This is a genomic window from Streptomyces zinciresistens K42, assembly GCF_000225525.1.
Classification (GTDB): domain Bacteria; phylum Actinomycetota; class Actinomycetes; order Streptomycetales; family Streptomycetaceae; genus Streptomyces; species Streptomyces zinciresistens.
This window is the reverse complement of the sequence record NZ_AGBF01000035.1, coordinates 1-50,613: the sequence shown is the minus strand read 5'-3', so window position 1 is coordinate 50,613 and position 50,613 is coordinate 1. Positions and strand designations below refer to the sequence as shown.

At 69.3% G+C, this 50,613-nt stretch carries 47 protein-coding genes; 25 read left to right on the top strand and 22 right to left on the bottom strand.

Annotated elements, in window-relative coordinates:
• The 6 genes from SZN_RS40890 to SZN_RS42530 all read right to left on the bottom strand — a co-directional run.
• On the bottom strand, nucleotides 1-2,035 hold a 2,035-nt coding region (locus SZN_RS40890; RefSeq protein ID WP_007495381.1), incomplete at its 3' end, for a hypothetical protein.
• A gap of 74 nt (nucleotides 2,036-2,109) precedes the next feature.
• Nucleotides 2,110-4,149, bottom strand: coding sequence for a hypothetical protein (locus SZN_RS13875; protein WP_007495379.1), 2,040 nt, complete (start codon nucleotides 4,147-4,149; stop codon nucleotides 2,110-2,112).
• The gene (locus SZN_RS13870) at nucleotides 4,146-4,700 is read right to left on the bottom strand and encodes a hypothetical protein (RefSeq protein ID WP_139063549.1); all 555 of its coding nucleotides are present in this window, start codon (nucleotides 4,698-4,700) and stop codon (nucleotides 4,146-4,148) included. Before SZN_RS13870 ends, SZN_RS13875 begins: the two co-directional genes overlap by 4 nt.
• A 383-nt stretch (nucleotides 4,701-5,083) precedes the next feature.
• Nucleotides 5,084-7,612 carry a DEAD/DEAH box helicase gene (locus tag SZN_RS13865; RefSeq protein ID WP_007495377.1) on the bottom strand — a complete coding sequence of 843 codons (2,529 nt, stop codon included), beginning with the start codon at nucleotides 7,610-7,612 and terminating at the stop codon, nucleotides 5,084-5,086.
• Nucleotides 7,613-7,731: 119 nt separating this feature from the next.
• Entirely contained in the window at nucleotides 7,732-8,196 is a 465-nt protein-coding gene (locus SZN_RS13860; RefSeq protein ID WP_007495376.1) for a hypothetical protein, read from the bottom strand.
• A gap of 212 nt (nucleotides 8,197-8,408) precedes the next feature.
• Nucleotides 8,409-8,639: a hypothetical protein gene (locus SZN_RS42530; RefSeq protein ID WP_244313353.1), complete on the bottom strand. Its 231-nt coding sequence runs from the start codon at nucleotides 8,637-8,639 to the stop codon at nucleotides 8,409-8,411.
• Nucleotides 8,640-9,015: 376 nt separating this feature from the next.
• Between SZN_RS42530 and SZN_RS13850 the strand changes: the two genes are divergently transcribed.
• The 7 genes from SZN_RS13850 to SZN_RS13820 all read left to right on the top strand — a co-directional run bounded on the left by SZN_RS13850 (nucleotide 9,016) and on the right by SZN_RS13820 (nucleotide 15,385).
• A complete protein-coding gene (locus SZN_RS13850; protein WP_007495373.1) occupies nucleotides 9,016-9,249 on the top strand; it encodes a hypothetical protein in 234 nt (77 codons plus the stop codon).
• Between the two features lie 370 nt (nucleotides 9,250-9,619).
• Nucleotides 9,620-10,222: a hypothetical protein gene (locus tag SZN_RS13845; protein ID WP_007495372.1), complete on the top strand. Its 603-nt coding sequence runs from the start codon at nucleotides 9,620-9,622 to the stop codon at nucleotides 10,220-10,222.
• A 65-nt stretch (nucleotides 10,223-10,287) separates the two neighbouring features.
• Nucleotides 10,288-11,325, top strand: a complete 1,038-nt coding sequence (locus SZN_RS13840; RefSeq protein ID WP_007495371.1) for a DUF8094 domain-containing protein — start codon at nucleotides 10,288-10,290, stop codon at nucleotides 11,323-11,325.
• 303 nt (nucleotides 11,326-11,628) lie between these two features.
• Complete coding sequence (locus SZN_RS13835; protein WP_007495370.1) at nucleotides 11,629-12,243, top strand: hypothetical protein; 615 nt, start codon at nucleotides 11,629-11,631, stop codon at nucleotides 12,241-12,243.
• Between the two features lie 41 nt (nucleotides 12,244-12,284).
• Nucleotides 12,285-13,211, top strand: a complete 927-nt coding sequence (locus SZN_RS13830; protein ID WP_007495368.1) for a hypothetical protein — start codon at nucleotides 12,285-12,287, stop codon at nucleotides 13,209-13,211.
• Between the two features lie 62 nt (nucleotides 13,212-13,273).
• Complete coding sequence (locus tag SZN_RS13825) at nucleotides 13,274-14,554, top strand: hypothetical protein (protein ID WP_244313352.1); 1,281 nt, start codon at nucleotides 13,274-13,276, stop codon at nucleotides 14,552-14,554.
• A gap of 39 nt (nucleotides 14,555-14,593) precedes the next feature.
• Entirely contained in the window at nucleotides 14,594-15,385 is a 792-nt protein-coding gene (locus SZN_RS13820) for a hypothetical protein (protein WP_007495364.1), read from the top strand.
• On the opposite strand, the gene SZN_RS13815 is transcribed toward SZN_RS13820, so the two are convergent.
• The 3 genes from SZN_RS13815 to SZN_RS13805 all read right to left on the bottom strand — a co-directional run bounded on the left by SZN_RS13815 (nucleotide 15,318) and on the right by SZN_RS13805 (nucleotide 17,900).
• A complete protein-coding gene (locus SZN_RS13815) occupies nucleotides 15,318-16,250 on the bottom strand; it encodes an alpha/beta fold hydrolase (RefSeq protein ID WP_007495362.1) in 933 nt (310 codons plus the stop codon). The two genes, SZN_RS13820 and SZN_RS13815, sit on opposite strands and share 68 nt — an antisense overlap.
• A 4-nt stretch (nucleotides 16,251-16,254) precedes the next feature.
• Entirely contained in the window at nucleotides 16,255-16,749 is a 495-nt protein-coding gene (locus SZN_RS13810; RefSeq protein ID WP_244313351.1) for a GNAT family N-acetyltransferase, read from the bottom strand.
• A 386-nt stretch (nucleotides 16,750-17,135) separates the two neighbouring features.
• Nucleotides 17,136-17,900: a 2'-5' RNA ligase family protein gene (locus SZN_RS13805; protein ID WP_244313350.1), complete on the bottom strand. Its 765-nt coding sequence runs from the start codon at nucleotides 17,898-17,900 to the stop codon at nucleotides 17,136-17,138.
• A gap of 462 nt (nucleotides 17,901-18,362) precedes the next feature.
• On the opposite strand from SZN_RS13805, the gene istA reads away from it, so the two are divergent.
• Nucleotides 18,363-19,952 (top strand): IS21 family transposase, encoded by a 1,590-nt coding sequence (gene istA, locus SZN_RS13800; RefSeq protein WP_007495356.1) that lies wholly within the window; start codon nucleotides 18,363-18,365, stop codon nucleotides 19,950-19,952.
• Nucleotides 19,952-20,728, top strand: coding sequence for an IS21-like element helper ATPase IstB (gene istB, locus SZN_RS13795; RefSeq protein WP_007495354.1), 777 nt, complete (start codon nucleotides 19,952-19,954; stop codon nucleotides 20,726-20,728). The genes istA and istB overlap by 1 nt, the downstream gene beginning before the upstream one ends.
• A gap of 176 nt (nucleotides 20,729-20,904) precedes the next feature.
• On the opposite strand, the gene SZN_RS13790 is transcribed toward istB, so the two are convergent.
• Nucleotides 20,905-21,528 carry a 2'-5' RNA ligase family protein gene (locus tag SZN_RS13790; RefSeq protein WP_244313349.1) on the bottom strand — a complete coding sequence of 208 codons (624 nt, stop codon included), beginning with the start codon at nucleotides 21,526-21,528 and terminating at the stop codon, nucleotides 20,905-20,907.
• Nucleotides 21,529-21,541: 13 nt separating this feature from the next.
• Complete coding sequence (locus SZN_RS13785; protein WP_167546304.1) at nucleotides 21,542-22,909, bottom strand: NsdA family TPR-like regulatory protein; 1,368 nt, start codon at nucleotides 22,907-22,909, stop codon at nucleotides 21,542-21,544.
• Between the two features lie 500 nt (nucleotides 22,910-23,409).
• On the opposite strand from SZN_RS13785, the gene SZN_RS13780 reads away from it, so the two are divergent.
• From SZN_RS13780 to SZN_RS13720, 13 genes are all read left to right on the top strand, one after another.
• Nucleotides 23,410-24,969 (top strand): sensor histidine kinase, encoded by a 1,560-nt coding sequence (locus SZN_RS13780; RefSeq protein WP_078508569.1) that lies wholly within the window; start codon nucleotides 23,410-23,412, stop codon nucleotides 24,967-24,969.
• A 54-nt stretch (nucleotides 24,970-25,023) separates the two neighbouring features.
• Complete coding sequence (locus SZN_RS13775) at nucleotides 25,024-25,566, top strand: roadblock/LC7 domain-containing protein (protein ID WP_007495346.1); 543 nt, start codon at nucleotides 25,024-25,026, stop codon at nucleotides 25,564-25,566.
• The gene (locus SZN_RS13770) at nucleotides 25,566-25,958 is read left to right on the top strand and encodes a DUF742 domain-containing protein (RefSeq protein ID WP_063741749.1); all 393 of its coding nucleotides are present in this window, start codon (nucleotides 25,566-25,568) and stop codon (nucleotides 25,956-25,958) included. The genes SZN_RS13775 and SZN_RS13770 overlap by 1 nt, the downstream gene beginning before the upstream one ends.
• The gene (locus SZN_RS13765) at nucleotides 25,936-26,505 is read left to right on the top strand and encodes a GTP-binding protein (protein WP_007495342.1); all 570 of its coding nucleotides are present in this window, start codon (nucleotides 25,936-25,938) and stop codon (nucleotides 26,503-26,505) included. The genes SZN_RS13770 and SZN_RS13765 overlap by 23 nt, the downstream gene beginning before the upstream one ends.
• Before the next feature lie 8 nt (nucleotides 26,506-26,513).
• Nucleotides 26,514-27,053 carry a GAF domain-containing protein gene (locus tag SZN_RS13760; RefSeq protein ID WP_007495340.1) on the top strand — a complete coding sequence of 180 codons (540 nt, stop codon included), beginning with the start codon at nucleotides 26,514-26,516 and terminating at the stop codon, nucleotides 27,051-27,053.
• Between the two features lie 205 nt (nucleotides 27,054-27,258).
• Nucleotides 27,259-28,479, top strand: a complete 1,221-nt coding sequence (locus tag SZN_RS13755; RefSeq protein ID WP_007495339.1) for an acyl-CoA dehydrogenase family protein — start codon at nucleotides 27,259-27,261, stop codon at nucleotides 28,477-28,479.
• A gap of 332 nt (nucleotides 28,480-28,811) precedes the next feature.
• Nucleotides 28,812-29,627 carry a zinc-dependent metalloprotease gene (locus SZN_RS13750; RefSeq protein ID WP_007495337.1) on the top strand — a complete coding sequence of 272 codons (816 nt, stop codon included), beginning with the start codon at nucleotides 28,812-28,814 and terminating at the stop codon, nucleotides 29,625-29,627.
• Nucleotides 29,628-29,659: 32 nt separating this feature from the next.
• Nucleotides 29,660-30,163 carry a hypothetical protein gene (locus SZN_RS42525; RefSeq protein ID WP_007495335.1) on the top strand — a complete coding sequence of 168 codons (504 nt, stop codon included), beginning with the start codon at nucleotides 29,660-29,662 and terminating at the stop codon, nucleotides 30,161-30,163.
• Nucleotides 30,164-30,192: 29 nt separating this feature from the next.
• Nucleotides 30,193-30,969 carry an SAM-dependent methyltransferase gene (locus SZN_RS13740; protein ID WP_007495333.1) on the top strand — a complete coding sequence of 259 codons (777 nt, stop codon included), beginning with the start codon at nucleotides 30,193-30,195 and terminating at the stop codon, nucleotides 30,967-30,969.
• A 107-nt stretch (nucleotides 30,970-31,076) separates the two neighbouring features.
• A complete protein-coding gene (locus SZN_RS13735) occupies nucleotides 31,077-33,293 on the top strand; it encodes a tetratricopeptide repeat protein (RefSeq protein ID WP_007495331.1) in 2,217 nt (738 codons plus the stop codon).
• A gap of 46 nt (nucleotides 33,294-33,339) precedes the next feature.
• Nucleotides 33,340-34,266 (top strand): exonuclease/endonuclease/phosphatase family protein, encoded by a 927-nt coding sequence (locus SZN_RS13730; protein WP_007495329.1) that lies wholly within the window; start codon nucleotides 33,340-33,342, stop codon nucleotides 34,264-34,266.
• A 154-nt stretch (nucleotides 34,267-34,420) separates the two neighbouring features.
• Nucleotides 34,421-35,104, top strand: coding sequence for a hypothetical protein (locus tag SZN_RS13725; protein ID WP_007495327.1), 684 nt, complete (start codon nucleotides 34,421-34,423; stop codon nucleotides 35,102-35,104).
• Nucleotides 35,105-35,516: 412 nt separating this feature from the next.
• The gene (locus SZN_RS13720) at nucleotides 35,517-36,155 is read left to right on the top strand and encodes a hypothetical protein (RefSeq protein WP_007495325.1); all 639 of its coding nucleotides are present in this window, start codon (nucleotides 35,517-35,519) and stop codon (nucleotides 36,153-36,155) included.
• Between the two features lie 213 nt (nucleotides 36,156-36,368).
• Here the strand turns inward: SZN_RS13720 and SZN_RS13715 are convergent, their stop codons facing one another.
• From SZN_RS13715 to lexA, 3 genes are all read right to left on the bottom strand, one after another.
• Nucleotides 36,369-36,959: a nuclease-related domain-containing protein gene (locus tag SZN_RS13715; protein WP_167546303.1), complete on the bottom strand. Its 591-nt coding sequence runs from the start codon at nucleotides 36,957-36,959 to the stop codon at nucleotides 36,369-36,371.
• 290 nt (nucleotides 36,960-37,249) lie between these two features.
• The gene (locus tag SZN_RS13710; protein ID WP_007495321.1) at nucleotides 37,250-37,756 is read right to left on the bottom strand and encodes a hypothetical protein; all 507 of its coding nucleotides are present in this window, start codon (nucleotides 37,754-37,756) and stop codon (nucleotides 37,250-37,252) included.
• A gap of 128 nt (nucleotides 37,757-37,884) precedes the next feature.
• Nucleotides 37,885-38,562 carry a transcriptional repressor LexA gene (gene lexA, locus SZN_RS13705; RefSeq protein WP_007495319.1) on the bottom strand — a complete coding sequence of 226 codons (678 nt, stop codon included), beginning with the start codon at nucleotides 38,560-38,562 and terminating at the stop codon, nucleotides 37,885-37,887.
• A gap of 248 nt (nucleotides 38,563-38,810) precedes the next feature.
• On the opposite strand from lexA, the gene SZN_RS13700 reads away from it, so the two are divergent.
• Both SZN_RS13700 and SZN_RS13695 read left to right on the top strand, forming a co-directional pair.
• The gene (locus SZN_RS13700) at nucleotides 38,811-42,296 is read left to right on the top strand and encodes a DNA polymerase III subunit alpha (RefSeq protein ID WP_208865797.1); all 3,486 of its coding nucleotides are present in this window, start codon (nucleotides 38,811-38,813) and stop codon (nucleotides 42,294-42,296) included.
• A 4-nt stretch (nucleotides 42,297-42,300) separates the two neighbouring features.
• On the top strand, nucleotides 42,301-43,317 hold the full coding sequence (locus SZN_RS13695; RefSeq protein ID WP_007495315.1) for a DNA polymerase Y family protein: 1,017 nt from the start codon (nucleotides 42,301-42,303) through the stop codon (nucleotides 43,315-43,317).
• Here the strand turns inward: SZN_RS13695 and SZN_RS13690 are convergent.
• Nucleotides 43,297-44,169: a trypsin-like peptidase domain-containing protein gene (locus tag SZN_RS13690; protein ID WP_007495313.1), complete on the bottom strand. Its 873-nt coding sequence runs from the start codon at nucleotides 44,167-44,169 to the stop codon at nucleotides 43,297-43,299. The two genes, SZN_RS13695 and SZN_RS13690, sit on opposite strands and share 21 nt — an antisense overlap.
• A 183-nt stretch (nucleotides 44,170-44,352) precedes the next feature.
• Here SZN_RS13690 and SZN_RS13685 point away from each other — a divergent pair, with 183 nt between their 5' ends.
• Nucleotides 44,353-44,553, top strand: coding sequence for a hypothetical protein (locus SZN_RS13685; RefSeq protein ID WP_007495311.1), 201 nt, complete (start codon nucleotides 44,353-44,355; stop codon nucleotides 44,551-44,553).
• Nucleotides 44,554-44,694: 141 nt separating this feature from the next.
• On the opposite strand, the gene SZN_RS13680 is transcribed toward SZN_RS13685, so the two are convergent.
• From SZN_RS13680 to SZN_RS43485, 7 genes are all read right to left on the bottom strand, one after another.
• On the bottom strand, nucleotides 44,695-45,066 hold the full coding sequence (locus SZN_RS13680) for a hypothetical protein (RefSeq protein ID WP_007495309.1): 372 nt from the start codon (nucleotides 45,064-45,066) through the stop codon (nucleotides 44,695-44,697).
• 350 nt (nucleotides 45,067-45,416) lie between these two features.
• Nucleotides 45,417-46,148 (bottom strand): hypothetical protein, encoded by a 732-nt coding sequence (locus SZN_RS13675; protein ID WP_007495307.1) that lies wholly within the window; start codon nucleotides 46,146-46,148, stop codon nucleotides 45,417-45,419.
• A 30-nt stretch (nucleotides 46,149-46,178) separates the two neighbouring features.
• A complete protein-coding gene (locus SZN_RS13670; RefSeq protein WP_007495305.1) occupies nucleotides 46,179-48,365 on the bottom strand; it encodes a hypothetical protein in 2,187 nt (728 codons plus the stop codon).
• A gap of 4 nt (nucleotides 48,366-48,369) precedes the next feature.
• Entirely contained in the window at nucleotides 48,370-48,927 is a 558-nt protein-coding gene (locus tag SZN_RS13665) for a hypothetical protein (protein WP_007495302.1), read from the bottom strand.
• A 223-nt stretch (nucleotides 48,928-49,150) separates the two neighbouring features.
• A complete protein-coding gene (locus tag SZN_RS13660) occupies nucleotides 49,151-49,495 on the bottom strand; it encodes a hypothetical protein (RefSeq protein WP_007495300.1) in 345 nt (114 codons plus the stop codon).
• The gene (locus SZN_RS13655; protein WP_007495298.1) at nucleotides 49,488-50,255 is read right to left on the bottom strand and encodes a DciA family protein; all 768 of its coding nucleotides are present in this window, start codon (nucleotides 50,253-50,255) and stop codon (nucleotides 49,488-49,490) included. The genes SZN_RS13660 and SZN_RS13655 overlap by 8 nt, the downstream gene beginning before the upstream one ends.
• A 9-nt stretch (nucleotides 50,256-50,264) precedes the next feature.
• The coding region (locus SZN_RS43485; protein ID WP_007495296.1) for a fumarylacetoacetate hydrolase family protein at nucleotides 50,265-50,613 on the bottom strand (349 nt) is incomplete at its 5' end.

Sequence of the window (50,613 nt, the reverse complement as noted above, 5' to 3'; positions counted from 1 at the left end):
CCCCGCTGGGGTCACGCTTGTTGCCCTGAACGCGGACCATGATGAGGGTGCGGGGGCGGGGGTCACCGGCGGGGCCGGGCAGGGTGCGGACCTCGATACACGCCGGGATGGCCGCGAGGCCCTGTGGTTTCGGGGTCAGGTCCAGGACCACGAGGAAGTTCACGGGCGGGCCGGCGACCTGATACGAGATCGCCTGGGGCCCGTAGGCGGCGGCGTAGGCGTCGAAGGAGGAGTCGGCCCAGTCCCGCTTGAGCTCAAGGGTGATGAGTTCGGTGTTCGGCTGCCAGGCGATGTCGACGCGCCCGCCGCCGACATTGGTTTCTTCCATACGTACACGCAGGCCCTGGCCTCGTAGGAAGTCCCGCAGGTCGCGGCCGAGTTCGGCTTCCCGCGGTTTGTCTTCGTCCTTTTTGAGCTGGCGGAGGTAGGCCCGCGCCTCTCCGCCGTATTTCTGTGTCTCGGACAGCCTCAGGTCGACGAAGCGGAGCAGACGCAGGAGCATGCGGTCCACGTCGGCGGCGAACTGGCCGACATACCCGTCCGGGCATTGTGCCTTCAGCTGCTGATGGGTGTTGCGGAACACGGTGGCGATGATCGGCACCTCGTCGACTGGCAGAGCGGCCTTCCGGGCGGCGAGCATCGCGTCGATCCGGTCTCTCAGTTCCGGGGTGTCCGCCAGCAGGTTCTGCAGGTGCTCGGTGTCCGCGGTGGAGAGCCCGAGCCCGGCGAGCGATGTCGCCGGGCAGTCAGGTTTTGGGGGCGGAGAACCACCGCCTGTGTCCAGCGCCTCCCGAAGCCGAGCTGCCTGCTCCCGGACGAGGGTTGTGGTCGGGTCCTGATCGCGGCCGGGGTCTTCGGCGAGCTCCTCAAGCCATTCGTCCAGGAGGGCCAGTCCACCCTCGTGAGCGAGGAGAGTGGCCTCGACTCGGGGGGCGAGGAGGGCGTGCAGGCCGTGCGTGGCCGCTGATGTCGCGGGGCCCGGCTGGGCGGTGTGCGGGCAGGCCGGGGAGGGGGCGAACAGGTCGAGCGTGCGGTGGGCGGTGTAGACGTCCACGAGGTCGCTGATCACACCGGCTGCGTGCAGCCAGGCTCCCGGGCGGTCCGAATCCGTTGCGCGGGTGAGGGTGTCGAGGAGGTGTTGCCAGGCAGTGAGGGTGTCCAGGCGCGGGGTGCGCCATCCGGGCGGCAGGCCCAAGAGGTTGAGGCGCAGCTCCAGGACGGCTTCGTCGAGTTGGGTCCTGGCGGCCTCGGGGAGGGGAGCACCGGCGGAGTAGGCGAGGATCGCGTCAATTGCCGCACCGAAGGCGGCCGCGTCGGGGCGCTCTTCATCCTGGTGGGCGTCGCCGAGGTGTTGGCGGGCTTCCAGGAGGAGGGGGCGGGCGCGGGCGGGGTCGTCGGTGTGCAGTGCTTGGCGCAGGGCGAGCATGCCGAGTTCGAAGGCGGCGTCCTCCGCGACGTCGTCGCGTTCGACCAGCTGGTTCAGGAGGCGGGCGGGGTCGGGTGAGTCGAAGTGCTCGGCGACGGCGCCGGCGACTCTGACGGTGCGCAGGGCGTAGTCGTCGTCGATCTGGGCGAGTTCCTGTTGTCGGTTCAGGCGGCGTAGCCGGTCCAGGAGTCCGTACTCGGCGGCGCCGCCGGACAGGACGATGCGGGCGGTGCCTTCCAGGGCGATGCCGCCGAGGAGGTCGGTGTGGCTGCGGCTGGCGTCCAGCCAGATGTCGGCTAGGTCGTCGCCCAGTTCGTGGACGGCTTCGGGGCATCCGAGGAGGGAGGTGATGACGCCCTCCAGGCGGAGCGGGTCCTGCGGGGACTCGGCGGCGGTGAGGAGGAAGGCGCGGGCCTGGTCGTCCTGGATGGCTGTCTGGTCGGTGCACATCAGGGCGACGAGCATGGGCAGTTCGTCGTGGTCGAGCAGGGTGTCGGTGTCCTGCAGGAGGTGGCCGAGCCCGCCGAGGTCGGCGAGGGACGGCGTGGGCGCGCCGGTGCGGTAGGCGTCTACCAGCGGTTGGAGCGGATCGGGAGCGCCAGGGGACACCGGTCAACATCTCCTCACTGCGCTCAGCGACCTGTGGAGCATAGAGGGCCGGGCTGGCGCCCGGAACGGGATGGTCACCACAATCGTTCCCCGGCCGGGGCCAGGCGCAGCTGGTCCGCCGGAATGACCGTGGCCACCTCCTGGCCGCGGGCGGTAGCGATCACGACCTGGAGCTGTGGCGCCGTCTCGGTGAGTTGGACGAGCCCTTGCAGCATCAGTTCCAGGTCTCCGCGGTCGACTTCTTCGGCCCCGGGCGAGTCGATGATGAGCAGTCCCGGGTGCCGGCCGACGCCAGTGCGGATGCCGTGCCGCAGGAGGGCGGTGGTGGTGACGATCTTCAGGCGGAGCTGCTCGCCCTCAGTGAGAGATCCGTAGGGCTGGTGCTGGCCACCCTTCCAGACCTTCAGGGTGGCGCTGGTGCCGAGTTCGACGGCTTCGAGCATCTCCAGTCCGAGCTGGCGCCCCATCGTGACGATGTCGGTCTGAACGGCTTGGAGGACCTCTTTGAGGGCCTGCGTGCGGCGGGCGTGGGCGGCCTTCTCGGCGGCCTTGAGGATGTCCTGATCCCGTTGGAGGGGGGCGAGGCCAGCTGGGTCGCCGAGGTCGTCGAAACGCCCTCGGCGTTCGTCGAGGGCGCCGCGCAGCCGGGCGACCTCGAGCTCGGCTGCGCGGCGGTCGCCCGCTGCCGGGCGGGCGAGCGCGTCCTGGAGCGCGCTCTGGGCCTGGCTGAGCGCGGCTGTGGTTTCGGTGGCTCTGCCCTGCTTGTCGGCCAGTGCTGCGGCCGCCGTCTCGACGGCCTGCTGGACCTGGGCGAGTGTCTGACGCAGTTCCTGGTCGTCGTCGACGTCGTCGAGGCCGTCGTCGTCAGCCGGGGTGCCGTCGTACTGCGCTGTGGCCGGGTGGAGCGTGGAGGTGCACAGGGAGCAGTGGCCTTCGTCCTCTCGGGCCCATTGGGCCTGGGTGACCTGGGCGTCGCAGCGGGGGCACACGGTCGGTTTCAGGGTGTGGAAGAAGGCCTTGGCGAGGGCGGCTTCGTGCGCGGCGTGGACCAGCGCGGCAAGGGACTGGCGCTGTTGTTCGAGTTCGTCGTGCTGCGTGCGGGCTTCGGCGAGTTCGCGCTGCGCGTTGCCGGCCGCTTCGGTCGCCTCGGTGAGGGCCTGGTACGAGGCGTTCAGGTCGACGGCGTTCTGGCCGAGGTCGGGCAGGGTGTCCAAGCGGTCCTGGGCCTGTTGGAGGCTGTGGTCGAGTTCGTCGATCTTGCTCTGGCGTTCGTCGGCCTCGGCTTGGGCGCGGGCCTTGGCGGCGGACAGTTGCGCCGCGACGAGTTTCTGCGCGACCGCGGCGGAGACCATCGTGGCGGCCCAGGGCGCTCCCAGGAAGAGTTCGAGGAGCCGGGTCGGCAGGGCGTTGCGGGCTTCGTTGCCCAGCAGGTGGCCCAGGCCGGAGCGGTTGATGTGGAGTGCGCTGGCGTACGCCGGCCAGGACAACTCGCCGGTCAGCGGCGGTCCGTCGACTCCTTCGGGCCGCTTCTGCTGGGTGCGCAGCGGCTCCAGGCCGAGGCGCTCCAGCATGAAGGCGTCCATCAGCTCTTCGAACGTCGCGGCGTTGTCGAAGGAGAACAGCGCCAGTCCGCTTTCCTTCGAGATCACGGTCCCCGCCGGCTTGCTGTTGCTGACGGTCATCTCGACGACAAGGGTCTCGTCGTCGAGGACGAACTCGGTGCGGACTCGGCGCAGCCAGCTCTGCACGTCGCGCTGGAGCCCGCTGCGGCCGCGCAGGCACCACAGGACGATCTCCAAGACGCTGGACTTGCCGGCCTCGTTCTTGCCCGACGAGGCCAGGCACCAGACGCCCGGTCCCAGCTTCCACTGGAAGTGGAAGGGCTCGCCCTCCTCGCCGGCGTCGCTGCCGTGGTCCCCGGCTGGCGCTGGGCGCACGCCCTCGAACTCCACTTCGGTCACCCGCAGCGAGTGCGGCCGCGGCAGTGCGGTCTGCGGGCGCACGCCGTGCTCGGCGAGGACCGCCTTGACCACGTCCAGCTCTTGGCCGGCCGCCTTCGCAATCTCCTCCAGCCACGCCTCGACCGGGCCCAGGGCGTCGCCCTCCGTGCTCATGCCAGTCCCTCCTGGGCCAGTGCCGCGTCCAGTCGTTCCCGGACCCGCTCGCTGATGCCGCCGATCACCTGGTGCACGAGGGTGGCGGCGTACTCGGGCTGCCCGTACTGCTGTGCCTTCAGCTGGGCTCCGGTCATCCCCTCGACCGCGGCCGCCACGTAGGCGGTCTGCTGGTCGTACCAGGCGAGGACCTCTTCACTCTCCCGGAGCCGCTGGGCCTGCTCCGCGCCTGCATGGAGGAGGAAGTAGTCCCTGCGGCGTACGCGTTCGTCGGACACGCGCCCTGCACGCCGTACGGCGATGAGTCCCAGGTGGCGCAGCACGCTCAGAGCGTTGTCGAGCACCTCGTAGGCTCCATGATCGTTGCGGAGCATCCGGTAGGTATGCAGCTCCGGCTCGCGTTCCTTGAACACGGCTCGGGCGTCGAGCAGCCGCTCCGCCGGCAGGCTGCCGTCCTGCCACCTCGAGATGATCAGGTCCGCGAGGTAGTCGGGGTTGCGTACGAGGAAGTCCAGCTTCTGCAGCTTGCGCTGGGACAGAATCGCCCGCACGGCCGTGTCCGGCACCTGCGGCCAGTCGGCGCACGGTTCACCCAGTCGGTCAAGGATGAACAGGACTCGCACCGCCGTCTGACCCGGGGTCGGTGAAGGACTGACCGCGACCACCCCCTTGGACCTGCCGGAAAGCCCGGCCCCCTCACTGATTGCTGATCATCGGTCACTCACCATACAAGCGAACATCACCGAATTACCCCAGCGTGTCGCGATCGCCACGGAAATCTCGCTCGGCCGGAGGAGTGAAACCCCAGGGTGTTGCCTGCGGTGTCGCGTGCACGTCGGGAACAGGGCACCCCGGGAGCAGGGGCCGGCCTCATCGTGACTCTGACGGCAGTCTGCCGAGCGATCCCGTAAGGCCGAGCGCTCGGGTGGGCCCGTCACCCGTTCGGGGAGGCCGGGACCTGGGCGTACGTGGTGAAGATCAGGCCGGCGGTCAGCTTGTGCTGGGCCAGCTGCTCGGCGACGGCGTGCGGATCCCTCCAGCGGTGCTGCCCGTGGGTGAGCGCTTCGGCCCAGTTGCGTACGGCCGCGGCGAGCTCCTCCCACTTCTGCTGCGTGACCACGCGCATCCCGTCGATGGTGATCGCCTGCCGGTGCGGGGTACGGCTCGGGTGGACGATCACCGCGATCTGCTGAGTGACGTCGGGGTAGGTCTGCTGGTCCCAGCGGACGCTTCCGCCGAGCTGGTCCAGGTCGTGCTTGACGATCGTGTCCGTGGTACGTCCGGTCTTCAGCTCGATGACCGCGTGCCGCCCAGGCCCGAGGACCCACAGGTTGTCCGGGCCCTTGTCGTACTGCTTCTCGGGACGCGTGCTGACGAACCCGAGGTGCTCGCCGAGCCGCTCCCACGCGCGCTCGGCGTCGTCGCTGCGTTCCTCGTCGCCCCAGATGACGTCCTCGGTGAGGGCGTTGACGGCCAGGCCGAGCGAGGTGCCGTCGGAGTAGGCGCCGTCGAGGAAGGCGGCCGCGGCCTGCGCCTGGACGGCGGCGGGACGCAGCTGAGAAGGGGTGACGCCGCTCGCCGGTCGCAGGACGAACGGGTTGTCGTCCAGCGCCTTGGCCAGCAGGCGCTGGGCGGCCGCGTGGTCCACGTGGTGAAGGTAGGCGGCTCGCTGTTCGGTCAGCCAGCCTCGTACGGCTCGGTCGGTCACCGCGCCGATGGCCTTCTGGAGCCGGTCCGAGGCGTCGTTGTATCGGGCTGTGGCGGCCAGGTTGAAGGCTTCACGGACGCCGATGGCCTCGGGGCGCATGGTGCCGCCGGCGGCGTAGTGGACGCCGGCGAGGGCTTGGCGGCTCAGTGCCCGCCACTGCGGGTCCTTGTCCAGGCAGAGGCCGACCGCCTCACGGATGGCGTCGAGTCCCTTGCCGGCGAGTTGGTCGGCGAGGCTGCTGCTGAGGTCGATCTGCACGCGGGTGGCCGGCGAGAACAGCTCCCGCTGCTTGCGGTCATGGAGCGCGACAGCCAGCTGGCTGCCGAGCAGCAGCACGGCGCAGTGGTCCTCGCTGTCGCGGACTCCGCGTCCCATGCCCTGCTCGATGCGTTGGATCTGGCGGGCGAGGAGCGTCGGACTGCCGGAGAGGACCGCGGCCTCGCGACGCTCGGTGGCGTCCATGGGGCGCGGGACCCCGTCCAGGATGAGCAACTCGCAAGCCGTGCGGGGCAAGTCGATGCCGTCGTACTTGTTGACCATGACAACGAGACCGACGTGTCCGCTCTTCAAGGCGCCCACCCCGTCGTGTAGGTCGGGGGCGTGCAGGACCCGGTCGGCGTACGGTCGCCACGGTGCGGCTGCGGGCGTGCTCGGCACCAGGACGACGACGTTGACCGGTCGTGCCTCGGGCGTACCGTCGCCGTCCCGGTCTCCGTCGGCGAACTGGCGGGCCATCTGCCGGATGGCCTCCGGGTCGAGGTGGGAGTTGAGGGCGAGGGGAGCGAGGATCATCCGGTCGCCGAGGTCGGCGGCGCTTCCCGGGGTGACGGGTTGCTGAACGTCCTGGGGGCCAGCGTCGAGGTCGGTGACGAGAACGCTGTCGTCGGCGAGCGTGGCGGTGAGGTAGACGCGACGGCGTGCGTTGGCGAAGGCGGGGATCATCGAGACCGGCGGGCACGGCGGGCTGATCTGGATGTCCCGGCTGGAGACGGTGACTGAACAGAGTTCGAGAACGCCGGCGATGAGGGGCCAGGTGAACTTGAAGCCGTCGGTGCCGGCGTGCGGGTGCAGGAGGGCCATGACGTCGTCCTGCCGACCGATCCAGGCCCAGAAGGGGACCGGCACCGTAGCGGTGTAGTCGGACGCCTGGATGTCCGCCCACGCCTTGGGAGACTGGGCCTTGAGGTCGGAGGCGAACAGGTCGGTCAGGGCATCGTAGGCGGCATGGCCGGCGGGGATGGTGAGCCGGAACTGTGCCTCGGTCGTGGCAAGCGCGGCGTGCGCGTCGTCGACGATGACGATTCCGGTGTCAAGCTTGTCCCGGCTGTCGCCGACCACGCCGAACACCGACTGGCCGTTGATCAGTTTCTGGAAAGTGGTCACGAGGATGGCACGGCCTCCGCGGAAGGCCAGGTTGTCCACCGAGTCGGTCACGGCGAGCCCCATTCTGTGGGCCTCTGCGCGGACCTGGGCGGCCAGGTACCGGTCGGGGGCGAGGTAGACCGCGGCGCCAATTCCCTCGTTCAAGGTGCTCTGTCCGATCAGCAGGCCCACGGCAGTCTTCCCGCCGCCGGTGTTCTGCTTGATCACCACGTCCCGGCGGTCGCGGTGCTTGTCGAACCACGCTTCAAGAACTTCGCCCTGTTCGTGCCGAAGGTAGGGCCAGGGCCGGTTCGCCAGAGCGGCATAGATCTCGCGGGGCCTCAGGAGCGGTTCCCTGGGGCCGGTCCCTACGAGGCTCAGGTCGAGCGGCACAACGGTGTCCTTCCTCCTGGCGGGGCCGACGGACCGGTGTGCGGCCGTCGGCCTCGCCATCATCCCGTGGAAGCGGACGGACCGTCAGCGTTCTCAACGACTGCAGTCGCGGGAGCCGTTCAGGAGAGGTGCATGAGGATTCCGGTGACGGCCCAGATCGCCCAGAAGGCCGGCACGAGCGCGGCCAGTGAGCTGCGTCGGCGCAGCACAGGTGTTCCCGGGGCCCAGACCGGCTGCCGGGGAACGGGGGTCGGTTCGGGCTCGGTCAGTTTGTTCACGCGAGCGAGCGCGAAGCGGTTGCTGATGAGGACGATGGGGTTGATGACGAGGGAGAACGGCGACCACCAGCCCTGCCAGAGGGTTCGGCTGGTGAACTCGCGGAATGCCGCGGTGCCACAAGTGCGGCAGAACGGGCCGGTCAGGCTGGAGAAGCCCAGCCAGATCAACAGGCCTTGGTGCCGGCGGAAGGTGACCGGGGCGGCCGGGGACGCCGCGCAGACTCTGCACGTCGGCTGCCCGGTGAGAAGAGGCGGGGCGGTCGCCGCGTAGGAGGCCGCAGACTGCTGCGGAGGTGGGGTGGTCATGGTGGTGGATCCTCATGTCGCGGGCGGACGGACAAGTGGCCTGCGGCGCCGTGGCGGCGCCGCAGGCCATGGGGGTTGCCGAGCCGGGGCGGATCACGCGTCGCTGAAGGCGGGGATGCGCCGATCACGAGGAAGTCGAGGCCTACCATCTCAGCGCGTGGGCGAGCCCGTGGTGACCGATCGACGAGTGCGGCCTCGGCTCCCGCCGGCGGCTACTTGGGGATCGGCGGTTTGGGCGCGGGATTCGTCTTGTAGGGGTTCGCACAGTCGTACAGCATGTAACCGCGGATCTTGACGCCGTCGGACTTCCTGGTGACGGTTCCCCGCGTGAACCACGTCTTCTGGCTCTTCTTATAGGCCCACTGGTCGTAGACGACCTTGTCCTTCCGGTAGGCGATGCCCACCGTGGCGGAGCTCTTGGAGGGGGCCTTGTGCACCTTCACGGCGCTACAGGAGATGGTCGTGGTGCCCGACGTCGCCGCCTGCGCTGCGGGCGCAAGGGCAACTGCTGAGCCGGCCACGGAGAGGCCGAGCGCGCCGACGGCGGCTGCACGGCCCAGTCGCGTGCGTATGAGCATGGTGCTCCCTATCGATAGGGATGGGTGGTTGCGTCGCGGGGGCGACACCAGGGGACGCTAGGTCGAATTGCCTGTGGATAGATTTCGGCGTAGCGGCGCGGCTCGCTGGCGTCCTGGTTGTCAGCTCCCGAAAGCCCGACCACCTCACCATGTCGACTCTTAAGGCTTGCATCAGTGTGAAGTGGACTGTATAGTCTTAAGAGTCAATAGGTGATGCAGTTTCCTTGCGGAAGGAGTCGGCGTGACGACCACGCTCCCCCTCAGGGCCCATGTGGCCGACGGTCGCTACACCGTCTCCACCATCGAGTTGGTCGATCCCATGCCGGATGGCATGGCGTTCGAGACGATGGTCTTCGACACCATCGTGGACGACGAGGTCGATTCCCGCCGCTACAGGACCTCAACCGAGGCCGTCTCCGGTCACGCCGCCTTCCTGCGCGAGATCCAGCTCATCGAGGACGCCCTGGCGCCCTGACTGCCGAGCCAGCCGCCCCCTCACCCCCAAGGGTGCGGCGCTCCAGCCAGCCCCTCCCTCTCCCTTCAGGGCTGGCCGATGCCCGCCGGCGCTACCCCCTCTGCCCCAGGCAGCGCGGACCGGGTCGACGGGCCTCCGACTTGCCGCCTCCATCCCGCGTGAACCGGCAAGCCGTCAGCGGAAGAGCAGATCAACGCTCGACGATCACCGCCGGCGGCCGGAGGGCCGCCGTGCGAAATCTATCCACAGGCAGGCAGTCCTACGGTCGTTCAACGGGTCACGCCTGGCTGCGCCAGTCCAGGCACACCGTCCCATCTCCCGTTCGCCGCTCAGCCGTTGAACCCGGTCCCCCGAGGAGGGGTGCAGCACCATGCGATACGCCACCCGCAGTTCCCGCGGCCGGCAGCTGGCCCGCCCGTCCGCAGTCGCCCTGAGCGCGATTGCGGCCCTGGCTCTCTCGGCCTGCGGGGCTGCCGACGCCAACTCCACGACCGGCGAGGGCTCCCCAGCCCGCGACGGTCAGATACGCCACACCCCGCCGGCGGCCTCAGACATGGCCTCGACCGCCTCCTTCCTCAACCAGCACACGACCTGCCTGAACCTGACACCGGGCCCCGAGTACGACGCATCCGGCAAGAGTCCCGCATGGGGCGAGACAGAGTCGCGGGACCCGTCATGGGGCATCTCCGAGCGCGCCGTGTGCGAGGACAAGTTCGCCGACACCGTCGCACTGCTCACCGTGCCCGACATGAGGAGCTTCCAGGCCGCCGTGAAGCAGGACGGAAACGCCGACTTCCTCGTCGGCCAGGACTTCGCCGTCGTGCCGGTCAATGGGCGCACGGTACGTGAGCTGGCGGGGTCCGGTCTCCGGTTCCTGACCTGCGACACCGATTTCAGCGTGCCGAGCGGCTACAGCACCGATCGCGCCTCCGTCGACGGATGCGTGCTGAGCAACTACGTCCCCGCGGCCTAGATGCCGCACCACTTCCACGACACCTCGGTCTCCACCCATCACAGAAGCAGGAGAGCAGCAGCATCATGCGATCCACCACGAAGCGCCGGCGCCATCTGGCCGTGCTCGCCCTCAGCCTGACCACGGCCATCACCGTCGCGGGCTGCGCGTCCAGCTCGGGATCCGACGCCTCGGAACCCCGGACCTCGAAGGCGGCGTCCCCGCCTGCTCCGAAGGGGGTGGTGACGAAGGAGTTCGCCGAGTCGGCGCTGTCTGCGTACGAGAAGACCAACAACAAGGCCAACGACCTGGCCAGCAAGGCTCGCACGGTGGAGGCCAGGGAACTGCTCAGCAAGGTCGAGGGCGGTCAGCTCAACGAACAGAGCCAGGCCGACTACGCGCAGTGGAAGACGTGGTCCGCCAAGGAGCAGAAGGATTACGGCACCCCGTTCTTCTACACCGATCGTCAGTACCTGCTCCCCCGCGAGGGCACGGCCACCTGGTTCGCGGTCGTCGGCAAGCCTTCGAGCAGCGACGAGGACGAAGCGCTGATGATCTTCGACCGGGTGGACGGCACCTACAAGATGGTGGCCTCGGTCTACGCCGAGTCGACGCCGCTTCCCGAGGTCGCCGTGGACCGCAACGGTCTCGCCACGGCGGTCGACCCGTCCCGGCGGGTGGGCGCCCTCGCACCCGACGACCTGGCTGTCGCCTTCGAGGACCTCTTCGAAACCGGTGGGAAGCACTCCGGCGCCCAGTTGGCGCCCACGCGGCCGGCGAAGGAGAGCGTCCGGTTCTACAAGGACCGCAACGACAACAACGGCGGGAAGGCGACCACCGAGTTCACGTACGCCGCCCCGGCGCACCCGAAGGTGTACGCCCTCAAGCTGAAGAACGGGGGCGCGCTGACCGTGTTCCCCACCGCGCACACCATCACCCGGTCGTTGAAGGGCGCGTACGCCTCGACGTATGAGATCGACCCGTCCAAGGCCGAAGCCATCTATAACCCGCTCAGCCGGGACACGATCACCGACGAGCAGCAGGGCCAGGCCCTCGCAGTGCTGACCCCCTCAGGCAAGCCGCAGGTCATCGCACGCGAATACCGACTCGTCGACTCCCGCTAGAAGTCCTCGCCGCAGCCCGCGGCGGACGCCCGCTCAAAGGACGTCCCCCTCGGTCTGCAGAACCGCCGCCTTCGTCATGCGGAGACGGTGCAGCTAGAGCCGGCCGGTCCGTGATCTCAACGGGCCGAGCCGGCTGTTCTGCGTCTGCGAGCACCTCACACACTCACCGTCTCTTAAAGCTTGCATCCCCCACACGATCAATGTAGAGTCATAAGAGTCAATGGGACTGTTTCGGCGGCTCTCCTGCGACCGGCGGCGCCTCGCGCTGCTGCCTCCCCAACGACTCGACAGCGAAGGCTCACATTGGACCACCGCTACACCCAGCTCGAACTCGGCGACTTCGGCACGCTCCGGATGACCTTTCTGGCCGACCCGACCACCGGTGCAGTGCGCTACTGGCTCACCGCCCCGCACGTGCGCGGCAGCGTCGTCCTGGTCCCCGCTCTGTTCTTCGCGGACCCGAGCGTCCCGCAGACGCCTGCCCAGGGAGCCGACCTGTACATCTTCGCGCGGCTCGACAACGTCCCCACCGGAATAGGTCGCAACGAACGTCCGCTGACCGTCCACGGAATCGAGCTCGCCGGCCGCAGCGCCGTCGACACGCAGAACCTCGGTTCGATCGAGGCCTACCGCATGGCCCGGTCCGGTGGCACCGAACTCCTGCCCAGCCGCTCGGGACAGCTCGCGCGCGCCGTACTCAGGGCCGCTGCGGAGCACTGGAGCCACCGCGACGACCGGCCCGTGCTCGACGACCTCGCACGGCGAGCCTCCGCGCAGCACTTCCTGAGCGAGTACGAGAACGAACTCGCCAAGCGCGAAGAGGCTGTTCGTCGCGCCCAAGCCGCACGGGACGAGACGCAGCAGCGGATCAGCACCCTGCGCGACCTCGTCAACCCCGCCGTCCCGGCCTGCGCATAACCCGCCCGGCGCCTTCATCCCGCCCGCTCACGGAAAGAGACATGCGAACCAACTTCCAGCACTACGCCATCCAGCACGGCGACGGCCGCTGGCTGTACTACCTGCCGCACCCGCCCGGGCTCCCGGCCTCCCTGCGCACGTCGGTTCTCGCCGACGGCGAGCCGATGCAGCCGCTGGGTGACGACACGGGTGGCTGGTGGGTGACCGGCCATCAGGCCGAGCGCCTCACCGCGGCCTACCAGCCTCGCCCGACGGTCACCGGCTACCGGCTCACCGACCTCTCGGCCCGCTCGGAGCGCTTCCCCGAGTACCTCAGCGTTCAGGACTGGCACCAGGCCCTGGGAGACAGCGGCCACAGCGAGGCTTACTACTCCCTGTACGAGCAGGTGACCCAGGACAGGGACGTGCAGGAGTACGTGTACGAGGGCCGGACCGTCGTCCTGACGGGCGGGGAGCCGCCGGCGCCCGGAGGTCCGCCGTGGGTTGCGTCCATGCCGGAGTCCCTGGTGCAGCGCCCGGAGTACCACCACTGCTTTCCGGGCTACATCCCGGGTCTGCGTGACCACCTGCGCGATCTCATCCGGCGCCTGGGGCATGTCGAGCACTGCTTCAACGGCCGCTCGGGCAAGCCGAACGGGCTGTACGTCACGGTGGCCGTCCCGTTCGAGGAGCCGGTCTCCCGCTGGGTGCCGTACATCGGCGCCAACGGCCGGCCGCTGAAGTCGGGGCGTAACGAGCCGGTGCTGGTGCGGCGGGAGATGTACCTCCCGGTCGCCGACCACGTCAGCGGTCCCGATTACCGCACGGCGCTCGCCGAGTGGGAGCAGCAGGTTTCCTTCTGGCTGGACCTCGTCCGAAACGCCGCTGTCCGGGCCTGCAACGCCTGCGAAGGGACCGGCCACGTGATGGATGTCCCGGAAGGCGTCCACGCCCCTGGCCCGATCAGCGCTCTCGCGCCGTCGCGCTGACCTCCTGTCCCGACGTCGGGCGAGATCACCCGGCGAACCCACCTGCGAGCCCTTGGAGTTTCTTGTCCCCCACCGCATTGACGACGCGCGCGGAGCTGCCGCTGGCCGACGGCGGCACGCTGATCGCCCACGTGACAGCGCTACCGCACGGTCGCCTCCGCTACGTCGTACGCGCTCCCCACGTCCGGGGCACCTTCATCGTCGTACCCGAGCACCTCCAGGACGGCACCGTCGTTCCCTCCACGGTCCGCGTGCAGTACGGCGACGGTGCCGAGCCTGTCGGCTACTACGAACACCGGCCCGACGAGCCGGTCGTCTACGGCGTCCGGGTACACGGCTGGACCGGCGACCTCGACCCGGCCTCCGTGCCCGACGGGTATTTCCTCGGCCAGTACGCCACCAACCTCCGTGACAACCACGTGCACCGGCAGCTCACCTCCGCTGTCCGTCGCCGTACCGAGGCCGTGATCCGGGCGATCGTCGGGCACTGGTACACGCTGCCCCAGCGTGAAGCCCTGCTCAGGTCCGCAGCCAAGGTCAAGGCGCCGGCGCTCGCCGAGCACGAGGCCGAGAAGGCCGCAAAGGCGGAGGCCGAGGCGGCCGACCTCCAGCAGCAGCGGGCCCTTGCCCGGCGCAAACTCAACGCCGTCCTCGGCATCGCCCGCCGCATCCCGCGCCCGGTCCTGCGCCCCAACCCCGTGCCCGTACGGCTCCCGCTCGTCGACGACCGCGGCCAGCCCATGGGATCAGTCCGCGTAACCGAGGTCACCGTGGACGAGTCCGTCCGCGGAAGCGTGGTGTACGAGGTCACAGGCGCACGGGTGCACGGCCGGTTCACCGTCGGGCGGGACATCTACCGGCCGCTTCCCCTGCCCGAGGGCATCTGGGTCGCCTACGGGCACGCCCGTCAGGCTCACTTCGAGGACGAGCGAGAGCACGAGCCGACCGTCAACGGCGTCCGGCTTAACGGGGCATGGAACCGGGACACCATCGATGACCTCACGGCAACCGCACCGAAGGAACTGCCGGCCCGAGTGCGCACCAGCAGGACGACCGGTCATTCGGCCCCGTCCGCCACCGCCCGCCGCGCCTCAGCCGTCCTGCGTGCCCTGGCACTTCACTACCTCGCCCGCCCCGACGTCGAGGCGCTGCAGCTGGCCGCCGCCCAGGACAACGTGCTCGGCCAGCGTGCGGATGCCCGCCGGGAACTGCGCAAACTGCGCGAGCGCCACCGCGCCGCCGAGCAGCGAGCCCGGGCCCACCGCACCCGGGAGCGGCAGTACCGGTCGCTCACCGTCTCCGTCGCCGATTCGCGGGACGCCCTGCCTGCCCTCGTCGCTTGAAGCCCGCCCCCCGCCTCTCCCCCGTTCAGTAAGGAGAACATGCTCCCTTCCGAAGAGATGCAGCTGGTCAGCGACCACTACGACGCCCTCGGCCGCGCCCTGGTCGATACGCTCAACCACCGGGACATCCAGGGCGGTGGCTGGACCCACGAGCCCGGCTGGAACGTGCACGGCTCGTTGCTCCTTCGCCATCCCGCCAACCTCGGCGTCAGCCTCGTCCGCATGAACACCCACCGCAAGGGCGACGCCGGGCGGCGCCTGACGATCGACGGGATCTACCCGAGTTGCTGGGGCGGTGCCCGGGTGGCTCCGATCACCGTCGGCATGAACCGCCCTGCCTTGCGCATCGCGGACGAGATCGTGCGCCGGCTTATGCCCGACTACCTGGAAACCCTCGCAGAGGCGCTCAAGGAGACGCGTGTCGCGGAGGAGAACCGCCGCGCCAGGGTCGTGATGAACCGGCGCCTGGAGGGTGTCCTTCCCGGGCTGTCGGCCGCCGGCAGCCCTCGCCACCCGGAGCCGGCACGTTCCCGCTCCTACTGGTACGGCGGCCAGTACAGCCAAGGTCCGACACCGGTACTGGCGTCCGGCAATGTGACTCTCCGGGCCGACGCCACCCACATGGACCTCAAGCTCACCGACGTCCCCGCCGAACTGGGCCTGAGGATTTTGGAGATGCTGCGCCCCTCCCCTGTACTCGAGGGCGTCGTCACCGGACGGGCCATCGAACCAGCGCGTGCCGCGCTGCCACAGGCCGAACGGCTCATCCCTGGTGAGCTCGTTGACCGGACTCGGTCGACTGACGCCGAGGCGCTCCCGGCCGGACCGTGACGCGGTCCAGGGCCTCCGTGCAGGCCCGGACGAGGACGGCCTGGACTTCTCTGGGGTGCTGGGTAGGCAGACGATGGCCGCCCCGGGGAACGAGGTGGACCACGGCTCCGGGGATCTGAGCTGCCAGCCGTACGGCGTGGACGGGCGGGATGTGGCGGTCGGCCTCGCCGACGACAAGGTGAACCCTCACTCGTCTCAGTGCCTCCAGCCGGGTGGTGACGTCGTGCGTCATCAAGGCCCGGTACCAGCGGGCCGCGATGTCGATCGGCGGCTGCGGGTAGGGTCGGGGCCGCACAAGGTCGCGCACGCGCTCGGCTGGCCGGGGAGCACGCAGGCATAGTGCGGCCATTGCGTGCCGGGTTAGTCCGAGCAGCCGCCGGTGGACCGGGTTGAGCGGGGCTGCCAGGTCGAGGGCTCCGCTGGTCGTGGCGGCGAGAACGACTGCGACCACCTGATCGTCGAAGAGCTGCGGATGGTCGGCGGCGAGCGCGAGTACGGCCATGCCGCCCATCGAGTGGCCGACGAGGATCACGGGGAGCCCGTCGGGGGCCTGGTCCTGGACGATCGCCCGTAGGTCGTCGGCGAGCAGGGAGATGGACGGCTCCTCGCTACCGGGGGTGGATGCGCCGTGTCCTCGCTGGTCGTACCGGACGACGCGGATGCCCGGGTGCCGGCGCATGAGCTCGTCGGCGTGCCGCTCCCAGATGGATGCTGCGGCCTGCCAGCCGTGCGCGAAGACGACGACGAGGTCAGGCGTGTCGGGTCCGTCGATATAGAGCGCCAAACGGGCGCCGTCCGGCCGCGTCAGATGAACGGACGGCGCCCTCGCCGGGCGGGAGACGGGCGGGATCTGCTGGGCGGTCACGGGCTCATGTCCCCACGTGAACGGTGATGTTGACGGTTGTCCCGTGCGCCGCGGGCAGTGCGGCTCCGAGCCGCCGGAGGATCGACTGCATCCTCCGGTTGCCCGACCCCACCAGGAGCGTGAGCTCCCGGACCGACTCGGCGCGGGCGACTGCGAGGGCGTGACGGGCCAGGGCCGTCCCCAGGCCCTCGCTCTGCCACGAGTCCTCGACGAGCAGGGCGAGTTCGCGGACGCCTTCGTCATCGGTGTGCATCAGGTGGGTCAGTGCCACAACGTCGGCTTCAGCGGGATCGCGGTCCTGGCGCGTGATCCAGGTGATCCCACGCTCCGGGTTGATCAGGTGCGCCCACTCAGTCCGCGACAGGGTGCGGCGTGCGGATCCGTAGCGAGCGAACCGGGTTTCCAGCGAGCATCGGGCGTGCAGGGCGTTCGCGTCCTGGAGGTCGTTCGCGGTCGCCGGGGAAGTCAGCGTTGGCAGACCGCTGTGGGTCTCTATCACCCACGGGGACACCGGGGCCTGTGGTGGCCTGGCTTGGGTGGCGGGGGAAGGCGAGAGCATGGTGAACCGAACCTTCTGACAGGGGAGTTGGTTAGGCCGCAACCGGGACTGACGACCCTGCCACTGGTTGCCTGTGGACAGATTTTTCGCGGTGCCGGCCGTTACCTCGCCGTCTTCGGTTGCTGTTCGGGGGCATGCGGCCGAGGGTGCTGGTGCTTCGTGAGGAGCGGCCACAGCTGCTCCTCGCCCCAGGTAATCAAGTCGTCAAAGCAGGTGCCGCACCCGGAGACGCTGTCACCCGCAAGCCGGGGCTGACGGCGGCGGGCAAGGCTGCAGCATGAGCGATGAGCGTGCTGGACGGCCCCGGCGTCTCGCGCCTTGGGTGGTCAGTTCGCAGACGCGCTGCTGATCGGGAGCTGGACGGGGTGGATGACGCGCCATTTGTAGGCGGCAGGCTCACGCCTCAACTCGACGAGATCGACTCTGTCGACCAGGAGGTGCACGCGAGGAAGCGCGCGGAGCGGCTCGACCGCCTCTCGGACGGGCCCGGTCGGCAGCAGCTGGTTGCAGTAGCCGATGCCGATGTGCGGCCGGAGGCGGTCGCTGGGCTTCATCGTGGGCAGGCCGGCCGCGGCGGATGCGGCGACGAGTCGTCGGTGAAGGTCGAGTACAGGCGTCCAGGGCGCCACGCTGTACCGCAAGGCACCGCGGGACCCAGTGAGCGGCATCGCCGTGAGAGGGAATGCGTGCGGAGGATCGTCGCGCACCAGGCGAACGAGGCGATCCAGCTGGTGTTCGTGTACGTCGTCGACCAGACCGACCCGGCCGAGGGTGGCGTGGAAGTCGCCCGGACTGATCAGGTCGAATGCGCCCAGGCCACTGACGGCCTCTTGGCAGAGGGCCGCCTGTTCAGTGAAGGCCGGGTCCGTGATCGACAGCAGCCAGTAGTACGCGCGCGTGCCAGGTGACCACCCGGGTCGCTGCCAGTGATCGCGCATCGCGGAGACGTCTTCGAACGCCGCCCAGTCGTGGGCGGCGATGACGTCGGCGTCTTCAAGATCGAAGGGAGGGCTCGCCGGGAACGCGTCCGGATGTGTGGTCGGTGGAGGAGCCATCCCGTGATGTGCTGTCCTTCCTGAGGCGTGCACCATCACAGACATCGTGGCAGAGCTGACCAGATCACGGGCACGGAGGTTTCAGACTACGCACGCAACGCCTCAGAGACGCAGGCAGCCATGGTGTTCTTCCAATGCTCAGCTGTTTTGCAAAGTTCGCGGGCGCGCAGGACGACAGAAAGGATCAAGAGGGGGTGACCTGCATCCCGCAGGGCCTGGCGGCCGCGGAGCGTCGCGTACTCGAGGTCCGGCCGACCACTTCAGGCGGACCTGGGACCGGATCAGACAGATTCGACGGTCGTGACTGTGAGCGATCACGAAATTCCCCAGGTGAGGCGGGTTCCGCGTCACGTAATTCCCCACCCTCGCGGTCACGTAATTCCCCAGGGGGATCGCGGGTGGCGGGGGTCATAGTCCTGGCCGTCGAGAAGACGCACGCTTCCTCGATCAGTGGTTCGAGGTCGAGGGAAGCGCACGATGGCAAGGAGAACGTTCAACGTGGTCGATGTGACCGAGATCTACGTCCACTGGTATGCGGGCCGCTCGAAGAGTGAGCTGGCCGCGTCGCTGGGAGTGGACCGCAAGACGATCAGGAAGTACCTGGCCCCGGCGGAGGCCGCCGGGATGACCCCGGGCGGCCCGGTGATGACCGAGCAGGACTGGGCCGGGCTGATCAAGGGCTGGTTCCCCGAGCTCGCCGACGTGCGGCTGCGGCAGGTGACCTGGCCGGAGATCGACAAACACGGTGATTACATCAAGAGCCTGCTGGGGACGGTGACCGTCTCCACGATCCACCAACGGCTGCGGGACGAACACGAGTTGACGGTGTCGGTGTCCAGCTTGCGGCGGTGGATATCGGCGACGCTGCCCGAGGAGACCCGCCGCTCGCAGGTCACCGTCCTGCGTGACGAGGTCGAGCCGGGGCTGGAGGCCCAGATCGATTACGGCTTCCTCGGCCAGTGGATCAACCCGCGCAGTGGGAAACGGCACCGGATCTGGGCGTTCGTGATGATCCTGGCCTGCTCGCGGCACATGTTCGTCCGCCCGGTCATCCATCTCGACCAGCACTCCTGGACCGAGTCGCACGTCGAAGCCTTCAAGTTCTTCGGCGGCGTCGCCCAGCGGCTCGTGCCCGACAACCTGAAGACCGGGGTGGACAAGCCCGACCTCTACGACCCTAAAATCAACAAGGCGTATGCCGAACTCGCCGTGCACTATGGCGCGTTGGTAGATCCAGCCCGTGCTCTGAAGCCCAAAGACAAGCCCCGCGTCGAGCGCCCTATGCCCTATATACGTGATTCGTGGTGGCGTGGGCGGGAGTTCGTCTCCCTGGAGCACATGCAGGCCGACGCGGTCCGCTGGTCGGGCGAGGTCGCCGGTCGTCGGCAGTGCCGGCCGCTGGGCGGGGCATCGCCGCTGTCGGTGTTCGAGGCCGTCGAGGCCGAGACGTTGCTGCCGCTGCCGAAGACGCCGTTCGTGCTGGCCCGCTGGTCCACCGCGACGGTCGGCCCGGACATTCACATCAAGGTGGGCCGCACCCTCTACTCGGTGCCGTGGAAACTGATCGGCCAACGCGTCGACGTCCGTTCCACCGCCGGTTTCGTGCAGATCTTCCACGAGGGCGAACTGGTCAAGACCCACGCGGCACTTGAGCAGGGCAAACGCACCCACCACGGCGACTACCCGCCCGAGAAGATCGCGTTCCATATGCGGACCCCGCAATGGTGCCGCACCCAGTCCGTCCAGGTCGGCGCCGCCTGCAAGGAGGTGATCGACGGCCTGCTGGAAGTCAACGCGCTCTACCGGCTCCGCGCCGCCCAGGGAGTGCTCGGTCTGCGCAAGAAGTACGGCGACGCCCGGCTGGACGCCGCCTGCGCCAAGGCCACCCTCGTCGGCGACCCGTCCTACCGCACCGTCAAGGGCATCCTCGTCGCCGGCACCGAGACCGAACCCGCCCCCGAGACCAGCGGCGACGGCGGGGCCGCGGCCTTCCTGCACGGCCCGACGCGGCTCTTTTCGACCGCCGCGACCCCCGGGATGACGAACGACGACCGTGATGACCACCGTCACGAAGAAGGAGTCGCGTGATGAGCATCATGGACACCGCCCTGCGCGACGCGCTCCGCGCGCTGAAGCTCTCGGGCATGCTGGAAACCCTGGACGCCCGCCTCGCCCAGGCCCACGGCGGCGAGCTCGGACACCTGGAATTCCTGCAGACGCTCTGCCAGGACGAGATCACCCGCCGCGACACCGTCGCCTTCCAACGCCGCCTGCTCCGGGCGAAGTTCGAGCAGCAGGTCACCCTGGAGGAGTTCGACTTCGCGGCCTCCCCGAAGCTGCCCGCCGCCCAGATCCGCGACCTCGCCGCTTTGCGCTGGCTGCACACCGGAGAGTCCGTAATTTTGTTCGGACCGGTCGGCGTCGGGAAGACACACGTCGCCCAGGCGCTCGGACACCTCGCCATCCGCCAGGGCGCCGGCGTCCGCTTCGCCAAGACCAGTCGGGTCCTGGCGGACCTGGCCGGCGGCCACGCGGACCGCACCTGGGACCGGCGTCTGCGCGAGTTGGTACGTCCCGACGTGCTCATCCTCGACGACTTCGCGATGCGCCAGCTGACCGCTGCCCAGGCCGACGACCTCTACGAGCTGGTCTCCGAACGGCAGGGCCGGTCGCTGATCCTGACGAGCAACAGGGCGCCGAGCGACTGGTATCCGCTCTTCCCCAACCCCGTGGTCGCCGAGTCGCTCCTGGACCGGCTGATCAACACCAGCCACCAAGTGATCATGAACGGCCCCAGCTACCGGCCCAACAAGCGGCCCCGAGCAGGAGGCACCGACAAGACAAACAAGCCCTCGATCAAGTAGACATGGACGAGGTCAGGACCTGGGGAATTACGTGACGCCGGGCCCGGGGAATTACGTGACCGTTCACACGTGACGTGCTCACTGACGCAAGTGGGATTACAGCCCGCCCGGCCCTGCCGCCGCCCGGCCCTGCGGCCGAACGGCTCTGCAGGTGGGGTTGTCTTCACATTGGACAGTCACCCCAGTGGCACGGTTGTGTAGGGCTCCCACTCGTACATCTGGTTGTCCCTATGGATGACGATCAGCTCTGCCGTGGTGATGCGCGCACGTGCGGGCTCCGCATCAAGCTCGGCCAGCGCTTCAGCGATGGGATCTTTCGGTCCGTCGGTGGCGGAGTAGGCGACGGACATGTGGGGCGTGAAGCCGTGGGCCTGTTCGGGTACATCGCCGAGGACGTCGCCGATCGCGGCACGGATGGCGTTGCGGACGGCTCGGACTGGTTCGCTGGGCTGAGCGGGCAGGAGGACGGCTTCCGGGTCGATCGTCGCCGGTCCGAACTGGACGTCGAAGGCGGGGATCGCCGCCAGGCGGGGGCGGGCGGCTGCGACGACTGCCTCGACGTCCTTCTTGTCGATCTCGTCGATGAAGTTGATGCCCTGCATAGTGAGGTGCAGCCACTGATCAGGGATGAGCGTGAGCGCCGGTTCCAGGGGCGCGAGGGCGGAGCGGTATTCGGCGGCGAGCCGGTGTACGTCCTGCTGACCTTCGAAGGTCAAGTGCCAGGTGTAGAAGCGGCGGCCCACGTTCCATCCGGGTCGCCACCACCAGTGATTGCGCATGCCGTTGGGCTCAGTCGTCATGGCGGTGATCCAATCAGGTGCTGCTGTGCCCTGGCGAGAGGGCCGCAAGACGCCGGGAGGCGGAGTCTCGTCCGAATTCGTCGATCGCCGCGCGCAGGCCCACGACGGCCCTGCCCGCTCCGCGCAGGTGGCCGAGGCCGGCGCCGAGTTCCGTCAGCCGGTCGGCGACCGGGGCTAAGCGCCGGTCTGGGGAGAGGGTGAGGACCGGCTGTAACGCCTCGTATGCGCCGTCGGGCTCCCCGAGATCCAGGTACGCCGCCGCGCGGCTGATGTGGATCTGCGCGACGGTCCCGTAGGCCCGTACGGGTTGGGCGTTGATGAGGTCGAGTGCGCGGTCTGCGGATTCAAGGGCGTCGTTGGGCCTGCCGATACGCAGTTGTGCGGCGGCGGCATAGTTCTCCTGCCGCGCGGGCGTGCAGGCGAACAGGCCGCCGATGTCGTCCGCGTCGGTGACGGCTTCCCGTGCGGCCTCGGCGCGCGTGAGTGCGGCCAGTGCCTCATTGACGGCTCCGAGTTGTGACCAGGCGTCGGCTTCCTGGCACGCGAGCAGGACCGCCACGGTGCCGCCGGGGGCGTAGGAGGCTCCGCGGCGGGCGTGCTGGAGGGCGTCCTTGAGCCGTCCGCTCCAGAAGGCGGTCTTGGAACGGACGGACAGGACCCATGCCCGTAGCGTGTCGCTGCGGGCCAACTCTGCGCACAGCCATGCTGTCTCGCTCTGGGTCTCGGCCTCCGCGGCGTGTCCCAGGTCCGAGGACATCCAGGCCAGCAGGCTGCACAGGTAGCCACTGATCATGTAGAGCTCGCTGGCCTGGTGGGGGTGCTGGTGGCCGCCCAGGAGCCGGCCGGCCTCGGCGCGTAGTTCGCGGGCGCGGCTGAACAGGGCAATGGGGTTCGAGTCCGGCTGGAGGTACTGGGAGGCCAGGAGCTGTGTCTGTCCCCACAGCTGTGCGAGCGAGAAGGCACCAACGTTGGTGATCTCCGCCCAGCGTGCCCAGGTCAAGGACTCGTCCGCAGCCATCTTCACCAGTTCGGTGCCGCCAGGTTCGACGTCTGCGGGCGTCATCCGGTTGAGGACGTTCAGTTCCCAGGCGGGAAGCTCCGCACGGTCCTGGAGGTCCAGGAGGTCCTCCACGCCGCATCCGTAGACATCGGCGAGCGCGAGGAGGACCGGGATCGTGGGCCGGCGCTGGGTGGACATGACTGGCCAGCGTTCCCACTTGCTGACGGCGGATGTCTCTGCGGCAATCGCCTCGTCCTGCTGCTGGCTTCTGTCATTGAGGCGGTCGGCCACCTCTTGCAGTGACCAGCCGTGGGCGTGGCGCCAGGCTTCCCGCGGTCGATAACCGAACTGCGTGCGCATCTCCGCTGCGATGGCGGACATGGGGCTGTCCAGCTCGGTCATCTGTCGCCGTAGGGCGTCTCTCGCCGCCTTCGAGTCCTTGGCTGATCGAGGCGCACTCATGTAGCTGCTCCCTGGGTGTCGTGGTCGGCTCACCGTAGACCCGTGGTTTCGCAAACCGTCCCAGATCGTGAGGGCCCTTGGCCCCAACGTGCCGAAAAACGCGGGTAGTAGAGCCGTTTTCGCAGGTCACAGCGTTGCATGTCAGCCGAAAAATTTGGTCACTGCTGACCGTGACGACACCGTGCGGCTCTTGAAACCGTAGGAGCAAGGACACCAGCCGTCTCAGAGGTTCCGACTACGACCTGCGGGACCTTACTGCCCGGCCGACAGCCTGTATCGGCAAGGCTGAAGCGACGGCCTGATGTCCTGACAAAAGCCGGGTCACCAGGTGAAGAGCATTCAGGCTAGCCGCGCGTCCCCCGTCGCGGCTGCGGATTCTTCCCTGGTGGCCCTCCCCCTCTGCGCCCCCAAGGATTTCGATGTCTGCGTTCCCGACTCGCCGCCGATCCGGCCATCGTCGTGCACGGCAGAGACGGCCGCCGGCCGAAAAGCTGGTCTACGGCCACGTCCAGGGCGCAGTGGCCACGCCAATGCTGATCCTGACCTTCGTCCTGTGCGCGGCGGGCGGCTTGTGGTCGGCGGCGCCAGCGTACGTTGGGGTGCCGCACCTTCTGATCGCCTTCGGGGCCGGCGTGCTCACCGCTCTGGCCGTCGGGCTGTGGCGGGCCCGGGTAGCAGCACGGGGCCTCTGCCGGGCTCAGCAAGAGGGATCGCGGCGAGTACTCGACGCGATCGGCGCCGTCGGCCGAAGCGCCGAGTGGTCGATGCAACAACTCCAGCAGGGCCACACGCCCCGGGTCCCGTCTCCCGGGGGCCCGGACGATCCGGTCGGTCCTGCGGCTCAGGTGTCCGACCCGGCGGTACCCGGTGACATCATCGTCTTCTCCGAGGTCGAGACCGCGCTTGAGGAGCTTCAGGCTGACGTGGTCGGCAGGGTGATCGCGGCGTACGAGCAGTCGCGTCTGGTGGTCCGGCACGCGATGTTCCGCCACATCGCCCAGCGCGAGCATCTGCTGATCATGAAGCTGCTCGCGGCGCTCGCAGCTCTGCAGAACCAGGTCAAGGCCGCGAGCCTGCTCAACGAGATCTTCCGGATCGACAACATGGCCGTCAGGTTGCGGCGCATGGTGGACAACCTCGCCATCCTCGGCGGTGAGTCGGCCAGCGCCGTACGCCAGCCGGTCACCGTCACGCTGGTTCTGCGCGGCGCGATCCAGGCTATCGAGCAGTACGAACGGGCCCGCGTCGTGCACGGCTCCCATCCCCCCCAGCTGTCACTGCCCGGCCATGTGGCGCCGGACGTCACCAATCTGGTGTGCGAACTCGTCGAGAACGCGACCCGGTTCTCCGCGCCGAACACACCCGTATGGGTGGAGGCGCGGACGGTGTCCGCAGATCTGGTTATCGAGGTAACCGACCGCGGCGAGAGCATGCCCAGAGACCTGCTGGACCAGGCGAACACACTGCTCACCTCGCCTCACCTCGTCGACGTCCACAAGCAGTTGGAGGACGGACGGCTCGGCCTGCTGGTCGTCGGCATGACCGCGCAGCGCCACCGCATCCACGTCGAACTGCGCCGCAACCCGGGGGGCGGGACGACCGCGTTCATCACCGTGCCGGGAGATCTGCTCGTGTGGCCCGAGCCTGAACCCGAGCAGGAGTTCGCCGCCCCGGTTCCAGAGCGCCGTGCCCCCGCTGCCCGGCCTCTTCCGGCCGCCGTGGCGGCGGGGCAGGCGCCCGGGCAGCTGCCACAGCGCCGAGGTGCCCGGCAGGCCGCACCGTCGCTCGGCCCGACGGCGGACGGACTCCCGCCGCTGCCAGTGCGCCCCGACGCCCCGTCTGGCACGCCGCAGCCGCAGAGGAGCGCCGCCGGCCCGGCGGCTGTGACCGATAGCCCCGGTCTGTTCGGTGACTTCAGGCGCGGGAACCAGCGCGCCCTGGCCGAAGACATCCCGTCCGTGCCCGCCGACAGTCAGTGACATCAGGGGCTCCGGCCAGGGGCCGGAGCCGACCCGATCCAGGAAGGTCTCACCGTGACGAATCCCCCCACCCCCACCGTCGCTCAGGACACCACCGCTGCTCCGCCGCCCGACCTGACGCCCGCCCAGACGGTGGCATGGCTGCTGGACGCTTTCGTGGAGGGGGTGCCCGGAGTGACACACGCCTTGGTCGCGTCGAAAGACGGGCTGACCCTGCTGGCCAGCAGCAACGTCGCCAAGGACTGGGCGGACACCGTGTCGGCGGCGCTGTGCGGTTACGCCTCGCTCGCCGCCAGCACCCCGGGCCCGACCGGGACCAAGCAGCACGCGCGGCAGATCGCCATCGAATTCGACGACCATCTGTTCGTGGCCATGGCCTCGGGTGTGAGGCAGCATGCCGCGTTCTCCCATCGCCCCTCGGCCGAGGGCACCGTGGAGACGGTCCTGGGCGTCCACACCGAGACAGCCGCTGACCTCGGTCTGATCGGCTACGAGATGCGGAAGCTGATCAAGCGGTTCCCGCAGCGCATGACGACACCGGTCCGGCAGGAGCTGGCCGGCGCCTTCCCCGGCAGCGCTCATGCCGACCTGCGGTGATGACGTCCGAGGACGGAACGCCGTGGACCGTCGTCGATGCCCTGGGCGTGCGGCCGTACGCGGTGGCTGGCGGGCGCACGCAGTCCCGGCACTCATCGGACCTGCAACTACACACACAGCTCGAACCGGGCACCGAGACCTCTCCGGGCCAGGTCGTGCCCGAGGCACGACAGATCGTGGAGCTCTGCCTCACCCGGAGGCGCTCGATCGCCGAGCTGGCCGGAAGGATCCGTCAGCCGGTTCCCGTCGTGCAGGTCCTCGTCTCGGACCTGATTGACATCCACGCCGTGCAGATCGCCCCCACGGTCTTCGCCAGCGACCCAGGAACTCTACGAGAAGTGGTCGCCGCACTCGAAAGGAAGTGGCCCGATGCCCGCCGGACGGCTTGCTGACACACTGAAGTTCGTTGTGGCGGGCGGCTTCGGCGTCGGCAAGACCACCCTGATCGGCGCGGTCAGCGAGATCGAGCCGCTGCGCACAGAGGAAACTCTCACCCAGGCGAGCGCGCAGACCGACAGCCTTCACGGGGTGGAGACCAAGACGACCACCACGGTCACCCTGGACTTTGGCCGCATCACCTTCCCCGGGCTGGAAGTGCTCCTCTTCGGCACCCCGGGGCAGGCCCGGTTCGTCCCTTTCTGGGACCACCTGATCTCCGGAGCCCACGGCGCCGTCGTCCTGGTCGACACCCGTCGGCTGGAGGACAGCTTCCACGCCGTGAGCTACTTCGAACACAGCGACGTGCCGTTCGTCGTCGCGGCCAACGTCTTTGAGGGCGCCCTCCGTTACCCCGAAGACGACATCGCCCGCGCCCTACGACTGCCGCCGGGAATCCCCGTCATCTCCTGCGACGCCCGGGACGAGAACTCCGCCGCCGGCGTCCTCATCGACCTGGCCCGGCACGCCCATTCCACCGCCCTGACCGCCTCCGCTGTATAGGACCCCGCATGACCTCCGACCACCGTGACCTCGTCCTGGCGACGCTCAGCCAGAACCCCGCCGTGATCCGTACCCGCAGGGAACTCCTCGCCCGGCATGGAGTCACCGGAGAGGCCGATGCCTCGTTCGACGACATCGCCGACCGCCTGGCCGCCGAGACCGGATTTCCCTACGCCATGGTCAACTTCACGCTGGAGCGACAGCACTTCGCCGGGCTGCACAACCCGCCCGCCGACAGCGGCCTGTCTATCGTCGGCCGCGACATGGACCCCAGGCACGGCTGGTGCCCTCACGTCGTGGACCGCGAGCTCGGCCTCCCGCTGCACGACGTGCACGCCTCCCGCCTCTACTCCGGCAACCCCGTGGTCGACGCCATCGGCATCACGGCTTACTACGGCGAACCGCTCATCCACCCGGACACCGGGACGGTCCTGGGCACCGTGTGCGTGATCGACCAGCGGGTGCACGAGCTCACGGAATCGGACGGCCTCATGGCGATCGTCGAGAAGGCGGCGGCCGAGACCATGGCCAACATCCTCTCCCGCTAGCCCCGCGTACCCGAGCAAGAGCACCGGACGGCGGCCGCACCCCCACGCCCTGCGACAACCCGGTGGGCACACACCTCCGACATCCACCCGCCGACGGCCCTTCACCCCCGGGTCGCCGACCTCATGCCGGACCGCCCCGGCCTCCATGCGCAGGCCCGGGCGGACACCACCCGCCACCCGCCCACACACGAGGGGACACGACCCGATGCCGACCGCCCTCTCCCTCCCGTTCCTGACCGACGACCACCTCAGCCTCCTGAACGAGGCGGAGGCCTTCGCGACCTCCCGGCTCACCGCGCTCGCCCGCCAGATGGAAGAGGGCGGCCCTCACACCAACCGTGACGTGCGTCAGATCCTGAGCGAGACGGGCTGGCTCGGCCTGCTCATCGACACCGAGGACGGCGGCCTGAACCTCGGCCACACCGCCAAGACCCTGGTGCTCCAGGCCGTATCCCGCGTCAGTCCTGCGGCCGGCGCGACCCTCCAGGCATCCATCCTCGGCTCCGCCCCCATCGCCGAGTACGGGAGCGAGGAGATGCGGCGCAAGCTGCTGCCCGAGATCGCCGCGGGCCGCTGCTGGCCCTCCATCGCCGTGACCGACCCCGAGCGTGGCAGCCACATCCTCGGCTTGGAGGCGACCGCCCGACCCAGCGGCGGGCAGTACATCCTGGAAGGGGAGAAGGTCCTGGTGGGCAACGCGGCCATCGCGGACGTCCACTGTGTCGTCGTCCGGACCGGGAAGCCTGGCGACCGCCACAGCCTCACCGCCTTCCTGGTTGAGCAGGACACCCCCGGTGTCGACATCGTCCCCGCGCCCGTCAACGGGCTGAGAGGTTTCAGCGTCGACACCCTGCGCCTGACCCGGGTCTGTGTCCCCGAGACCAACATGATCGGCGAGTTGGGCGACGGCCTCGATGTCGCCCAACTCGCCAGCGTCGTCTATGGACGTCTCAACCTCGCAGCCGTCGCCCTTGGTATCCACCAGCGGATGCTCGACGAGACCACCCAACGGGTCTCCACCCGCAAACGCCGCGACGGGCATCTAGCGGATCTGCCGACCGTCCGCCACCGCGTCGCTGAGATGCAGCACCACCTGATGACCGCCGAACTCGCCGCCTACCACGCCGCGCGCCTCCTCGACCAGGGCAAGGCATGCGACCCATGGCTGCACAACGCCAAACTCACCGCCCACCGCGCCGGAGCGGCCTCCTCCGAGCACGCCAAACAGCTCTACGGCGGCCACGCGGCACGCATCGGAGAGCCGATCGAGCAACTGCGAAGGGACTTCGACCTCATCCATGCCCCGGCAGGACCCGACGATCTCCAGCTCATACGCCTGGCCGAATCCGTCCTCGGGCCTCACCACCCCCAGTGGTCGGCCGAACACGCGGTCCGCCGCGCCCGCAGGGCACCCCACGCCGCCTGACTCCGCTGAACCGCCCACACCACGAGAGACCGTCGTGATCGTCCGCGAGCACACCGTGATTCCCGACGCCTTCCCCGCGTAAGTGCACCACTCACCCCTACGCAGGCGGTCAAGCCCCCTCAACCTCTGCGAGAAGAAGCCTCCGTGATCAAACGACTCGTCCACTCTCCGCGCCCCTCGTGGGCACAGTCGCCTCCCACCGTGGGATCGAGAGGGCTCGTCAGTATTCCGATGAGCCCCCATACGGCGATCGTCGCCGCCCTCTCGGTGGGACAGCACTCCGGTCCGCCGTCCGCCACGTCCTTACCCGCTCTCGACCCGAAAGCCCGCGCATGACCACGATCAACGTTCAGGACGAGACCGGCCGCAGCGGGCAGCTGGCCGAGGACATGCACACCTTCCTCGCCCAGGCAGCACCGTATGTCGAGAAGGTCACCCAACTGCAGCTGCCGCACACCGTCACCGTGAAGCTGCTGACCGTCCCGGGCTTGGCCACGAACTACTCAGCCTTCATCCGCCGCCAAGTCGAACGCGACACCACTGACGTCGAGTTGACCGAGTCGGAGCAGAAGAAGGCAGCAGCGCTTCCCATAGCAGCAGGCTGGGCTGCACGCACGACGTGGGCAGTTGACGCCTCGGTCCTCGTCGCCAACACCGTCGGCTGGCCTTCGACATTGATCGTGCCCCAGGCCCTTGCGCATCAGGGCCTGCTCTCTGACCCAGACGGCCTTTGCGAGTTACTCGTTCGTGTGCTCGCCGAACAAGCCCAGGTCGAGGCGTGTCGTGGAGTCCTCGTCCCAGGCAGCGCCTGGCCAGCTGTGCAGGAAAGTCAGAACCCCGTGTCCCAGCTGAGCGCCGGGCATGCCTCGTGGGCTACCCGCGAGGCGACGCCGCTCGTTCTTGGCAAGCCCGTGACGGACACGCGGCGACAGTGCTCATGGACCTATCGGCGTCAGGCGGCGCTCGTGTTCATAGCCTCCCGCGGACAGCACGGCCGGGTGCTGCGGAGGGCCACCGCGTTCGTCGATCAGGCGATGGCCGCGATCGGCCCTGAAGGCTTCAACCGTCTGTGGGGCACGCACGATCTCGTTCCGACGCTCGACGAACTACGCCACCCCGACCGTTGGCTTCAGCGGCTGCCCGCCTGATCTCCACCGCTCATGGATGAACGGCCCTCGACGTGATCGCAATCCGGCGTAACAGCGCGCCTTCGCTGGCCCCCACCGCCGCCGCCGTCGAGCCGCCGTACACGATCCCCACCCTGGCCGCGAACGACCCCGGCCGGGAGGCGTACCTGCTACTGGGCTCGGCGTGGCGCAGCTCCAAGGCCTGTCTCGTACAGACCGGGCAGCGGTTCGACGTGGTGCGTGCACCGCAGCAGATCTGCGCCCCGGTCCTCGCTCACCTGCGGTCACACCGCGTGCAGCACGGCGCGGTCTTCGCTGAAAGTGGCTGCTGGGACTTCTTCGTCCCGCTGGGATCCGGCCGTCTGCTATGGCCGCACTGGGTCACCTATCTCGGCGGGCCCACGGTTCAGATCCCGCCGCGTGCCGCCCGCGACGACACCCTCAACCTGCGGTGGATCACTCGCGGAGCTCCGACCGGGCAGCTCCTGACAGATCCCGAGGTGCTGCGCCCCACCCTGACCGGTCTCGCACCCACCGATCCCCGATCCGGCCCCTGACTGGACACGACGTCTCCGGAGGAAATCCCTTGAACGGCCATATCGACACGTCCATCCCACACTCGGCACGGACCTGGAACTACTGGTTGGGGGGCAAGGACAACTACCCCGTCGACCAGGAGGCAGGCGACGCGTACGCCGAGATAGCCCCCCAGGTCGTGACCATGGCACGCGAATCCCGCAGGTACCTGATCCGCGCGGTCACCCTCCTCGCCAGCGAACTCGGCGTCCGCCAGTTCCTCGACATCGGCACCGGCCTGCCGACGTACGACAACACCCACGAGGTTGCCCAGAAGATCGCCCCGGCCGCCAAGATCGTCTACGTCGACAACGACCCGATCGTCCTGGCCCATGCTGCCGCCCTGCTCTACAGCACTCCTGAGGGTGTCACCGCCTACATCGACGCCGACCTGCACGACCCGGAGACGATCCTGCGCCACGCCGCGGCCACCCTGGACTTCAAGGAGCCCATCGCCCTGATGCTCATGGGCATCCTCGGCCACATCGAGGACTACGCCGAGGCGACGGCGATCGTCCGCCATCTTCTGGCATCCCTGCCCTCGGGCAGCTACCTCGTGCACTACGACGGCACGAACACCGACGCAGACCTCCTGAAGGCCCAGGCCGGCTACGACAACACCGGCGCCGTCCCGTACGTGCTGCGCAGCCCCGAGCAGATCGCTGCTTACTACGAGGGGCTCGAGCTGCTGAAGCCGGGCATCGTCTCCTGCCCCCTGTGGCGCCCTGATCCAGAGGCATCCCCTGAACCGACGTACATCTACGGAGGCGTCGGCCGGAAACCGTAGCTCGCGATCCCACTGCTCACCGATGGCCTTGACCGCGTAGCGCAGGACCGACCACCCCTCTGTGGCACGAACCACCCGGCCAGCGCCGCCACCAGGAGCAAGTCACTGTGATCCCATCCCATCCGCCCGACAGTCCCCTGACCGGCCGCGCAATCTCCAACCAGCTTGCCCACAGCACGGTGTACGGCCCCGTCATCCAGGCCGACAGCGTCGCCGATGTCCATGTGACCGTGCATGAAGCAGTGTTCACTCCGCCAACGCCTCGCCAACTTCCGCCCGTGCCCGCCGTATGGACGGACCGGACCTACGACCTGGTCCAGCTGGCGGCCGCAGTCGACCGTCTGGGTGCCGACTCCGTGCGCTTGATCGCAATCAGCGGTCCCAGCGGCATCGGCAAGACCGCCCTTGCCACCAAGTTCCTCCACATGCATTTGGAGCAGTTCCCTGGCGGAGCTCTGTACGCCGATCTGCGCGGGTACGCCCCCGGGGGCCCCGCCTCCGCCTCGGAGATCCTCGCCCGTCTTCTGCGGTCCGTTCGTCCCGGCGTGCGTGCCACGTCGGCCGAGGAGCTCGGCGCATGGTGGCGTACGGCGACCGCCGTCCCCGACCGTCCGGTGTGCGTCCTGCTGGACAACGCCACCGACGCAGACCAGGTGCAGGCGCTGCTGCCGGGCGGCCAAGGCCACGTTGTCGTGACCACAAGCCGTCACGTGCTGGGAGGCCTCGCCGGCCATGGAGCCCGGTTCCACAGGGTCGAGCCGCTCGACGACGAGGCCGCGCAGGACTACCTCGTACGCCAACTCGGTCGGGAACGGGTCATTGGAGAACGTCAGGCCACAGCCCGGATCGTACGGCTGTCCGCTGGGCTGCCGATGGCCCTGGCCGTCGTCGTCGGCACCCTCGCAGCCCAACCGGACCAACCCCTGGCAGCCGCAACCTCCGCGCTGATGCATACCCGTGACTCAGTGCGGCTTTCCCACCCCGTTCTCACCCTGCAGGAGGTGGCTGTGACCACAGCCCTCGACGATCGCTATCAGCAACTCCCGCCGGCCGCCGCGACGGTGTACCGGCGCTCGGGCAGCATGTTCCCCCTGGACGTCGACCCCGCACTGGCCGCAGCCCTCTCCGGCCTGACCCAATCCGCCGCGCGGGAAGCCTTAGACGTGCTGCGCTCCGCAGGCATGATCGAGGCCGTCCAGGCCGGGGACGACCCTGTACGAGGCGCCGTCTACCGATACCACGACAGCGCCCGCGAACACGCCGCCGAGCGGTTCGCCCAGGAGGAGCCGGACGGTGCGCAGGAGGTGCTGCGCATGGCGCTGGACTTCTTCCTCGACGCCGCCTCACGCGCCGAACGGCGCCTCACCCCCACGCACCGCCCGCTCGCCCGGGAGTACCGATTCGAACCTGCGGACCCGGTCACCTTCAACACCGACGCCGAGGCCCTGGCGTGGCTGGAAGCCCAGCAGGACAACCTACGTGCCGCCGTCATCACGGCGGCCGCCGCCGGGCTCGACTCATCGGTCTGGCAGCTCACGCACGCCCTCTGGCCTCTGCTTCGCGCCCACCACGACTACGACCTCTGGACAGTCACCCACTCACACGCGGCCCGCGCGGCCCGCAACTGCCAGGATTCCGCCGCCGAACTGGAGATCCTTGGCACTTGGGCCGTCGGGATACGCGGTGCTGGCCAACACGACGAGGCAATCGAGGCGTTCGACCAGGTACTTCACCTGGCCAGATCCGCGAACGACGGGCGAGGCGAAGCGCAGGCCCTCCACGAGCTCGGCGCAACCCACCTCGCTGCGAACTGTCCCGCGGATGCCGAGCCCTTCCTCCTCCAGGCCCTCACTCGACGTACCGAGCTCGCGCGCCAGGCCGAGGCCGACGAGGACACCCGGGAAGAGATCACCTTCCGGCGCGCGGTCGCCATCACCAAGGTCTGCCTCGGCCAGGTTCAGCTTCTGCTCGAACGGTCATCCGAGGCGATCGGCACGCTCTCCTCCGCCCGTGCCACCCTCGTCTCCCTCCAGGACTCCATCGACGCGGCGCGCGCGCTGGCCTGGCTCGCCCGCGCGCATGCGATCGACGGCGATCTCGACGAGGCGGCACTCCTCGGGCGTCAGGCCGTCGACGAGTTCGACCGCGCCGGCTCCCCACGTTGGCGGGCGCACAGCCGCGAACTGCTCGGCCAAACCCTCCAGGCAGCTGGCCGCCGCAACGACGCCGAGGCCCTTTACCAGCGGGCCGTCGCCATCTACACCCCCATCAGTCCGCGCGACGCAGACCGCGTACGGCAGCAACTACGTGCTCTGTCCTCGTGACCTGCCCCCACGTGCTCAATCAGCCACGCAGCCGGAGGTGGACAGCATGACAAAGCAGACCGACGCGACCGAGCTCGACCTGGTCGGCTGGAACATCCTGAACGGAGGAATCGACGGAGACCAGGAGTACCGCCGGGAACGGCAGATCGACTTCCTGGCCTCCTTACAGGACCTTGATCTGCTGTGGATCATGGAGGCCACGGACTGGGACAGGGGAGATCGCTTTGCCGATCTGGCCGACGCCACGGGGCTGACCGCGCTCCCGTACGTGACCTCCAGCAACGGCGACGGACGTAACCACAGCTGCATGTACTACCGAGCCGACAGGCTCCGCCTCGTCTCGCCGTCCAGTGTGCTGGCCCGCGGAGCCTTGCATCACGGGGCAATGCGAGCGGAGTTCGAGGTGAACGGCGTGCGCCTGCTGGCGCTCGGAGCGCACCTCACCTATAGCAGCCCTGCAGGCCGGCTGCTGGAAGTCCCTCATCTCGCCGACTACGGGCAGAAGTTCGGAGACTGGCCGGAGGACTGTGTCCTGATCCAGGACGGGAACAGTCCCGACCTCCACGATCCGGAGCCGGCGGACTGGTCAGCGGTGCCGCAGAATCTCTGGCACCGCTATCGAAAGCGTCTGGGCGACGGTTCGTACGGCGGGTGGGACACCGACGCTCTGCAGATGCTGCTGAATGCCGGCTGGCGTGACCCGCAGGATGACGTGCCGATGCGGCGGCCACCCACGGTCGGCTACTGGTACGAGAACGAGCAGGTTCCCCTCCATCTCGACCAGGTCCTCGTCACCGGTCGGCGGATCGAGGTGGTCGACTACCGCACCCTCGGTGCGCCCCGCTCCTTCGCCCCGGACATCCCTGCCCCAGACACCCCGGGCACGGAGTTCGGTCTGACCGACCTGTCCGACCACCTGCCCGCCCATCTGCGTATTCGCCTGCACCGCAACCCGATCCGCACAGCGGCCTGAATCAGAAGCTGCGAAACCCGGGACGCGAAAGGGCTGCCGTAGGCGGCGCTCTCGGGTCCCCATTCACCATCACTTCAGCCAAAGAAGGGCGCGACCAGAAGTGCCAGTTTTGCCCCAAGTCCCCGTAGGACAGGACGGGTTCATACCGATTCCTGTGCTGCGTGAGGTCGACATCATGGCCGGCGAAACGGGCGTCGAGCCCGTCATCACGTTCGAGGGCACGGCCGCGGTCCGTCTCACACACACGAGCGGCCGTCTGCGGATCGAGACGGTCTTCCGCCCGAGCAGCAACGGATGGAAGAGGAACGCCTACCAGTTCTTCCGGGACGGTGAGCGCAAACCCATGCCGAAGTCCTGGGAGGCCTATCGCGCGCTCCGCGAGCGCCTTCCACCCGACGCTTCCGGGCTGGCGGTGCTCCCTGCCCTGACGCCGCTCAGCCCAGGCGAGCCGCTCCCCCTCCAGATCCGTCAGAGCCTCAGCCAATGCGAGATACGGCTGGGCGGTCGTGACGACGTCGCCGTCTCCGTCGGGCGCGACGGTAAAGGTCGATACGTCCTCGCCATCGCAGGAACGAAGGCGACCCTGCACATGACCTTCGAAACCCTCGTCCGCAGCGGCAGGAAATGCGCCGTTCTCGCCAGTACCGATCCGATACGGGTGATCACTGCAGAGGGAGCGGACCTCACGGAAGAGGTCCAGGGCAAGCTCAACAAGGCACTCGCCCGAATTCTCCCTGACCCTCCGGGTGCCGCGTCGCCCGAAGCCGACCCGGGGCGGCCCCAGGGAGCGCAGGCAGGGGGACCGTCGGACCGGACGGGCACTGTCATGCGGTGTTAGCCGCTACCGGCCAGCAGAGCCCTCCCGTACCGCCGAGCGGACCCGTGTCCGGTCCGACGGCGTCCGGGACCCCGCATCTGACGGCCCCCCGCTGACCTGTGGGCAGCGGGGGGCCGTTTCGGCATCACCCCAGGGCGATCCGTCCTGCCGTCGCCCTGTCCAGCGGCGACTACTGGGTGTTCAGCCCATGTGGAATCCGGTGCGGAGTCCCGGCCTGGGCGATCTCTGCTCCGCACACGCGAGCCCGATTCCCTCCTACCTGACCCAACTTGCCCAGTTCTAATACGAATTGACATGCTTTCAGTTGTGATGCAACCTTCTGTCGCGCCCGCTTCGGAGGGCCGACGAGAGAGGAAGATCCACGGCACGACTCACCGAGTACGACGAGAGCCAGGCCGCGAAGCGTCTGCGGGTGCCCGTGGCGGCCTTCCGGTGGGCGCGGCACGCCGGCGTCATCCCGGCGCCCGACGCGTCCTCCAGCCACTGGTCGCGGCCGGCGGTGGAGGCGATGGCCCCGGAGGCGATCCGGACCTCGCTCCCCCGGGAGCCGATCGGCGCGGCCGTGGCCGCGGACTTGATCGCCCAGGCGCTGGGCACCCCGAACCTTCCCGACGATCCGCCGGCCGTAAGCGCGTTCGCCGTGCGCCGGCTCATCCACCTCGGTCTGCTGGCCAACCTGAGCGCGGACCCGGACGCCGTGCTCGTCAACCCTGACCAGGTGGCCGCCGTTTGCGCGATACCCGACCTCGCTTCGCGCCTCGCGGCCGAAGCGCCGCTCGGACCGGACCAGTCTGCGGCCCGGCTCGGCGTCAGGCGGGTGGACTTCGACTACATGCTCACGTTGAAGTGGGTGGAGCCGGTCGAGCGGCGCAAGGTCTCGTTCGGGACGTCCAAGGCAGGGGCGGTCACGGTGCCGATTTTCCGTACAGCCGACATCGACGCCCTGCCTGGCGCCCATCCGGAGATCGACTGGCAGCAGCTGGTTGCCGTGCGCAAGGGCCAGCGTTCACCGCTGGCCGCACTCGCGAGGGAGGCCGCAGAGGCCGCCTGACAGAGCAGGTGGGAAGACCCGCCCGGCATGGGCGAGGCGCCTGCGGTGATCTCGCGGATCCAGCGAGCGCAGGCGCCTCTGCTATGCCCCGGACAGTGTGCGGGGGTTCAGTGACTGCAACCCAGGGCTCACAAAGATCATTGTAAAGGCTGACTTGATAGGCTGCGAGGTCTTTTCTCCTTGATGTAGCGGTCTGGAGAGTTCCTCGGCCGGTCAGCGTGCGGAAGCGGGAGCGAGTCGGGTGTCCGCGATGCGGGTGGTCTCGCGGATCAGCGCCCGGTCCCATCCGGGAGCGTCGGGAAGCGAACGGATGTAGCGGCGGAGGTCGCGGGCCTGGACGACGGTGACGCCGTCGAGATGGATCCGCCCTCCGGGGACACGGGCGCCGTGGACCGCGATCACCGCGTGGACCGGCCAGCCGAGGACGCGCCTGACCTGCTCCGCTTCCCAGCGGACGGTGGCGACTGCGGGGCCCTGGGAGTAATCGCCGTACCAGAGCTGCCCGTTGCTCTTGACACGCACCTTCGAGGTGACCGAGGTCCAGTTCTTGGTGTCGACGTAGATGAGGCCGGATCGCCCGACGATGAGGTGGTCGAGGTTCGCGCGCGATTTAGGTACGGCTCGGTCGTGGAGGACGGCGTACCGCCGCGTCCAGATCAGAGGGAAGAGCAGCCGTGCCGTGCGGCGCTCGCCAGCCGCGCCGATGGCCCAGGAGTTCCGCCCAGGGGAGGTGCGGCAGCTGCCGACGATGAGGGCGGCAGCTGCCGCAGTGGCGCCCGCCTTGATGCCGAGAATCTGAGTCATGAGGAACGCGAGTGCGGCCGCGAATACCAGAGTGATGGGCAGGGGAAGCGCCCGCCGGCGCTGGCGTGCTGCCATCTGCTGTGCGCTGGCTCCTGCGCGGTTGCGGCGGCGTGCCGAGCTCAACGGGCGATCCCCTCGTTCGGTGGTGTGCCGTCGGACCGTATGACGGCTGGTCTGTGGACAGATTTCGCGCGGAGGCCCGCGTCCCGCCGCCGGTCGGCCGGCGGCGGGACACTCGCGGGTCGTCCTTGCCCCTCCGGGGAGGGGCAAGCTCTCGGGGAGCGACGAGGTCAGCAGCCGTTCGCGACGGGCGTGAACTTGACCTTGTCGCCCTCCTGCGCGGTGCTGGCCTTCGCGTAGGTGGCGTGGGTGACCTGGAACCACACGTCCCGGCGGCGCTGGTCGCCGTTGACGGCATCGAGTTCCACGCACCAGCGTTCGTGGCGGATCACCCGGGTGTAGGACTCGGTTCCGCTGCGCACCTTGCGGCAGGTGGTGACGGGCCTGTTCTCATACCAGGTGGTGGTCGAACTGCGCTTGCCCACGCGCGTGCGCGACGTGTGCTTGATCTTCTTGGTGGTGGTCGTGCACCGGTTGACCATGCGGGGCCGGACTGCGGACGCGGTCTTCCGGGTGACGTGGCGAACGTCGTCACGGAGGCCGGAGACGGTGTCGTCGTGTCGGGCTTCCGCAGGGGCGTCGCTCCGGTGAGCGCCCGTGGCGGGGCCGCAGGCACTCAAGCCCACGCTGAGGATGAGGGCTACTCCGGACAGCAGCATCTGCCGCTTCTTCGTCATCAACTCTCTTTCCTTGGGGCCTCATTGCAGGCCTCCTTCGCGGGCGAGGCGTTCCCACACCTTCCACCCGTTGACTCTTAAGACACTACATGCACGCTTGCAGAATGGCAAGTCTTAAGAGACGCGCATCAGAGGCGTCGCATGACCGCGACGACGCGGCCGAGGATCGTGGCCTGATCTCCCGGGATGGGCTGGTACGCCGGGTTGCGCGGAACGAGCCAGACATGACCCCCGTCGCGACGGAGGCGCTTCACGGTCGCCTCGCCGTCGATCATGGCGGCGACGATGTCTCCGTTGAGGGCATCGGACTGCCGGCGGACAGCGACCCAGTCGCCGTCACAGATGGCCGCGTCGACCATGGAGTCACCGACCACCTCGAGCGCGAACACCTCACCCTCGCCGACGAGCTGCCGGGGCAGTCGCAGGACGTCCTCGACGTCCTGCTCGGCGGGGATGGGCGCACCGGCGGCAATGCGTCCGGCGAGCGGCACGCAGACCGGGGCGGCTCCCGCGTCGGCCGGAACCTCGCTGCCCACAGGCGGCGGCGCGAGGACGTAGGCACGCGGCAGGGTCGGATGGCGGCGCAGCGCACCTTTCCTCTCCAACGCCTTGAGCTGGTGGGACACGCTGGAGGGGCTCGCGAGATCGACGGCCGCGCCGATCTCCCGCATGGAGGGCGGGTATCCGCGCCGGCGGGTGAAGTCACCGATGTAGTTGACGATGCGGCGCTGCCGGTCGGTTAACCCCTCCTCGGCCGGTTGCGGGCCGACCGGGCGTCCGGGACGGCGCGAGGCAGCAGCGCTCAAAGCCGTCCCCCTCCCCCATTTCGATGATCTTCGTCTACCAGCACATTAGCCCGTCGACAGGAAACAGACAGCCGCCGATTCGATTCCGTGATCCGGCTGATTCACCCGGCCCGAAGAGCGCTCTCCGCGGGTGCAACCGACCCGTTCAGCTGCAACGAATCGACGTGTTCGATTTTTGTTCGATACGGTGATTGGATCCAGCCACGTGGCTGGATGGGCAAGGGGGTGTGCTGGAACGGAGGTGCCGGATGCCTGGTGGTGTGCACCTGCGGGTCGCGAGCGGCTACTCCGCGCGGTTCGGTGCCTCCTTGCCTCAGGACCTGGTCCGGCGTGCCGCCGAGCGCGGGGTCACCACCCTCGCGCTGACCGACCGGGACACCGTGGCCGGCATAGTGCGCTTCGCTCACGCTGCCGCTTCCGCCGGGATCCACCCGGTGTTCGGCGTGGACATCGCCGTCGCCGCCCTCCGACCGTCAGCAACTCGTGAACGGGCCCGGACGCCGGTACGCGGCGGTGCTCACGTAGTGGAGCCCGCGCTTCGCGTGACTCTGCTGGCGAAGAACGCCCTGGGGTGGGCCCGGCTATGCCGTCTGCTGTCGGCGGCACACGCCCAGGCATCCGGCGGATCGCCCGTGGTCTCGTGGTCGGTCCTGCGCCAGTACGCCGACGAGGATCTGGTGGTGCTGCTCGGCCCTACGTCCGAGCCCGCGCGAGCACTCTCGGCCGGGCGGCCGGATCTGGCGGTTCAGCTGCTCGCGCCGTGGCGCGAGCTGGCCGGAGAGAACGTACGGCTCGAAGCGGTCTGGCTGGGCCAGTCCGGAACGGGGCCGGGCTCGCTGCGGCTGGCGGCGCGGACCCTCGGCCTGGCCGATCAGGAGAGGGTGGGCGTGATCCTGACTAACGCGGTGCGGTACGCCGACCGCGGCCAGCACCGGCTGGCCGACGTGCTCGACGCGGCCCGGCTCCTGCGCCCGGTCGACCGCCGACGCCTGGACGGCGGGGAGCGCTGGCTAAAGGGACCGGACGCCATGGCGGCCGTCTCGGACCGGATCGCCGCGGCCGCCGGCGGCGGCGCGGATCGCGCCGCGGCCCTGCTCGCCGAGACGGCGGCGATCGGGCAGCAGTGTGTGATCGACCCGGTGCGGGACCTGGGGATGGGCCGGCCGCACTTCCCCGAGGCACAGGTGGTGGGGGCGGGACCGAACAACGGGGACGCGATGCGCCTGCTGCGCCAGCGGTGCGAGGCGGGCATGGTCGCCCGGAGCCTGGACACCGACCAGCGCGCCATGGATCAGCTGGAGTACGAGCTCGGGGTCATCGAGAGGTTGGGCTATGAGGCGTACCACCTCGCCGTGGCGCAGGTCGTGAGCGATGTCAGGGCGATGGGGATCCGGGTGGCCGCACGCGGCTCGGGCGCCGGGTCCATGGTCAATCACAGCCTCTTCGTGGCCACTGCGAATCCCGTCTCCCACCGGCTCCTCTTCGAGCGGTATCTATCGGAGCGCAGGACCTCGCTCCCTGACATTGACCTGGACGTCGAGTCGGCACGGCGGCTGGAGGTCTACGACAGGATCTTCGAGCGGTTCGGCCGCGAGCGGGTCGCTGTCACAGGTATGCCGGAGACCTGGAGGGCCCGGCACGCCCTCCGGGATACCGGACTTGCGCTCGGTCTGGCACCTCAGGTCGTCGACGAGATCGCCAAGGCCTTCCCGCACATCCGGGCCCGAGATATCCGCTCCGCGCTCAAGGAGCTCCCCGAGCTGCGCGACCTGGCCCGCCGGGCGGACGGCTTCGGACCGTTGTGGGAGCTCGCAGAGGGGCTCGACGGGCTGCCACGGGGCTACGCGATGCATCCGTGCGGGGTGATCCTGTCCGACGCGAATCTGCTGGACCGGGTGCCGGTGCAGCCAACCCCCGGCGGCCAGTATCCGATGATCATGGCCGACAAGATCGACATCGACGTGGAGGGAGACTGGCGGGGCTGGGGCCTGCTGAAACTGGACGTGATCGGGGTCCGGATGCAGAGCGCTATGGCGCACGCGGTCGCGGAGATCCGCCGTGTCACCGGCCGGCAGATCGACCTGGACAACCCAGACCATGTTCCTCTGGACGACCCGGCGACGTTCGAACTGATCCGCCGCGGGGCCGTGTTGGGCTGCTGGCAGATTGAGTCCAGCGGCCAGCAGGATCTGATCGGCCGGCTACAGCCGCAAAACCTGGCGGATGTCATCGCCGACATCAGCCTCTTCAGACCCGGACCTGTGGCGGGCGGCCTTCCGGCCAGGTTCATCGCCGCCCGGCACGGGATAGAGGCGCCCCGCTATGCACACCCTGACCTGGAGCCGATCCTGGACGACACGTACGGGGTGATCATCTGGCACGAGCAGATCATCGCCGTCTTCGTCCGTATGACGGGGTGCGACCGCGCCGCCGGCGATGTGGCACGCCGGGCGCTCGCCGACTCCGACCGGCTGCCGCGCGTGGAGACGTGGTTCCGACGGGCCGCTGCGGAACGAGGCTACAGCACCGAGGTGATCAGCGACGTCTGGTCGACCGTCAAGGAGTTCGGGGCATACGGCTTTTGCCGCGCCCATGCAACGGCGTTTGCCGTTCCCGCAGTTCAGAGCGCATGGCTGAAGGCACACTATCCGGCTGCGTTCTTCGCCGGCCTGTACCAGCACGACCCCGGGATGTGGAGTCGCCGCGTCCTGGTCGCCGACGCGCGCCGCCTCGGCGTGCCCGTCCTGCCGGTCGACGTCAACGCCTCGCGGGTCGCCCACAGCGTCGAGTCGACCTCCGAAGGGTGGGGGGTGCGGCTGGCACTGTCCACCGTGAAGGGCATCAGCGAGGTGGAGGTCGGCCGGATCGCCGCCGGTCAGCCCTACAGCAGTCTGCAGGACCTGTGGCAGCGCGCCCGGCCCTCGCTGCCCACCGCGCAACACCTGATCCAGATCGGCGCCCTCGCCTCTCTCCAGGGCAGCCTCACCCGGCGGGACCTGCTGCTCCAGGCCACCGAACTACACCGCCACTCACGCAACCGGACGGCCACCGACGGACAGCTCCCACTCGGCGGGGAGCTGGTCACCGCGGGCCCCGCCGGGCTGCCCGAGATGACCAGCCGCGAGCGGATGAGTGCCGAGCTGGAGGTGCTGTCCGTCGACGTGTCCCAGCACCTCATGGACCATCACCACCGGTTGATGCGGGAGTTGGGCGCAACCGACGCCGCGCACCTGCGCGCACTGCACCGCGGTCAGCGGGTCTTGGTCGCCGGCGTCAGAGCGGCCACCCAAACTCCCCCGATCCCGTCGGGTAAACGGGTGATCTTCTGCACGCTCGAGGACGGGTCGGGCCTGGTCGACGTCGCGTTCTTCGAGGACTCCCACGACGTGTGCGCGCACACCGTGTTCCACAGCGGCCTCCTCCTGGTCCGGGGCACGGTGGAACGACGAGGCGCGCGCAACACCATCGTCGGCGAGATGGCGTGGGACCTGGAGGACGTCGCGGCCGCCCGTCGCGACCACGGCCCGCAGGCCGCGCTGGAGATGCTCGGGCAGGACGCGCCAGCCCGCACCCCGGCCCAGTCCACTGAGGAGGCAACCACCCCGGCGCCGCGGACACTGACGGATGGAACAGCCGGCTCCCGGCTTCACCCCTACGCCGACCTCCATCCTGCGGGGACACGCTCCGCCGACCTGCGCCGACTGGGGCATCGCAGTCCGGGAAGTGCGGGGTGACCAGATGACCGACATCATCCACATCCGGTTCGAGATCCCGGCAGCGGCCGACGACCTGGTGGCGGACCTTCGGCTCCTGCTGGAGGATTTCACGCCCCGCGTCCAGTTCCTGCCTCCGGACAGCGCCCGGCTCGACGTCACCGGAGCCCGCCGCTTCTGGGGGCGGGACGCCCGAGGGATCGCCCAGGTCATCCAGTTGCGGGCGGTCGCGCTGTACGGCGTGCGCAGCGCGGCGGGCACGGCGTCGTCCCCGATGCTTGCCGCGATGGTGTCTGCGCTCGCCCCCCTCGGCCAGGTCTTCGCCGTGGGGCACGGCACCGACGAGATCCGCACGTTCCTTCATCCTCGGCCGGCCCGGGAGCTGCCGGGCGTCGGCACCGCGACAGCTGGCACGCTCGCCCGGTTCGGTCTGTACACCGTCGGGGACGTCGCCGCCGTCCCCCTGCACACGCTCCAGCGTCTGCTCGGTGCCCGCGCGGGCCGGGCACTGTACGACCGGGCCCGCGGACACGATGTCTCCGCGGTCGACTCCGCGCCGCCAGCACGGAGCCTCAGCGCACAGCACCGGTTCGTCTACGACGAGCTCGACGCCGTGCAGCACCGGCGGGTGCTCCTGGCGCTCGCCGTGGAGCTCGGCGCGCGCCTGCGCGCGGCCGGGCAGATCGCCGAGGGAGTGTCGGTCATCGTGTCGTACGCCGACCGGTCTGCCACCACGCGCAGCCGAATCCTGCCTGAGGCGAGTCACCACACGGTCTTCCTGGGCCGGGGTGCATACGCGGCGTACGAGACGCTCGGGCTGCAGCGAGCTCGGGTGCGGGGCATCATCCTGCGCGCTGACGGGTTGCGGCCGGCGGACCGGGCGACGCGGCAGCTCGCCCTGGACGCCCAGGACGACAAGCAGCTGCTGATCGAGGCGGTCGCCGATCGGGCGCGGGCCCGGTTCGGGGACGGCGTGCTGTATCCGGCGGCACTGGCATCGGCGCCGCCGGGCCGGTATCGGTCAGCGGACGGGATCGGGTGACGTCCAGCCGGGCGGTGCGACTTCAGGAAGGATCTCGAAGAGGGCGTCGGTCGTCCACACCATGCCCAGATCGGCGTTCGGGTCGAGCCGTCCGCTGTAGACCCCGACCAGGGCGGTGACCGACTCGTCGTGCGCGATGACATCGCCGCCGGCGACGACCGGTTCGCCGGGCCTGATGTGCATCACGACCGGTGACCCGGACTGGCCGGGACGAGTGCGGGAGTCGAGGAGGAATCCGGGCAGTTGGTCCCAGCGGGCGAAGGGCTCGCTCGCGACCGGCGCTGCCGTCCACACCGCGAACGGCCAGCTTCCCGTGTGGCCAAAGGGGAAGCCGAGGACGAACAGGCGGTCGGTGATCCGCAGGGGGATGTCGACGTCCACCTCGCTGCCCTGCTGGGCGCGGCGTTCGGGGGCGAACAGGTCGCGCAGGGTGGGCCAGGTGTTGGGCATGAACGCCTCCACCGCGCTGTCCGGGACGGCGCCAATGTGCAGTGCGGCGATGTCGATCCGCCGCTCGCCGGGGCTGCGCCACCGTGGGCCGGACTGGAATTCCTCGTCGTACAGCTCGAAGTCTCGGTCGATGGGGTGGAAGGCGTCGTCCCCTTCGCCGGCGAAGCGAACCCGGAGGTAGTCCGGGCGAAGGCCGTCGGCGCGCATGGCCTCACCGTTGTCTGAGCGCCGTCCGCTGAGGACGTGCCAGGCGGTGACGAGCCAGAAGTCTCCGGGGATCCCGACCAGGAAGCCCGTGGCCGGCCCGAGGAGGGTGTCCTCGCTCCCTCCCAGGGAGCGGTGCCATGCCTCGATGTACAGGGCGCCGAAGGACAGTGTGTGGATACTGCGGACTCCTCGCATGCGCAGGAGCCTATGCGCCGGCGGGTGAGCGGCCGGCGTCCCCGGTCGACGCCGTGGCAACTCGCCCGTGATGGAGGGAGCTTGGCTGCTCGTGAGGGCTCGTGCGGCCTTGGCTCACGCTCTCGGGGAGGTCAGGGTGACGTCCACGGCTGGGCCTCGCTCACGCACGGTTCGGAGCAGATCGTGAAGCTCTTCATGCCCAGGGTGCTGAGCCGAGAGTTGATCCGCGTTGATGGCAAGGAAGACCCGCCCCCCTTGGACGTCCGCGAACTGGCCGTATCGCTGCCTGGCCGCCACCGGTCCAAGCTCCCGGCACTCGATCGTGTGGAGGGCTCGGTTCAGCTGGTGGATGAAGGCGCCAACCTCGGCGTCGGGGGGCAGTGACTTCCAGCCCCGCCCGCTCCCAGGAGATACGACAAATGCCGCCGCAGTTGAAGATTCATGGCCCATGACGTGCATTCTCCTTCGCAGTCAAGGTTGCGAGACGGATTCCTGGTCTAGACGCACTCGGTGTGCGTCGCGGGGTCATCCGCGCTGCACTGGGGATCGGTGGGGCAACGCGGAGGGCTTAGAGATGAGGAGTCCGGGCCGCGTGGTCGTCACCTCCCTGACCATCCAGCCGTCTTCACGCAGCAGGTCGGCGTAGGCGGCGACGAGAACAAACTCCTCAGCTGCGTTGCCGGCGAACGTGCGGTCGTTGTCGGCCCTCGGGAACGGGGCACGGTGACCGACGCGAGCCTGCTCCGTACCCGGCGCCCCGGGCAGGCACAGGAAGCCGGCCGTGGCGACGGCACCGGTCGCGTCGAAAGTTGCCGCGGGATGGTGTGCCAGCAGAAGCGCAGTGGCAGCCGCGGCTACAGCCGCGGTTTCGTCCTCGGTCAGGTCCGCTGTTTCCATGGAGTTCCCCTTTCAGCGGGCAGTCGGTCGGTCCCGTGCGGCTGTGGATGCGAGCTGGTCCGGGACGGTCCGGAGGCGTACGACGGTCTGCGGACCGTCAGGAGAGAGTCTTCGAGAGGCGACCGGGTGACCCGGGTCGCGAGTAGCTGGCTTCGCCGAGGAAGAGGACGAGGGGCGGGTGTGGGGAGGCGGCCAGGGCGGACTCCGGTGTGCTCGTCGCTGCCGTGGCCCGAATGGATCCGGGGCGGTGGCCGCGAGGGCCTGGCGGCGCATCGGCTTCGGTGATGGGCGACCGCCAGGCCAGGGTCAGGATCGCACGCCCTCCTGGCCGGGAGGGCCGGGGATGCGGGTCAGTGGTTGGGCTTCCATCCTCGGAGTTCGATGTGGCTGATCTTGGTTCCCTCGGCGAGGCGCCCGGTCTCCTCCATCCAGTCGCTGATGGCCGCGGTGACGTCACCGCCGGCGCTGGTGACGCGCTGGTGCCATTCCTGCGCGTCCATGCCGGCGCCGCCGCGGCCGTAGCTGCGTTCCTCGGTGCCGTCGGGGCGCTGGACGACGTGGGTGCGCACGCGCGGGCTGTCCTCATCCCGGCCGGAGTCGATGAGGAAGCGCCCCTTCGACGCTCGGACGGTGAAGGCGATGACACCGCGGGCCGCGGCGGCCTCCTCGATGATGGGCTTGAGGCGGGAGGCGCCGGAGGCGATGTGCTGACGTCCGGCGCGGGCGAAGCCGGAGTTCCACTCTTCGTCGACTTCGTGCTGGAGCGCGTCCTTCTGTCGTACGCGGGCCAGTCGTCCGGACTTCGTGCGGCGGCGCTGGACGTACTGGCCGGCGAGGGCTTTGAGTGACGCGAGGTCTCGGGGGCCTCCGGCCTGTACTTCCTGGACGACGGCCTGGAGGGCTGCGACGTACGCCTGTCCGGCGCCGGGGCCTCGGGTGAAGAAGTGCGAGACGATGGCGGAGTTGCGGCCGAGGATTTCGGCGATCTCGCTCTTCTTGAAGCCCTCGGCCAGGAGGTGGTCGGTCAGGCGTGCGGCCTCACTGGGGGGCGGTGGGCTGGTTCGGCGCCTGCGCGGCGGCATGGTCCCCGGGCTCCTTTCTTGTCGTGCCGGTCAGAGGTTGGCGGAGGCGGTGTCCTGCTGTTCCTCCAGGTAGGCCCGGCCGAGGGACTGCAGGGTGTAGAAGTCGTTTTCGGTGAGGGGGGCGGTGGAGGGGTTGGGAACGATGCCCTTGAGGAGGTAGTCCCCGGGGTCGCCGTTGTAGGGCCAGTTGGGCTGGACGGTGGTGTAGAGGGCGTCGGTCCGGATGGCCACGATGCTCCCGGCCGGGAGGTGGAGGGCGCCGACGTGGGTCTTCTGGCCGTCGGTGCCCTTCACGCTCGTGGAGAGCAGGGCGGCGCGTGCGGCGGACCATACGCCGGCGGACCACTCGGGGTGCGCGTTCGGGTTGCGGCGCATCTGGGTGCGCTCCCAGATGACGGTCTGTCCGTCGATCGTCTTGATCCGCGCGCCCTTGGGAATCTGGTTCTCCTGGCCGAGCTGGACGGAGCCGGTCGTGATCGTCGGCCGCTGCGCGAACCCACCGATGCCGTACAGCAGGATGCTGCGCACGGCACGTGAGGCCAGTCGGTACGCCGTGCGAAGTTCGTCGTCGCCGGCGACCTGCGCCGCGGTGGCCAGTTCCGCCCAGGCCTTCTTCAGCTTCTCGGACCATTCCTTGAGCGGCGTGCCGCTCTCCCACAGCAGGCCGTCGAGGATCTCGATCCGCCAGGGCTGGACAGGGTTGCGGAGCGCGAGGTTGATCTCGGCGCCGCCGGCCCAGGTCGTGAAGGTCCTGCCGCCCTCGTGGGGGTAGATCCACGCACGTTCGCCTTCGACGGCGAAGGGCAGGATGCCGACGTGGTTCCAGTCGTCGGGAATGGTGACCCTGACACGCCAGTGGCCCGGCTTGAAGAGAACGTCGCTCTGCTGCTTCTCCGACCAAGAGGCGAACTTCTGCGCGGTGACGCGTTCGGGGGCGCCGACACCCGAGGTCCAGGTGTGCTTGCCGTAGGCGAGGGTGCGGTCGAGTTCGTAGAGGGCGGGCAGCTGGTCCGGGACGCGAGGCGGGGTGATGAGTTCGGTGCGGCCCTGGCCGGAGGTGGCGTGGAGAAGTTGGCGGATCTCGTCGGACATGACGGGGTAGCCGTCGGCCCAGCGGGCGCCCTGCTTCGTGGGGAGAGTGCGCTGCCACAGGTCGCGGCCGGTCTGGCTGGGCGAGCCCATGATGACGAGGTCGGGCCAGATCCGCTTGAGGGCCTGCCCGAGCAGGACGAAGGCGTGGCGGATGGTGGCGACGTCGCTGCCGTCCGGGTCGAACCACTCGCTCACGCTGCGGATTTCGACGTGCTGCTTGCCGCGCTCCCAGCGCCCGACCGGGTTGCGTTCGTGGAGGAAGTGGCCGGCGAGGGTGTCCTTACCGCGTGAGGATTCGACCTTCCAGCCATCGGGCGTGGGGGCTTCGAGCCAGGCCCCGACCGCGTCCTTCAGATAGGGGTAGCGATCGGCATCCCGGTGCCACGGGGCACCCGCGGTGATGAAGATCCGCTCGGTGGTGTCGGGTGCGTAGGCGAATACCGCGGTGAGGATCTCACCGGCGCTGGCGCCGCCCAGGTCGAGCCGGACACGCTGGTTGCCGAAGAGGAGGTCGCCGGTCTTGGCGTCGAGGAAGACGGTAGGCCGCGACTGCTGCGTGAAGGTGGGCCGCTGAGAGCTGAGGTTCGGAGCCACGCTGAACCAGCGGTCGCCCTCCGGTCCATCGGGGATCACGGGCAGTTCCCGGGGGGCAACGTCGGGCCTGGTGTCAGCGGCGGGTTCCGCGGCCGGCGCGGCAGGGGCCTGGTCGACCGGCGCGGCGGGCGGCTGTTCGGCGTCGGCGTCGCGCTCGTTGGTGGTTTCGGTGTCCTGTTCGGGCACGGTGGCTGCCGGGGGCTGATGAGCGGCGATAGGGGCCATCTCCGGTGCTGCGGCGCCGCTTACCTCGACGGCCGGCCGCACGGCGGGCTTGCTGGCAGGCGCCGCACTCTCAGAAGTGCTGGAGGTCTCGGGGGCCAGGTGCGGGGCGAGCTCGACGATGTCCCTCACCGAACGTCCCGCCGCGGGCGCGATCTGGTCGGGCTTGGCCTTCGGGTAGCCCGCCACCTCCGTGATTTTTCGGTCGCGCCGACCCTCCAGCTTGCGCAGAGCCGCCTGAGCCTTCTTGATCTCATCGCGCAGCCCGCGCAGTTCGGCCAGCCCTGCCTTGTACTGCTGGGATTCCATGGGCTCAGTTGCTCCCTTCCTGCGCGGCGCGGGGGGTGACCGTGACGCTGTAGTGCGGGGGGATGGAGACGGTCAGGTTCTGTGTGCCGCTGAGGGTGATCACAGCCTGCCCGACGACGGCCTGACGCTGTGCGGGCTCGTCATGCCCCTGCGGCTGTTCGCCTTGGAGCAGGTCCCCCAGGGCGAGGAGCTTGAGAGGGGTGCCCTCTCCGGCCTTCCACGTGGGGGCCGGCGCGTTGAGGTGTGCGGCGTACCGGGAGGACGGGCGGCCGTGGAAGACGAGGCGCCTTCGGGGTTCGTCGCCGGTCCAGTGGTACCGCTCGCCGTCGCCGTCGGGGTGGATCTCGTAGACGGCCATGGTCTCGCCGCGTCGGCATGCGATGACCACGGCGATACGGTCGGGGTCGAAGTGCCGCTTGGTCGTGGAACGGCCCACCCATGGTGACCATTCTCCGAGGACGACGTCGGCTTCTGTCGACGTGCCGTCCTCGACTTCGCTCCAGCGTCGGGTGACGTTGACGGCGAGGACCTGGTCCGGCTCGGCGTTGCCGTCCGTCGGCATCGCTGCCCCCTTCGGTCTCGTACGGGCGTCTGCGCCCCCACCCTAGAACGCTTAAGAATGCTTACGCAACTAGCATTTCTAAGTATTCGTTCAGCTGGGTCCTGACAGCGGCTAGCCGCTGGCTCTGCGCGTGCTCGGCGTGCGTGCCTCTGCGGACTAACGAGGCTCCCTGGGGCGGCGGTGCGCCGTACTCGCCGGCGGGGACGCCCGGGCGGGGCGTCCCTCATGCCGCGGAGCGGCGCTCGCGCAACTGCTCGTGCAGCCTGGCCAGTTCGGCATAGAGCAGGTCCAGGTCCGCATCGGTGACCGTCGACGCGGTAGGCCGCGGGTGGGCGGCCGCCCGCGACGGCTGAACCCTCGTTGCCCGCGCAGGCTCGTCGGCTGCTGGCGGCAGGTCGCCGCAGAGCGTGTGCAGGGCGCGGGCGGCCGTCGGGCGTGGGACTCCGAACCACCTGATGATCATGTCCTCGGTGAGGGCCGCCGGATCCAGCCAGAGGTGGCCTTCCTCGATCTGGAGGCGCAGGGCGCGGGCGATGAACTGCTCCGACAGGTCGTCTCGTTCAGCCACGGGTTACTCCCTTCGTCTGCTGGTTGGTCTCCTGGCGCTTGCGCTCGGCACGCTCCCGCCGTGCCCGGCGGAGGGCCAGGGCATGGGTGAGCGCTGCGGGATCCGGCTCTGCGTGGTCGGGATCGATCGGACGGCCGACCGCTGGCGTGCCGGCAGACGGTTCATCCGCGCGGTCGCGGTCGGCCGGGCGGGACGCGTGGGCACCCTGGACCAGAGACCGCAGGGACGTCGTGCCCCGTGTCTCCGGCCGGGTTCCGTTGTCGCCACGTGCCGCAGGCCGTTCGCTGGCGAGGTCACCGCCGGCCGCGCCGGGCCGGGACCGGACGATGTCCTTCACGACGTCGGTCCCGAGCGCCTCAGCGAACCGCGCCAGGAGGGCGGGCTTCTCCAGCCGGAGCTGGGTGAACCACGCCGGCGAGTCGACCTGCACCTCCAGTTCGCCGACGGCCGCGCGGAACTTCACGGCCCGCACGTGCCCGGCAAGCCGAGGTCCGGCAATCGCCGGCCACTCGTCGACGGCGCTGCCCCCGACTGTCGGCGCCTCCCAGGCCCGATCGGTGATCAGCCCTTGGATCACCGCGGCGAGTCCTCTCGGGTCCCGGCCGTCGGAGGTCTGTCGGCCGCCCTCCTGGCGGGAGCGCGGCCGCGGTGTCCGGCTCTCGGTGGCGCCGCCGTTCTTGCGGGCGCTCTCCTTCGCCGCGAGGAATGCGACGCGTGCCAGGTCGACGCCGGAGAGCTGCGGGGCGGTCGTGTCGGTCATCAGTGCTCCTTACCGGCGTCCCAGGGACATCAGGGCGCTGTGGCCGGTGAGCCGCAGCGCGCGCTGGACGAGGTCGGTGCCGTACATGGACTCGGCGGTCGTCCGGCCGAACGCCTCGACGGCAGAGGTGACCAGGGCGGTGTCACCGTGCATGAACTCCGCCCATGCCGTCTGACGCATGACCTGCAGTTCCTCGACGGTCAGGTCCTGCGGTCCGGTGAGGTCGGGCAGTGCTTCGGCGAGTTCCGCCAGGCAGCCGCCGTTGCCGCAGGTGCCGGAGCCGAGGACGTCGCCGGGGACGACACGGGTGCCCCGGGAGGCGTAGGCGGTCATCTCCTCGAACGTCCAGCTCATGTGG

What these genes read in the sequence shown, in the direction of transcription:
- SZN_RS13875 (WP_007495379.1), bottom strand. Translation starts at nt 4,149, where the DNA reads ATGAGCACGGAGGGCGACGCCCTGGGCCCGGTCGAGGCGTGGCTGGAG.
- SZN_RS13860 (WP_007495376.1), bottom strand. Translation starts at nt 8,196, where the DNA reads ATGACCACCCCACCTCCGCAGCAGTCTGCGGCCTCCTACGCGGCGACC.
- SZN_RS13845 (WP_007495372.1), top strand. Translation starts at nt 9,620, where the DNA reads ATGCGATACGCCACCCGCAGTTCCCGCGGCCGGCAGCTGGCCCGCCCG.
- SZN_RS13840 (WP_007495371.1), top strand. Translation starts at nt 10,288, where the DNA reads ATGCGATCCACCACGAAGCGCCGGCGCCATCTGGCCGTGCTCGCCCTC.
- SZN_RS13830 (WP_007495368.1), top strand. Translation starts at nt 12,285, where the DNA reads ATGCGAACCAACTTCCAGCACTACGCCATCCAGCACGGCGACGGCCGC.
- SZN_RS13820 (WP_007495364.1), top strand. Translation starts at nt 14,594, where the DNA reads ATGCTCCCTTCCGAAGAGATGCAGCTGGTCAGCGACCACTACGACGCC.
- SZN_RS13805 (WP_244313350.1), bottom strand. Translation starts at nt 17,900, where the DNA reads ATGGTGCACGCCTCAGGAAGGACAGCACATCACGGGATGGCTCCTCCA.
- istB (WP_007495354.1), top strand. Translation starts at nt 19,952, where the DNA reads ATGAGCATCATGGACACCGCCCTGCGCGACGCGCTCCGCGCGCTGAAG.
- SZN_RS13790 (WP_244313349.1), bottom strand. Translation starts at nt 21,528, where the DNA reads ATGACGACTGAGCCCAACGGCATGCGCAATCACTGGTGGTGGCGACCC.
- SZN_RS13785 (WP_167546304.1), bottom strand. Translation starts at nt 22,909, where the DNA reads ATGTCCGCCATCGCAGCGGAGATGCGCACGCAGTTCGGTTATCGACCG.
- SZN_RS13780 (WP_078508569.1), top strand. Translation starts at nt 23,410, where the DNA reads ATGTCTGCGTTCCCGACTCGCCGCCGATCCGGCCATCGTCGTGCACGG.
- SZN_RS13770 (WP_063741749.1), top strand. Translation starts at nt 25,566, where the DNA reads ATGACGTCCGAGGACGGAACGCCGTGGACCGTCGTCGATGCCCTGGGC.
- SZN_RS13765 (WP_007495342.1), top strand. Translation starts at nt 25,936, where the DNA reads ATGCCCGCCGGACGGCTTGCTGACACACTGAAGTTCGTTGTGGCGGGC.
- SZN_RS13760 (WP_007495340.1), top strand. Translation starts at nt 26,514, where the DNA reads ATGACCTCCGACCACCGTGACCTCGTCCTGGCGACGCTCAGCCAGAAC.
- SZN_RS13755 (WP_007495339.1), top strand. Translation starts at nt 27,259, where the DNA reads ATGCCGACCGCCCTCTCCCTCCCGTTCCTGACCGACGACCACCTCAGC.
- SZN_RS13750 (WP_007495337.1), top strand. Translation starts at nt 28,812, where the DNA reads ATGACCACGATCAACGTTCAGGACGAGACCGGCCGCAGCGGGCAGCTG.
- SZN_RS13730 (WP_007495329.1), top strand. Translation starts at nt 33,340, where the DNA reads ATGACAAAGCAGACCGACGCGACCGAGCTCGACCTGGTCGGCTGGAAC.
- SZN_RS13715 (WP_167546303.1), bottom strand. Translation starts at nt 36,959, where the DNA reads ATGACTCAGATTCTCGGCATCAAGGCGGGCGCCACTGCGGCAGCTGCC.
- SZN_RS13710 (WP_007495321.1), bottom strand. Translation starts at nt 37,756, where the DNA reads ATGACGAAGAAGCGGCAGATGCTGCTGTCCGGAGTAGCCCTCATCCTC.
- SZN_RS13700 (WP_208865797.1), top strand. Translation starts at nt 38,811, where the DNA reads ATGCCTGGTGGTGTGCACCTGCGGGTCGCGAGCGGCTACTCCGCGCGG.
- SZN_RS13695 (WP_007495315.1), top strand. Translation starts at nt 42,301, where the DNA reads ATGACCGACATCATCCACATCCGGTTCGAGATCCCGGCAGCGGCCGAC.
- SZN_RS13690 (WP_007495313.1), bottom strand. Translation starts at nt 44,169, where the DNA reads ATGCGAGGAGTCCGCAGTATCCACACACTGTCCTTCGGCGCCCTGTAC.
- SZN_RS13680 (WP_007495309.1), bottom strand. Translation starts at nt 45,066, where the DNA reads ATGGAAACAGCGGACCTGACCGAGGACGAAACCGCGGCTGTAGCCGCG.
- SZN_RS13675 (WP_007495307.1), bottom strand. Translation starts at nt 46,148, where the DNA reads ATGCCGCCGCGCAGGCGCCGAACCAGCCCACCGCCCCCCAGTGAGGCC.
- SZN_RS13670 (WP_007495305.1), bottom strand. Translation starts at nt 48,365, where the DNA reads ATGGAATCCCAGCAGTACAAGGCAGGGCTGGCCGAACTGCGCGGGCTG.
- SZN_RS13665 (WP_007495302.1), bottom strand. Translation starts at nt 48,927, where the DNA reads ATGCCGACGGACGGCAACGCCGAGCCGGACCAGGTCCTCGCCGTCAAC.
- SZN_RS13655 (WP_007495298.1), bottom strand. Translation starts at nt 50,255, where the DNA reads ATGACCGACACGACCGCCCCGCAGCTCTCCGGCGTCGACCTGGCACGC.